Consider the following 57671-nt stretch of genomic DNA (forward strand, 5'->3'; position numbering starts at 1 on the left):
GTTCCAGAAGGTTATGCCACGCCGAAGGTCGGTGCAGACAATGGCGTCAGGCGAAGTGGATGAGATCGCCTCGAGTCGCTGCTGGCTGGTGTAGCGCAATAACTCCAGACGATGCATCTCCATGCGATCCATCACCAGGGCAGCAATATCGTTCAGATGCTTTCGATCCTCTGCAGTTAACGGCTCACGAGGATGGCTGTCGGTCAGGCAGACCGTGCCAATATGATGCCCATCCGGGGTCGAAAGCGGGATCCCCGCGTAAAAGCGGATAAAGGGGTAGCCGTGAACCAGCGGACTGTCGCGGAAGCGCGGATCTTTCAGCGTATCGGGCACGCAGAGGATATCGCCCTGCGCCAGCGTATGGTGGCAGAAGGCGACGTTGCGTGCCGTACCTGAAATATTTAAACCGTACCGGGAGGCGAAGAACTGCCGCTTTTCGTCGATAAGCGAGACAAAAGCGACCGGCACCCGAAACAGCCGTGCGGCAAGCGTAGTAAGGCGATCCAGCGCATCGGTCGGCGGTGAATCCATCAGATGATACTGCTTAAGTGCGTCGAGGCGAGCCGCCTCGGCATCATGATAAACTGGACGTTTCAGCGTAACTCTCCTCTGGTGTTATCTGCTGTGGCTGGCCTGACACAGCATAAAGAGGACACGTTCAATCAGACAGAACGCGCAGAGTTCGCTGCCGATCCGTTGCCGGAAGAAAGGCCCGTCAGTAAACCCGGCAGCAACAGGTTGCCGCGCTGAGTCCGATAAAGCTGACACCGCAGACAGCGAGGCATCAGTTAACACGTTATGCCTGCCAGAGAGAGTGCGGCGGACCGCCCAGGATTATCTGGCCAGAGCAGATCAGACAGGCGGTAATGCGCCTCGCTTAGCTCTCTATATCGGCCCGACATGACTTTACTTAAGAGAAAACAGAGGATGAACGCCTTACTTTTTCAGCTTTGGTACCAGTTGATAGTGCGGATGCTCTCCGGCGAGCAGCATCAGCAGTTCATACTCTCCCTGACTGAGCAGCGCAGGATTTTTCGATGCTTCTTTCGTCTGCCAGACACGCTGGCTAAGATCGAAACGCTCGGCTGCAATCTCCTGAGAGAGACCGGCCGCAAGGCGCAGCTCACGCACGTTGTGCTGGACGGCGACAGGCCGCTGTAAAATCTGATTTCCCATATAAACGCTCCGCATACGGTGCCCCGGCGAGATGGCCGGGCGGAAGTACACGCCTGCGGCCAAAACATAAATTTGAGTTAAGTTTTAACAGCCCGGCGTTTTACACTTATCAGGAAAGCGTAACGCACCAGTAAAAACAGAGAAAATAACCTGAATTATATTCAAATCGCTGCCCGGATAATTTTTGCACCGCTGAGAATAGTAATTGCCATTCTGAATGGTGGCGTTGATCGAATGATGATCAACGTCAATCACAGTCACAAAAAATGACCGTTTCATCCCTCTTTTAAAAAGAGTGAATATTAATCGTTATTCCGTGCCGGACAGACATTATCTACAGTTCAGAAAAAATACGTTCAGGCTATGCCCGCGCAAACGTTGCCCAGCCGCCTTTTTCATCAGGCGTGACGCGTTTAGGCTCTACGGCAAGAGGGTGATGCGGCAGGGTAAAGCGCGTAATCACGCTGCCCAGCGTTTCAGTCTGTCCACTGAGACTGTCTGCTGTCGCCGAAACCTGCTGAACCAGCGTCGCATTCTGCTGCGTTACGCGGTCAAGTTCTGCAACGGCGACCGTGACCTGGGCAATCCCTTTACTCTGTTCATCCGAAGCCAGCGCAATCTGTCCGATCAGTTCATTCACGCCGCCGACGCCGCGCAGCACGGCTTCCATGGTGGTTCCTGCGCTCTCAGCCGCCCGCCGTCCATCGTCAACGCGTGCCACGGTATCGGCAATCAGCTCTTCGATCTCTTTAGAGGCAGCAGCACTTCGCTGTGCCAGTGAACGTACCTCACTGGCGACCACCGCGAAGCCGCGGCCCTGCTCACCCGCACGGGCAGCTTCTACAGCGGCGTTTAACGCCAGAATGTTGGTCTGAAACGCAATACCATTAATAGTGGTGGTGAACTGCCGGATTTTTTCTGATCCCTGAGCGATGCTGGTGATGGCTGCCGATACCAACTGAACGAGTTCCACGCCCTGCTGAGTCGTATCCGTGGTGCTGGCAGCCAGTTCACGTGCCTCGCGGGCATTCTGTGCATTGTGACGCACGGTGACGGTAATCTCCTCCATGCTGGCTGCGGTCTGCTCCAGCGCAGCAGCCTGAGTGGATGTCCGGTCGGAGAGATCGGCGTTACCCGCTGCGATGTCCCCCGCTTCACGATGAAGAATGGCTGCGTTGTCTCGGATAGCGCTGACCGTCTGCAACAGACTGTGCTGCATCTCTTTGACCAGCGGCACCAGTTGCCCGACACAGTTGCGCCCCAGATCTTCCGGCTCGCGCGTCAGATCGCCATCGGCAATAATTTTTAAATGACCGCGAATTTTACCCACCGGACGCACCAGATGAACGACCAGATAGCGGTCACAAAACAGCAGCAACGCCACTGCCGCCAGCAGTGCTGCCAGCAATACGCCCTCAAGCCGATGCCGGTCAGCCTTCAGGGGTGCCTGATTCCGTGCCAGCTGCTGCGTCACCTTGTCCAGCTGCGCACGTGCAACCGTTGCGTATTCTGAGGGGATTGTCGTAAGTGCCGCGCGGACGTTATCCCAGTCAGCATCGGCCGGGGTTGAGGCGACGAGCGCGTTTTTATCGGCTGACGTACCGCTCTGCATGACGATAGCGCTGTGCGCCAGAAAGCTCAGTTGCTGCGTCAGAACGGCTGAACGATCGGTTTGACGAAAGATATCGCGCACGACCTGGCTGCTGTAGCCACCGGCCAGCACGACGATGCCCAGTGAGACGATCATCATCCACAGCACAACGCGGCGGATAGTGAAATGCCTGAGTGAATTCATGAGGTTTCCCCGATGTTGTCATTGGTGTAGTTAAAATTAAACAAAAATAAGTTATGTCATCTACTTTAGTGCGTTATTATATAGTGCACTATGTTTATACTCTGTATACTGGCAGGATATTTAAGAAATTAAAAGTTTTTAACGACAAAATAATAGAATCGTGATTACTAAAATATTTCGTTAAAGAAAAGTGATTTGCTATTCTGACCAGCAATGGCGTGCAGTGGGATAAAAAATAAATGGTCATGACTCTTTCTTTTTGCAGAATTTGCCTGTAGTCATGACATCACACCCTTCAATTTTTCTGTTTAATTTCGCGCCGTAACCAGCCGGTGCGGAGGAATCCATGCTTATGAGTCTCAGCGGCGGCGACGATTGCCGCACGCGAACCCTGCACGCGCTGCGCAGTAACGACGAAAGTCGTGACGATGTGTTGCGACAGTTCGTCCGACTGGCCAGCCAGGCACTCGGTATACCCGGCAGCTTTATCTCCGTACTGGATGATGAGATGCAGCATGTTAAGGCTGCGCAAAATTTCACACTCACTCAATCCTCCCGGCAGGACTCGCTCTGCCGGCATGCAGTGGACAGTGACAGCACCGTGGTAGTACCCGATACGTTGCTGGATACCCGCTTTGCTGAGCATCCGCTGATTGTTGGCGCGCCTTTTATTCGCTTTTATGCCGGCGTACCGCTTAAAAGCAGCACAGGTCTGATACTGGGTACGCTGTGCGTGACTGACACCGCGCCTCATCCCTTTAATGCGGATCAGGTCGCCATGCTGAAGATGCTGGCGGCACTGGTGATGTCATTTCTTGAGGCCTGGTACTCGGCTGGCTTTGCCGACCCGGTAACCGGTCTGCCCAACCGCCAGCGTCTGATTCGCGATCTGCAGTTTCTGGCCGCCTCCGGTGACACCACGCCACGGCGGCTGGTGCTGATTGACTGTATCGATATGCCGCGCGCCTACGAGCTTGCGCGCTCAATGGGCATGGGACCGGTTGAAAGCCTGTTGAAAGATGTGGCGACACTGCTGCCGCTGCGCCTGAGGCCTGCGCCAGGAGAGATGCTCTACACCGTAGCCACCGGGCGCTTTGCCCTGCTGACACGTCAGGAGAGCAGACTCACTGCCAACTGGGTGGCAAATAAGCTGGCCGGGATCAGCGCGGATCTCGGCGATGGGCTGTCGGTTGCACTGATGACCCACACCGGTGAGGCGAGTTTCAATACCGGGGAGATGCCTGCCCAGGAGATCCTGCGGCGTGCGGTCAGCGCGCTGCACGAGGCCATCACACGCGACGTCGCCTCGATGCCTTTCAGCGAGGCCACTGATACGCGCCATACGCAGGACTTCACCCTGATGCATGACCTGGCCATCGCGATACGCCAGGATAAGGGGTTATGGCTGGCGTATCAGCCTAAAATCTGTCTGCACAGCGGCAAGCCAATTGGCCTTGAGGCCCTGATCCGCTGGCAGCATCCGCAGCGCGGCGAACTGTCTCCTGCACAGTTTTTACCCTTTGCCGTGCAAACCGAGCTGCTCAGCGAACTGACCACCTGGGTGACAGAGCACGCCATCGCCCGGCTCTCCCGGCTGCGCAACAGCTATATTCAGCTGCCCATCACCATTAACGTCAGCAGCAGCGATTTTTCACGTGACGGTTTTGCCGACGAGCTGGAAGAGCAGATGATCAGAGCGAAGCTCCCGGTTTCGCTGCTGGGCATTGAGTGTCTGGAGACGGAACGGATTCTGGAGAGCGCGACCGCAATGCGGGGGCTTGAGATGCTGAAACTTCGTGGATTCGGTATTTCACTGGATGACTTTGGTACCGGCTACAGCAACATCAGTTATCTGCGGCGCATTCCGCTGGATGTGATCAAGCTGGACCGTTCACTGATCAGCGAAATTTCATCTGACACCGCATCGCGCGTCATCGCCCGCAGTATTATTGCGATGCTTAAAGATCTCGATTATATGGTGCTGGCTGAGGGCGTGGAGAATGCGGAAACCGTTACGGCGCTGACCGAGTTTGGCTGCGACCAGGCACAGGGCTTTTTCTACTCCAGGCCGCTGCCGGAAGCGGCACTGGATGAGTGGCTCGGCTGGCGATTACGCAGTAAGTGCTGAGCCTGTCCCACACACCCCGGAATCTTACCCGGCCGACCCAGACACGCTGGACCCCTCAGCTCCGGCAATGATGACGGTATTACGCCCGGCGGCTTTTGCTTCGTAAAGCGCTTCATCGGCACGCCGCAGCAGAGAGTCGCGATCGCTATCCTGATCGCTCCGCAAAGCCACCCCGGCTGAGATGGTCATCGTTCCGGCAAACGGAAAGGTGGTGGCGCTGACGGTCTCACGGATGCGCTCCGCGGTGCGGACGGCATCAGCCAGCGTGGTATGCGGCAGCAACAGAATAAACTCCTCGCCGCCAAACCGGCTGACGATATCGCCGGTACGACAAGCCTGACGCAGCAACGCTGCCAGGCTCACCAGAACCGCATCGCCCGCGTCATGCCCGTACCAGTCGTTTATCTTCTTAAAATGGTCAATATCAATGGCGATGGCACACTGTTCATGCTCACTGTCTGACTGCGCCGCCAGCGCCGAAAATCCGCGTCGGTTGCAGAGCCCGGTCAGCGGATCGGTCATCGCTTCATCGTTTAGCGCGGCAAGATGACCCGCAACGGCGTGCCGATGCGCCTGCACGGCTTCTTTGAGCCGATCAGCCTCGTAATACCAGGTTTTGACCGTGGCGAGAGATTCCGCCTGGGCTTCGCTGCCGCCATCGCGCACTCTGTCCGCCAGCTTTTCCAGTGGAGAGGCGATTCGACCGGCCATAAAGGCAATAATGGCCGCTGTTACGGCAATAATGCCCAGAACGAACCAGACGGCGCTTTCTGCCGTGCGCATCAGAATATGCCTGACCGTTTCAGAGGTGCCGGTAATAAAAACGTTCCAGCCGGTTTTATGCAGTGTGCCATAGCCAGTCAGATAGTGCTGTCCCTCACTCTCCAGCGTGAAATGCCCGCTTTCTGTCGTGGCGAGCCGTTTCTGCAGTGCCAGACTCAGCAGCATCTTTGTTCCGACGCGCGCTGCGTCATGACTGAAAATAATCAGCCCTTCATTGCTGACCACGCTGACCGTTGAACCATTGGAATAGAAATGCTGGCTCAGGATTTCGCTCAGCATGCTCTGTTTCTTGAGATAAATAGTCCCGCCAATGTAGCCCAGATAGCGGCCATCTTCGCTGAACAGAGGTTGTGATAAAAACACCACATAGTTACCGGCCGCAGAGGTAAAAGGAGCAGAGATAAAAGGCTTTTGGGTCGCTATGGCCTGCAGGCTGGCAAGTGAGTGCAGCTTCACGCCAATGAGATTCAGACTATCAGGTGAGGTTGCTGCAATAATGGCATCATGATTTACCACCACCACCGAGTTGAAAAAGCCCGACTGCATTCGCAGGCGATCGCTCTCTCCTTCCAGTCGTTTAATATCGCTAAGCTCCTTGATCTGCGACGCACTCCAGGCCAGTTCACGTTGTGCTGTCGCCAGGTAACGATCGGTGGTATCAGCCAGCTTGCGGGCATAGGCAATGTTCCCCTCAAGCAGACTGTCTTCGATGTTGGCCTTCTGAAAGAGCAGCAGCGCACTCAGCAGCAGACCGGAGGTCAGAATGACGCCCCCGATGGAAAGCAAAGTCAGCAGCGAGCGAAGGCGCATTTTTTCATGGGGCATTGCAGTCGGGATCCGGATTAAGTGTCATCTGAGTGTAACAGTAGACGTTTCACGTCAAGGGCCGAACAGAAGATGATTTACACAGGATCACGGCGCATTGCCGGGCGCAGCACACAACCGTCCAGCCCTGCATAAAGGATTGTTTAGCGTTTCGATAGCCCTGATAAGCAACAGCAGAAAATGATTAAGCGGTAATAATGATACTGAGCAGGCCGGTATCTGTGCAGATGACGCACTATTATTACCGCTGACCGTGATAACAACGCCATATGGTCGCTGAAAATAACGGGGCAGGCTCTGCCCCGTTTATCATTACGTTAAAAATATGCGTAGAACAGTTAAATAAAACCTGCATCAATAATAAGTAATTGTGCATCAGCCTTATCTTTTAAGCGAATTAACGCCAGAACGATTTAATATAAGAGCGGCTGCTGAGCCTTTTAATAAAATGATGCGGACAGGTATAGCGGCGCCCTTCCCACTCCAGATTAAACCACTGAAATTCATCATTTTTAATTTTTTCCAGCAGGGTCATTGCCTGCATCGGCGTCTGAAAAGCATAAGCTTTCATCACGCCCTCCTGGGTGCATAAATCAATATGAACCATGTAACCCCCGGGTGTTAAAAAGATCGAACATTTTATAATTATTGAAAATCCTCTTTATCATAATCCATTTATCGGCTGCCGATTATCTGATTCCGTATTATTTACGTAAAAATTTCGCATCTATTTCCCATTTAAATTTTTGGGCAACCCTGCCTTATTTCATCAATTAATTTGACCATGTATACGAAATCCAGCCAGACCCGAATAGGTCGTAACCCATGTTTAATGCAGCTCAGAGGGTGGCGACGATAAGCGATCGCAGAAGATGACGTATACCTGCTCACATTGTCAGCATTGCACCGTCTGGCAGGTCCAGAGCCGTCATGCAGAGGGGATGTAATGGTGCTGGCTGAGAGGTTGAGATGGTCATAAACAGAGCACATCGTTTACACTCTCATCAGCCTCATCTGCAATCCGGTAACGGTACAGATGTATCGCGGAGCGAGGCAGGAGATCACTGACGGCGGGCAATAAGGAATCTTATGCTGGATTATATGGTGTCGCTCTACCGTACTGTTCCTGTCTCATCTGAACGTCTCAGCGACTGGCTTGCCAGCTGGCTGGCGCAGCAGCAGACACGATGCCACGATCACCATTTTTCTTCCGCCTTTCCATGGCGTGAAACCGGTCTGCCCCAGCACGCCTTTTTGCAGCGAGAACTGACGATAAACGGCCAGCGTTATCTCACCGGGCCGCGCTATCTGGGTGGCGATCCTGCACAGCCCTTTATTGAGGTTGTTGCGCGTGACGGCATCATCGATTACAGGGTCGCTAGCGCCATTATGCAGGCATGGCAGCCGCTGAAACCTCTGAAGCTGCGCATCCTGTTGCCTGCGACTTATCCTGACATCGGTATAACCGATCAACTGCTTTTCCTCAGCGACCTGGCTTCACTCTCTGTTCCTGTCGACGAAGATATTTCACTGGTGACAGCCCGCCGGAAGGATTATCCCGCCTGTATCACGGCGATTAACCGCGCCTATCGTGCCAGCTGGCACACGCTGCCGCATCTGCGCGATCAGCTACTGGCAACCAGCAGGCAGGAATTACGGGAGGATATCGCCGCGGGACATGTGTTTCTGATTATCTGGCAGGGCATAGTGGCAGGGCTGATGATTTGTGTCCCCCGGCGACTGACCTTTATTGAGGGGTTTCAGATTATGGATGAGGTGATTATGCCCGCTTATCAGGGCCGTGGACTCGCCGCGCGCGCTCAGCAGCGTTTGCTGCAGCAGCTTCATCATCATTATGGTGAGAAGGCACTGCTGACCGGTACCATTCTGCCCGGTAACACCCCTTCACTGCGCAGCGCGCAAAATGCCGGGCGACGCTGCGTGCTGAAATATCAGTTTTTTACCCCTGCCGATTTACGTGCGAGCCGACGGGCAATTTAAATCACCATAAAGCCAGCTCAATCAACTTATCCTGCACACTGTAAACGCGCTGCTTAAGGCTCAGGCTCTCGTCTGCGCTGATCCATTTTGCAGCAAACGCACCATTAATTTTTTCCAGTGCGATTTTGGTGCTGCTTTTCAGACCTTCGTGCCAGTTCGCGTCTGAACGTTTTGCCGCCTGTTTTTCCAGGCTCTCAACTAACGCCGCGACACTTTTACCACCGGTAGTAGCTTCGGATACAGACATACCTACCTCGTTTTGCTGCTAAAAAACGGCCACACTCGCGGAACATATTATACCTGAACCCTGATCGGCATGGCGCTTTCCTGTGCGCACTACCCGGCATGCCTCGTAAACTCATTCTAGCATCACAGAGATGACGTAAATGGCGCAACGCCACCTGCATCAGAAGGAATCCATTCAGACGTCATATCCAATCAACCCGCCAGCATTGCAAATTAATGTGAAGTTTTAATGACCATAAAGATAAAAAATAACTTTAAAATTAATGACCTGTTCTCATTATACTGACCCGCCTTGTGATTCACATTTTGAAAACAAAATAATCACACTTAGTTATTTTTTCATGCCTAAATTAGTGCCAATTTTCATTTATGGAGCAGGCAAATGACGCACTTTGTGGCAATTTTTTTCTCTTCACTGTTTATGTGCAGTAACGTTTTTGCAGGTTCGGTTTCATCTGTTTCTCTTGGATCACTCTCTTCTGCGCTCAATGAACGGATGCAGGTGATGAAAGCGGTGGCGGGTTATAAAGCACTGCATCATTTACCTATTGAGGATCTGCCACGGGAGCAGGTGGTGCTGGATCATATGCTGCAAAACGCACAACAGGCCGGGCTTGAACCCCACTCCGTGGAGCCGTTTGTTCACGCTTTGATGAACGCCAGCAAGGCGATCCAGTATCGCTATCGGGCTGACTGGCTCTCATCACCAGACAGCGCTGTTCCTGTCAGGGATCTGACCGAGACCAGACAGCAGATACAACAGCTGGATACCCAGCTCCTGACGGCGATCAGCCAGCGCCTGATGACTGGCGCCTTCTCGCAGGAGGACAAAGAATTTCTGATGTCACACCTCACGGCACCTCACCTCAGTGAAAGTGATAAAAACAGCCTGTTCGCTTCCCTCTCCCGCATTCAGCGCCAGCACTAATCCTCTATCAGCGGAGAACGCTATGCAGCTTCATGAACTCATGGACCCCGACTACTCTGACAATCCCTTTCCCCTTTATCGAAAACTGCATCAGCAAGGACCGCTTATCCCTGCCGGAGATAAGATCATCATCAGCGGCAGTCACGCGGTGGTGGACGCCCTGCTGAACGACCGGCGGGTCGGTAAAAATTATATGGAAAGTGTCAGAGTAAGATTTGGTGATGATGCAGCCGGACTGCCGCTGTTTCAGGGTATCAGCAGAATGTTTCTGGTGCTGAACCCACCCGATCATAACCGGTTAAGAGGACTGGTTATGAAGGCGTTCAGCGGCCGGGAGATTAAATCTCTTCGGGAGATGGCGCTGACGATAGCCAATGAACTGGTTGATGAACTGGAAGGGCGTCGTGCCTGCGATCTGGCTCAGGCATTCGCTTTTCCGCTACCGGTGCGCATTATCTGCCGGATGCTGGATGTTTCAGAATCTGATGCACCAGAACTGGGTCGCCTTACCTCTGCACTGGTCAGGGTTTTCGATCCTCAAATCAGTCCGCCAGATTTGCTGAAAGCCGCTGAAGCTTTTGCCGTACTGGAAAGTTACTTCAGTGCCGTGATCGTATCCCGACGTGATAGCACCGCCAGCGATCTGGTGTCGCTTTTTCTGCGCAGCGGCAGTGACGGCGACCGGCTGGATCACGATGAGATCATCGCCAATGTGATACTGCTGTTTCTTGCCGGTCATGAAACTACGTCAAACATGCTGTGCAACACCATTCTGGCCCTGCATGCTCATCCGCAGGAACTTGCGAGCCTGAAACAGAATCATGCGCTGATACCCGATGCCATAGAGGAATGTCTGCGCTACGACAGTTCGGTCCAGATGCTTTACCGCACGACTCTGGAAGAGATTGAGCTGGCAGGAGAGCTCATCCCGCCCGGAACCCGCTTCTTCCTTAGCCTTGGTGCAGCCAATCACGACCCGCTGGTATTTACCTCTCCGGAACGGCTGAATATCCGGCGGCATGAGGGGCGCTGTCTGGCATTCGGTGGCGGTATACATCACTGTATGGGCTACCGGCTGGCACTGGCAGAAATGGAGGTGGCGCTGGAAGTATTACTGACCCGATTGCCAGAGATGCGGCCCGTGGCCGCTGGCGTTCGCCGCAACCACAGAGCCAACCTGCGCGGCGTCAGCGCCCTGCCAGTCGAATGGTAAAGCACTGCCCTGAAGCGCCCGGCAGTTAACCGCGCAGCCGCAGCGTGGCGGGCAGGATAAGCTGACTGTCAGCGGGATCCTCACCAGCGATCATCGTGGTCAGCATAGAAAAGCAGGCCTGCGCCAGTGCCGGGACATTCTGCTCAACCGTGTCGATCGGAATGGAGAGTGAATCATAGAGATAGTGATCGTCGAAACTGGCAATGCGGATGTCGCTGGTCAGCAGGTTATGCTCGCTCATGTAGCGCAGTACTCCCTCCAGCAGACCGCAGGCGGCGGTGAACATCGCTTTAGGTGGGCGTCCCAGCCGGCAACAGAGCGCGGCAAACATCTCATAGCCACTGCCGGGATGGTAGTTACCCTGAATTATCCACTCCGGCCGCAGCGTCACACCCGCCCGCATCAGTCCCTCATTGAATCCCGCCAGACGATCCTGGGTCGGGGAGAGGTCAGACTGTCCGCCAAGAAAGTAGATCTCCTCCGGACAGGTGCGCGCCAGCTTTTCGACCAGCTCAGCGGTGGGCGTCACAGAGTCGGTGATGACCCAGGGCAGCCTGGTATTGTTCATGTGGCGGTCAAACAGCAGCACCGGCAGCTGTTCGCTGAGGCTGACATAGTCGCTGTCGCTCAGCATACTGGAGGCGACAATCAACCCGTCGACCTGACGCGCCACCAGGTTATTGACCACGGCCATCTCCTGACCGGCATTTTCATCGGTGCAGGAGATCAGCAGTTGCAGACCGGCGGCGCGACAGAGATTTTCCAGCGCATGGGAAAAGGCCGCAAAGCCGTGGTTGGTGATCTCCGGCACCACCAGCCCCAGCGTATGACTGCGGGCGTCATGTAGCATACGGGCGTGTATGCTGGGCTGATAATGGTGTTCCCGGGCCAGTGTCAGAACCCGCTCACGCGTCTCCTTCGCCACCCGTAACTCTTCGCCACGGCCGTTGAGCACCAGGCTGGCAGTGGCTTTAGAAACCCCAGCCAGCCCGGCGATGTCACTGATGGTAACGCGTTTGGTTTTTCTCACGGCAAGGCATCGGTTAGTGAAACAAGGGCTTATTCTACCATGCAGCGACGTAACGACCAGTAGCGGGCCTGCAGTTCTGCGCGACCGCGCAGGGTTAGCATCGCCGGATGGTCCGGAAAATAACGGCTGCTCATCACCCCTTCCCCGTCGTTGATGAAGATCTCAACGCTGGAGTGGTCACACAGGATCTGCAACCGGCGTGCAGCCCCTGTCCAGTAACGATAGGTCCATTGATCCGATACCAGGCTGCGACGGGCAAGCCGCAGTTCATTCTGCTGCCACGTCAGGATCAGCGTATCGGCGAAATTGAGTTCTATATCGCCCAGGCTCTCCAGCTCAAGCTCCAGCCGCTGCGCGGCGATCGGCGGCGCGTCATCGGCGCGGCCCTGATAATGCAGCTCCCTCTCCCGCAGCGCCTGCAGTTCTGCAATCGGCTGCTGACAGAGCCGGCCATTGCGGGAGCTCAGCTCGCGCAGACAGGTCATCTGATGGATCCAGTGATGCGCCACGGTTGGCTGGGCCATCTCTTCACCGTCTGGCGTTCCCATCCAGCCCACCAGCAGACGCCGGCCGTCAGCGGTCAGCGTGGTTTGTGGTGCATAGAATTCAAACCCGGCATCCATTTCGTTCAGCGGGCCATGCAGGTAGGCAGCCTGCTGATAATCCAGCGAGCCACTGAGCCAGGCGCAGGCGTGACTGTTCAGGTAGCGTTTCTCTTCAGGCATAACACCCTGCGGACAACAGATCAGATACGTGCTGTCGCCGAGCATGAACATATCCGGGCACTCCCACATGTAGCCAGCGGCGTCCAGCCCGCCCAGTTCGCTGCCCGCAATCTCGCCGAGATTCTGCCATTCGCGCAGATTATCAGAACGCAACAGCAGCACCCTGCCCTGCAGCTGGGTATTCTGCGCGGCCAGCACCATGTACCAGTGATCTTCATGACGCCACACTTTGGGATCGCGAACGTGGCCGGTGTAGCCCTCCGGTACGGCGATAACCGGACCGAGTTTGTCAAAACCGCCGGCGCTGTTCTGCTGCGCCAGACACTGCCACGCGGTGCGCGAACCATCATCAAACTTCACATTGCCGGTGTAGATCAGCGTCAGTACACCGTTATCCTCTACCGCACTGCCCGAGTAACAACCGCTGCGGTCATACTCCTCGTCCGGCATCAGGGCGATGGGCTGATGTTGCCAGTGCAGCAGATCGGCTGAGCGCCAGTGTCCCCAGCATTTTTGCTGATGCGCGCACTCCAGGGCGTTCCACTGATAGAAGAGATGATATTCACCGTCGAAATGGATAAAGCCGTTGGGATCGTTTAGCAGGCCGGTTACCGGTGCCAGATGCCAGCCAGGATAGTGACTGTCGCTGAGCGCCTTTGGCATACCCTGCATCACCGCCTGCAGAATGGCGGCAAGACGTGTTGATGAGGCCATTATTCAGAATCCGTTTTGTATTTAAGCAGGTAAGAGATCACAAACGCAGTGGTGAACGCGATTGCGATGCCGATGACATAGTTAAGCAGAGAGCCAGCCTGGACAATCGCCATGCCCGGCAGACCGGTCAGCCCGACCGCAGTCATATAAACATGAACTGACACCACCCAGGCACCACCCAGCGCACCACCCACCAGACCCGCTATAAAGGGTTTCATAAAGCGCAGGTTAATACCAAAGATAGCCGCCTCGGTAATCCCCAGCAGCGCGGAAAACGCTGAAGGCAGCGAAATCGCTTTGATCTTCGCATCGCGGGTTTTAAACCATACGGCCAGACAGGCACCGCCCTGAGCCACGTTCGCCATCGCCCAGATAGGCAGCAGGAAGTTCACGCCGATGGAAGGATTGCCCAGCAGTCCGGCTTCGATAGCGTGAAAGCTGTGATGGACGCCGGTAATCACAATCACCGAATAGAGTCCACCAAACACCAGTCCTGCCAGCCAGCCGGCGTGCGCAATCAGCGTACTGAGAATAAAGGAGATGCCATCACCCAGCATACGACCCGCCGGACCGATAATCAGCAGCGCAATAAAGCCGGAGATAATTACCGTCAGGAACGGGGTCAGGATCAGATCCAGCGCATCCGGGATAACCCGGCGCAGCTGCTTTTCCAGCATGCTCATAAACCAGACCGCCAGCAGCACCGGGAACACCGTGCCCTGATAGCCAATCATCGCCACTTCAATGCCGAAGAAGTTCATGGTGTGGAAACCGGCGGCGACGCCCCAGGCGTTGGTCAGCGCCGGATGAGTGAGAATGCCGCCCAGCGTCGCACCAAGAAACGGGTTACCACCAAACTCGCGGGCAGCCGTAAAGCCAATCAGGATCGGCAGGATAATAAAGGCCGCCGAGCTGCACATATCCAGCATGATGTAGAGCGCATTTTCCGGATTGACCCAGCCGTAAGTTTTGACCATCCCCAGCAGGCCCATCAGCAGACCTGATGCCACAATCGCCGGAATGATCGGCACAAAGATGTTCGACAACAGGCGAGCGATGCGCTGGAAAGGGTTGAGCTTACGTGCGGCTATATCAGCGGCCTCAGATTTGCTCGATTCACTGATGCCCGCCTCGGCGATAAAGGCAGCGTAGACCTTGTTCACCACGCCGGTGCCGAAGATAACCTGAAGCTGGCCCGCATTGCGGAAGCAGCCTTTAACGCCCTCAATCCGGCCAATCGCGGTGGTATCCGCTTTTTCATCATCGGCCAGCACCAGCCGCAGCCGGGTGGCACAGTGAGCAGCGCTGGCGATGTTCTCTTTACCACCCAGCAGGGGCAGCAATGCCCGCGATATTTTTACATAGTCCATACACACCTCAATCTTGTTATGTTTTTATCCATCCTGATCTCTGGCCCCGGCATCCGGGGCCGCCCGGTCAGAACCAGGTTTCCATCTGTACGCCGAAGTTCCATTCGCCACCGGCATCGAATCCTTTACTGCCGAAAGCGTCGTCACTGGCATAGTTATCCAGACGGTGATCCCAGTTCATCCAGGTTGCAAAGAGACGAATTTCCGGACGTTTGAGGAAGTCACCGACATCACCGGCTTTCAGGGTTGGCGCAACAGTGAATTTGGTAAAGCTGCCGCTGACCGCATTACGGTTGTTGTAGCCTTGGGGACGCAGATCCATGTACTGATAAGAGCCTTCATACTGCATCTCAAAGTTCTGGGTGATTTCCTGAATCAGCCGCAGGTTGACTGTCGCCCAGTCATAGCTGTCACCTTTGACGTAACGATCGTCACTACGCTGAGCCAGTAAAGCAGGTGCAATGTGCCAGCCACCGCCCAGCGGGGTAATACCGTAACTCGCCAGACGCCAGGTGTCCGCTTCCGGCAACAGTGCGCCATCAGAACCAATCGACTTCACCTCTGCGCCCAGTCCATGACCATAGAGCAGTGCAGTTTTCGACGTGCCTTCTCTCAGCCCATAAAAGCTGTCGTTATGCAGGCCAAGCAGCGCATGTACGCCGGTTTCTGCCGCATCGCTTTTGACTCTGAGGCCGTCGATGTCACGGCGATCGTCGTTATCCTTTGCCCGCATACCGCTGACCATCAGCTGTACCGGCCCGACAAAGTTATTCAGCGACAGGATGTAGTTCTGCGCAGTGTTTTCATTGTTTTCAATGTCGCCAAAGGTACGACCATAAAGGGAAATGTTACTGCGCGCCTGATCGCTCCATTTCATGTCGTAAATACCGGCACCGGTACCGGCAAGGAACACCACATCGGAGTCGATCCAGTGAATATCAAAGTTATCGCGATCAAAACGCTTACCGGCCCAGACCGTGGCGTTATCGAATGCGCCGCTGAAGGTGGGAAGCTGCCCGAGCTCGACAAACGCCTGACGCAGGTTGAGATCGCTGCTGGCGGCTGTCCAGTCGTTGTAGGTGCGTTGTCCATCGGCCAGCATCGCTTTGAAACGGGTGGTGGCGCCGTTGTCCAGCGTCTGTTTATGTTCGAGGTTGAGCTCAACGTAGGTATCCGGTTCATTACCAAGGCGACCAACGTGACCGCCGGTTTCCCCGGCAGGGGTAACGGTCGGGCCACCCTGAGTTTTGGCGGCCGAGCTGTTCATCAGCAATCCTGAACGGGCATAACCGTGGAACTCGAAGCCACCTTCATCGGCTGATTTTTGTTCCAGTTTCGCGGTGCGCTGCGCGACCTCAGCGGTGGAGTTTTGGGTCTGTTGTTGCACGGCAGCCAGCTGCTGTGCCTGCTTCTCAGCCATCTGTGCCTGTTTCTCCGCGACCTGTGCGCGGGTTTCCGCTGCATTCGCTCGCTGCTCGGCTGCCTGCAGTCGCTGCTCCATGGCCGCAAGGCGTGCTTCAATGCTGCTCATACTGGAGTCGGCCCAGACTGATGTGGAAAGTAATATCGTTGAGAGACTCACTGCTAACGTGCTTTTTTTCATTTTTTATGTCCCTGAAGAGAGGCTATCATCACCGGATTTTTTGCTAAACCGGTTTAGGCGCAAATCATAGCCACGGGTAATTTCCCTGCGCAATGAAAATTGCTAAACCGGTTTAGTGATTGTGAGATAGCTCCCAAAACAGGGGCAATAAGATAATCAGCCTGGCAGGTCGTCCAGCTGGTGGAGCCGCGGAAGTGCTGTCATGGCCCCTTTAGCCGTGGTTGCCAGTGCACCGCAGCGTTGTGCACTGGTAAGGCAGATGGCCAGCTGCGATTCATCGGCAGGAAGACCCGACTTAGCCAGCCCCCAGAGTAATCCGGCCACGAAGGCATCACCTGCGCCAGTGGTGTCGATGCTGGCCACGGGCGAAGTAGCATAGTGGTATAGCTGGCCCTGATAGCAGGCGATCACACCTTCCCTGCCCCGCGTGACCAGCAATAGTTTTATGCTGAATCGCACTGCCAGCTGCGGTATGGTGATAGCCGGTTCCTGATCCGGACAGAGAAAATAGAGTTCCTCATCGGACAGTTTAACCACGTCCGCATGGCTCAGCGCCTCGTTCACCACCGCATGCAGCAGTTCCGGATCGGGCCAGAGGTCGTGACGCAGATTTAAATCGAAACTGACATGCCCGCCTGCTGCCCGGATCTGCTCCATGGCAGTCAGGGTCGCCGTGCGTGAAGGTTCAGCTGATAAGGCGATCGAACAGCAGTGCAACCACTCCCCGTGCCGGAATACGGGCAGGTCTTGCGCCTCAAGAAACAGGTCAGCACTCGGCCTCACCATAAAGGTAAAAGAACGTTCGCCATGGTCATCCAGTCCGACCACTACGGTTGAAGTGCGGTGCTGCGTATCAGCGATCATGTAGCGGGTATCAACCTTCTCTTCAATGAGCGTCTGCCGCATAAACTCACCAAAGGGATCATCCCCTACCCGCCCGATAAAAGCGCTGTTTCCCTGCAGACGGGCAACTCCAACGGCGACATTGGCGGGCGCCCCACCCGGACACTGCATCAGGCGACCCGGCATTTCGGGAAGCAAATCAACCACGGCATCCCCGAGGCACCAAACGCGTACAGACATAAAAAACTCCTCTGATTAAACCTGATAGCTAAACCGTTTTAGCTATAGCGATAAACCGTGCTGAGTTCAAGCATTACCCTGCGGAAATGATGCGTAATTAACAGAAGTCGTTATCAGCCGAAGCAATATAATGCGGATTGCGCTATCGGGAGGCTGGTGGAGGAAAGAATTAAAAAACCGGCACAGAGGCCGGTTCTGGTATCAAAAACGTGAAGAGGATTATTTTAATGTGGAGAGTATCTGTCTGATTGACGCGTCGATCTGTTCAGCAATCTCTTTTGGCAGACGGCTGAATTCATACTGCACAGTGCGCTTCTCATCATTAGTTTTACGACGCGCATAGGTATTAGCTGTGGTAAAGGTAGCCAGCTTTTCCGTCACCGTCTTGCTGACGGGTGCAGGTTTTTTTAACTGACGACGGGCGCTTTTAAAGCCGTTAAGAATCGCGCTCTTCTTCTCATCCGCATTGGCGCTTAGCAGGGAATCATCGGCCTTTAGCGTTTGCTTAATATCGCTGACCAGCGCGGTGACATCAACCGCTTCCGCTTTCGCCTCTTCCCAGACATCGAGCAGTAGCTGGTAATCCTGAAGTGTCAGCTCTGATACAACCGGAAAGAGTTCAATAAATTCAGCGGGTACGGCTGCGGCCTGGAACGCTCGTGAGACCTTTGCGTTTGAGATGCCTTCGGCTTTAGCAATCTCTGTTTTGCTCATGCCATTTTCGTTCATCAGCATAAAGCGCAGGCCTAATTCACGCAGGTTATGCTCTTTTGCTGTCTGAATGTCCGCAGCCAGCTGACGCGCATCACTAAGGCTCAGTTCATCAGCGGTGACCAGTACTTCCAGACTGGCACCGGTAAGAATGCATGCGGCGCGGCGGCGCGAACCATCCATGATTTCAATCCGGTCACCGTTGACACGACCAATAGCCGGAAAAAATTGCTGCAGCGTAATAGTACGGGTGATCTCCTGAAGCGATTCCGGCGTCAGCGTGCTCTGGTCACGTCCGTTGATTTTTGGGTCAACGCTGGTTCTGGTTTCAATATCATCATGCAGGATTAGCTGGCGCACAAAGGTGGCCTTCGCGCCCGACTTCAGCGTAAATGTGCGCGACTGGCTGCTGCTGTCGATCATGTTTGCGATAGCAGAATCACCAAACTTGCGCCCGATGCGCTGTATAGGTTTGCTCACAAGGTACTCCTGATATATTCAATGCGGTCAAACACAGCCCTTGAGAACTGCTCGGCTTCATATTTAGCTTTGCGCAGAGCGTCCGCACTGCCCGGATAAGAGGAGGGATTGGCACTGATCACCGTATCAAAGGATTCGCCGCAGCGTTCAAATCCATCCAGTCGCGGCAGGCTGCAGTCCAGCATCGATTTAGTAAACACTTCCCGGGCATAGCTTTGCGAAGTCAGGTGATCGTGTTTAGAGGTCATTTTGGACATAAAGCCGATATTGGCTTTAAGCCGTGGCTCAATGCCTTCGGACTCAATACGCTCCAGCATTTCAGGCAGACGCGTCAGATACTTCATGGTGGAGTGGAAATCGACCTGTGCCGGGGGCGTCGGCGTCAGCAGTACATCACTGGCCGCAATTGCATTCAGCATGAATGAATCAAGGTGAGGTCCGGTATCAAGGAAGATAAAATCGTAGTCACCCGCCAGACGATCAATCACGTTGCGGCGTAGTACTTCCGAAGGCGCAACGCCTGGCAGATGCTCAGCAACCAGCTCTTCCCAGTCGCTTGCAACAAAACCATCGTCGATAGAGGCTGGGATCACATCAACGCCGGGCATGACAGTAGGTTTAATGAATTGCTTACGAAGCTGGTCTGCATCCAGATCGTTCAGCATCGCCTGCGCTGCCGTCTCCAGAACTGAACCGACACTGTTGGTATGGCTCAGGAACATCGTGCTTGATGCCTGTGGATCCAGGTCGATAACCAGAATACGCAGGTCATTATGTAACATAGAAGGATGTGCACGCATACCGTGGGCCAGCGTGACTGTGCTCACTGTTTTTGAGACACCACCTTTAAGGCTGACAACGAATACGACAAAGGGGCCATCGTGCCGATCGCGATATTTCGGTACTTTACGATGCTGATAGATGTCGACCACATTCTGGATAGTCAGGGCATATTGTGAGGTGCTGCCGGTCTGTTTTTTCCCAAACTGATAACCTGCTGCTTCCATATCACCAATTGCGGCGACAACAGCATGCTTACTCAGCAATGGCATGTTGGCGACAGCATTCCGGGAGAAGGTCTGGTAAAAACCGGTCTGGTTAAATTCCTGACGCTGCTGCTCAATATGGTTACTCAGTCCATGTAACATGGAATTGGCACGTGTGGCCATTTCCAGCACTCCACCATAATCACGCTTCATAAGCCCCTCTGCGTTAATGTTTTTTGCATACTACACAAAAAGCACATATCTGCCAATTTTTTAGAAAAATGCCAAAAACCTGGATTTTTTTCTCCGCGATGGTGAGATGCAAGCAGCATTACTTTTGTGAATCACTGGAAAGTGAATCGCTCTGCTTTTTTGTCTTACAGGCTGGTTGAGACAGATAACTTAAAATGGCGACATTAAACGAATATTTTAAGGACTAATGATTCGGAGCGGTGCATTCCGATTCTGATAAATCATCTGCCAGTCTGCAGGTTGCTCGTTAAATTATTTTCGTGTTTTTTTAATGGTGTTTTCAGCATGAAAATTCAATAAAAGTTATTATAAATCATTTAATTAAGCGTGGAATAGCCTGGTGAAAAATTTCCAAGATTAATGCACTTTCACTCAACATTTACTGCTGACGTAGAGTTTTACTCAGAAGCTATTACAGTGCTTTTGAACCTGAAGGAGTAGGCATAACGGTAAAGTGCGCAAGTAATCGTTACCGTTATCATTGCTAACTTAAGATCACTGCTTCCAAATCTATACCTTTTATGCCTTGTCATTATGTATCGTTCATAATCTGTGTTGCTGTCTGTCAACATAATGTCAGGCGTTTTCCGCATAGGGTTTTTATTGCAAGGCTTAATCCAGAAAAGAGAGGGATTTAATTCCCTTCATCATTATGTGATGTCACGAATCAAAATCATCGAAGAGTTAAGACTGCCGATTTAAGAGCATGAGTAGGAGTAGAGAACAGGCTTAATGCGGCAAGGCTTAGAGCAATATTAATTGGGGCAAGTCACCATAATGTAGCTATGCCGGACAGTCAGAATTAACGCTCTACTGTGCTTGATTCAGCTCCCGATACAATCTTTTCATCTTCATATCATTCTTACATTCCTGAAATTACTTCATTCACGCTAAGCCTATTTATTAGTTTAAGTTATTATGCCGAACGCATTTTTCTTACTGTCGTTCTTCCTGTTCTTCCTGTTCTTCCTGTTGTTCCTTCACTGGCGCCTTATTAATTTCTTCCGGGAACGTTATTTTAAGTGCTTTTTTAGTATGTCTGACAAATTCTGAGTACTGACAAAACAAAGATATTACGTTAAGTAAAAATCGCATGGTGTTTTCATCATGAAAATGAAAAATAATTCATTATTTATCAAATAGATAGGCGATTAATGTCATGGTGAGTTTTCTGTATTTTCACTGACCGATTTTCTGAGGCCTGATTTAAACTTATAACCTTAAAGATTTAATGGTTATAGGTGTATGCAACATTCCAGTCTTACCTATGCTCAGCGTTAGATCGTTTTAGCAGTAAAAGACCTTCTCAGTCGTGCTTCTGATAAACCGCACATTCAGAACTGAAGGTGAAAATCACTTCTGACTGGGACTCTCAACTAATTCTTTGTTTTGTGTGTTTTATCCCCGTTATCCACAGGCCAGATCCAATTGGTCGATCCTCAATAGATCAAATTGAGATCCTTAACAGATCCCTGCAGCGTCTGAAGCCTTGTGACACAAGGCCTGGAAGGGGGTCAGTAACCACTGTAGCGAGAAGAATAACCACTATAACGAGTATAACAACCACTATAGCGAGAAAAGCAACCGCGCTGGCGAGTACTCAACAACCACTATAGCGAGTAATTGGCCTGAATCGGTGTGTATAACCCTGATTATGCGTAGATGACGGCTTCTTCCAGGGTGCTTGCGATGAAAGAGTGAGATCCAGTAAAGGGGGAGGGCGGTGGCTCGACTCTTTTTCAGTTAGTTTTCTCAGGTTATCCACTGAATAGATCCAATAACAGATCCATTTAAGATCCTTATTAAGTTCCTTAAAGATCCCAGCATCGCCTCAGGCCACGGTATGACAACGTTAAAGCCGGGTCGCTAACCACTATAACGAGTAAAACAACCACTATATCGAGAGAAATAACCACTATGGTAAGTAGATTAACCGCTGTAGTGAGTGATAGTATCCACTGTATCGAGTAACAGCGGCTCTCGCCTGTTCACATCACGGATCTTCCTAATGCCAAGAAAAGAACCAGATATCCTGAACATAGCTGATGCGTTTAGCGAAACAGATAAACGTACAGGTGAAGTTGTTACTCTTACCCCCAACAGTAACAACACCGTCCAGCCGGTAGCATTGATGCGACTCGGTTTATTTGTTCCGACGTTAAAATCCACAGCGCGCAGTCAGAAAAACCAGATGAACGCCATGGATGTGACCCAGGATCTTAAACAGTTATCCCTGGTCAGGTCAGAAGGCTATGACAACATTAAGATTCTGGGTGCCCGCCTGGATATGGATAATGATTTCAAAACCTGGGTCGGGATCATTCGTGCATTCGCTACGCATGAGTGTCTGGGAGACACGGTAACGCTCTCTTTCGTTGAATTTGCCAAGCTATGCGGCATACCCTCAGTGCGTCTCTCCTCGAAGCTCAGGAGCCGTCTGGATGCTTCGCTGACGCGTATTGCCTCTAACACCCTGACTTTTACCAGCAAGGGCGGAGAGAACTACACGACGCACCTGGTGCAGTCTGCGAAATACAGCATCAAGAAGGACACGGTAACGCTGCAGGCCGATCCCAAGATCTTTGAGCTGTATCAGTTCGACAGAAAGGTTCTGCTGCAGCTTAAAGCCATCAATGAGCTGGCACGCAAAGAGTCTGCTCAGGCGCTCTACACCTTCATTGAAAGCCTTCCGCCGAAGCCTGCGCCGATATCTATGGCGCGTCTGCGCGCAAGACTTAACCTGACATCGCGTGTGATTACCCAGAATGCCACCGTCAGAAAGGCCATGGAGCAGTTAAAAGAGATCGGTTATCTCGACTACACCGAAACCCGACGTGGCTCATCAGTCTACTTCTGGGTTCATTATCGTCATCCTAAGCTGCGCCCGGCCGAACTGCCGCTCAGTAAGTCAGGCCTGATCGATGATGAGATGGATGAGTTTGACGATCTTGATATCGATTCCGACGTAATTGACGTCAGCCTGCCTGAACCGGTGATTGAAGAGGATAGCAGTGAGCTGGTGATGGTCTCGCGTGAAGAAAAAGAGCTACTGAACAAAATCAGGAAGCAGAAGAAGCAATGACACGCTTTCTGCTAGCATGCTACTCCGCTTTCAATCTCTTATCGGGAACGCCGGGCTGAAACGCAATAACCACTGTAGCGAGTAACGTTACTCACTATAGTGGTTACCAGCACTACAGCAACATACGTAACGCCTGTCTGAACAGGGCTAATCGCGCTATTCATCACTCTCCATCGGCAGGACCTGAATTGAGCCCGGTGCTGTGTTTACTCTCTATAGTGGTTAGTCTCTCCCGGAAGAGCTGTCTCAAAAAACGTAATAGCCAGAATGAGACCCAATGTTCACTCGCTTTAGTGGTTACTCACCTGATCACAGCACAGAAAGTACGCCCGTCATGAAGTATTCACGCAGGCTGTGCAGGGGAATCGGTGTCATTACTCTACTCGCTATAGTGGTTATCTCCTCCGTTACCGCGCTTTTTCATCTCCCTTTTGTCCATCCAGGGCGGGTAAACTACTCGCTACAGTGGTTATCAGGTTGTTTTATCGCTAAAGCGTTCAGTTAATGATCAGATACTGGCGCTGATGAATGCGATATTCTCGCTACAGTGGTTGTTAATTGGGAGCAGAAATGAGGAGCTTACTCGCTATAGTGGTTGTTATTGTCACTGGCCTATGCTCGATATAGTGGTTACCTTAAATAGAGTAAGCACTCACTATCATTTATTGCACTGTCAGTAAAAGACTTCCTGTTAAATTGCCAAATTCCCACACCTAAAAATGGTTACTCGCCACAGCCGTTAAACGGTGTGCCGTGCTTCAGATTTTTGCAGTTAAAGAGCTTAGCTGCATTCATAAAAGCACCTTTGCGAGGACCCACACAGGGCGGATTCTGCAATCAAGGGTCAAAATTCATTGTTGAGAGGGAGATCGGTTTTTTACTCGCTATAGTGGTTATGACTGAATGAAACCGTACCTGGAGTACCTGAAACAAAGGCTAATGCGCCTTCGCGCTGCAATTTAGAAGGACGGATGACGATTTACTTGCTCTGCTTACTCGCTACAGTGGTTTCCGAACCCTGAATATCGTTACTTTACTCGCTACAGTGGATAGGCGATGAAGTTCGATCCTAAAAAGGATCCGCCACTGATTTGCTTACTGGAAGAGTTAAACAGGTAACTTTACTCGCTACAGTGGTTATCAAATAGAACTAAGCCAGAATGAGTACAGAGATTGAGGCATGGCCGGAACCATCAGGAAGGCGCTGCCGTTATCCCTGTCACAAGAACGGGTCCGATGGGGGCGCGGGGGAGGGGAGGTGTTTAGCGGGGCCGATGCGGCTTTGATACTGCTCTGCAGGACATCGGTGAAGAAAGCGGACTCGCGCTGACGTACCGCTTTATCACCGTTGGGACAGAGAGTGTTACATCGCCTCCCGGTATTCCGGCCAGGCAACGGATTGTGCTTCATAACGCCCTGCGGCTGCGAACAGCGTGCCCTGGAAGTTGATCACACCTGCAGCCTCCAGCCACATCCACTCTTCTGCCTGTACGATCCCTGCCGCGATGACGGTAATTTCCAGCGCGGAACAGCATTTAATAATCGCCTGAACCACCGCCTGCTTTGGCCCACTGCGATGAACATCGCGGGTGATACCGGCATCAATACGAATGCGGTCGGGCTGAATGTGAGTCAGCAAGGACAATCCCGCGGAGCCGTCACCAAAATTGTCGATCGACAGACTGATTCCGACCGCTTTTAGTGCGCGTACGGCTTCAGAGAACGCTTCCAGCTGCGAGATCACTGCGGTTTCGCTTACGCCAACTACAACCTGCTCAGGAACCAGTCCCGCCTGCTGAATAGCGGCCATAATATGATCGACGGCATTGGGTATCACCACCAGCGTCATAGGCAGCAGGCTGACGTACAGTGTCATACCGTCCGGGCAGACCAGGCCAGCATGGGCAAACGTCTTTTTCACGGTTTCCAGATCGTTAACATAAAGCTGATCGCCTGAGGTGTCGTCGGCGGGAGCAGGTCGCAGAGTGGTCGCCTCAATCGCTGTGACCTGACGAGCGAGGGGATCCACCACCGGGCGAAAGCTGACGCCTTCTGTCTCCGGACGGGAGTCCGGCACATCATTGTGCTCAGAAATAAACTCCCAGTAACCCGGCGGGAGGACCTCGTAATAGTTCTCTTTCTCACGAGACTCTACAAACGTGCGCAGGAATTGCAGTGCCCGATCATCATAGGTCAGACGATATTTTGACGTCCCTTTATCCAGCACGGCCTGCAGGAGCGATGAGCGATCGTGTTCACGCAGGTCAAAGAGTGCCATGCCCGCATTACCAAAGCGGCGGTAAGGCGCATAGTCGCGCATCAGCTCCACCACATTGTGGTGCCGTCGATCTGCACAAATCCTCTGATAGACTGCCTGAATGCCTGCTTCCGGACCCTCAAGCAATTGAAAAAAATGGGTACCGTTAAATAATAATATGCCGGTCACGTCGTGAGCCGCATTTATTTTGCTGGCGTTGTCGACCATCGCGGGCAGGGTTCTGATGGGAAAGTCATCTGAAATATGGCTGCGGTATATTATGGTAGTCAGCATGTGCAGCTCCGTTTTATAAGATTGTTGCGCACACGCTAGCATTGTTCAAAAAATGTTTCATCTCTCCTTATTCACAGTCGCACAGACTGCACCACGGCAGGTGACAATAAGCGAAACGGCAAATTGTGGGGCACGGTTCCAACAATCGTAATGGGATCAGAGACGCTGAACCTGAGCAGACGAACTCATGCTTCCTGCATAATAAAAAAGGCCGCCGTAGTGGCAGCCTCATCGTATTGAAGGGGGAAATGTTATTTGATCAGTTCAGCAGAGACATAAGCACGATTATCAACGCGTGCGCCGGTAATTTTATAGGATGCGCCTGCATCTTTGGCCTGTGCCGCGACTTTCGCTTCAGCAGCATCCAGGGTAGACGCGGTAGCGGTAATAGTCTGGGCAAAACTACCGAATGAAATCAGAGAGAGTGCAGTAACAGCAACGAAAGTTTTGATGGATTTCATGGTCAATTCCTTAGCGTATTTCAGTCAGGGAGAGGCGTTTTGCCTCGATGGAATGAATGATAGGCGCGATATCGCCAGACTGATATAGCTAACTTTTGCTCATATTGATCAAATATTTTGAATTATTACCATGGGGGATATCAGAGATCGTTCAGATCGCTGAAAACGCAATCTGATATCAGATTGCGCCAGCTCCAGATTAATGACACTCGCCACGCAGCTTCCAGTGCAGCCAGTGATCCAATGCTTCTTCGTTCAACGGCTTCGAATAGAAATAGCCCTGAGCCTGATCGCAGCCATACTCGGTCAGGGATGTTACTGCATCCGGACACTCAACCCCTTCTGCCACCACGGTATAATCCAGCTCTTTAAGCATGGCGATGATGCTGCGTGCAATGATGCGTGAAGCCGTGTCAGAGGAAAGCTCACTGATCAGGGAACGATCCAGCTTAATCACATCAAGCGGCATGCGACGCAGATAACTGATATTGCTGTAGCCGGAACCGAAATCATCGAGTGAAATAGTGAATCCTCGTGCTCTGAGCATCTCCAGCCCGCGCAGGGCGGTCGGGCTTTCAAGGATACGTTCGGTTTCCAGACATTCGATTCCCAGCAGAGAGGTCGGGAGCTTAGATTTGACCATCTTACTTTCCAGCGCTGAAGCGAACCCCTCGCGCGCAAAGTCACGTACGCTGACGTTTATCGTTAGCGGCAGCTGGATGCAGTTGTTCCTCAGCCGGCTGAGGCGCTCAACCGCCCGATCGATAATCCAGGCTGTCAGCACAGAGAGCAGATCGGTCTGCTCAGCCAGCGGGATAAAGGCGGCAGGTGAAAGCTCGCCCCGGCTGGGATGTTGCCAGCGGATAAGCGCTTCCAGACCCACGGGTTTACCACTTTGCAGGCAAATTTTCGGCTGATAGACCATATATAGCCCGGTGTTCTCGCGTAATGCCGTTTTAAGATCGGTCATCAGCAGGAAATCTTCTGAACGCTGCGTTTCAGCCTCAGCGTCAAAGCGCTGAGAGGGCAGTCCGCGGCCGACCGCTTCATGCAACGCACTGACCGCACGGCCTAATATTTCAGATGCTGGCATGCTGCCAGCGACAAAGTCAGCCTCACCGGTATGGGGAGTCAGCGCGACCGACAGACCTTCATCCATGTCCGCACTGATACCTTCCAGACGACCGGCTACCCACGCGGCACTGAGTCGGCTATCCGCTCGGGTCAGGATAGCAAAGCGGCCGGTGGCCACCGTATAGATCATCTCCCCAACCGCCGGACGCAGGCGCAGCGGCAGCAGAGTGGCCATATCTTTCAGCAGGCTCTCAACCGGGCTCATTCCCATGGTGCGGGCCAGTTCATAAGCACGCGACATATCGATGCAATCAATCAGAACCAGACGGCGTGGCGTGGTATCGCCGGCAACGGCAAGATATTGCAAATCACGTATCAGGCGCTGACGGTTAGGTAGCCCGGTCACCGGATCGGTAAAACCCGCCGAGTGCCAGGCTTCAAGAAAAGACATTACCAGCGTAGAGAGCAGCGTTAAGGTCGTCACCTGGTCACTGGGAAACGCATGCGGTTCGGTGTCGGTCACACATAGTGTGCCCAGAATAATACCATCGCGTGTTTTCAGTGGCACACCGACATAAAAGCGGATAAAGGGTGAGCCAGTGATCAGGGGATGCGTGACAAAACGCGCATCGTAATAAGTATCAGGGACGATCACCGCACTGTCGCTATCAACCACGTGACGACAAAGTGAATCCGCACGCGTTGAGCGTTGCAGTTCAAAATTGTGTGATGCCCGAACGGTCTGGAACTCATCATCCAGCACCGATATAAAGCTGCCCGGGATACCCAGGGCCTGACTGGCTAACCGGACAAACTTCCGGAGAACTTCATCGCGGCTTTCATCAGGGTCGCGCAACGCCTGTAAGGCGCGGCTGCGGCGCTCATTGTCGCCGTTTAAATTGTTTAACATGTGTGTAGAACCCCCGCACCGGCTGATTACGGAGCGAAAAAAGAAAACTGTCCGGAGCGAAATGTGATTCGGGCGGCAGGAATTATGGCGTGATTTTTTATTTTCAACTGGATAATAAGGGACTATGCAGCGGGTGTCTCTTAATATTTTCTTTAACGCATTAAAGGGGTTGTTACGATTCGAAAATTTAATCGAAGATGCGCCTGATTATTTACATTTGTACATTTTATATAGCCAGGAGAGGGTTTTTACGGTTGTTAATGTTTATTTTCCGTCAGGAGATGAATAAGCATTCAGGGTGGTTAATGTTATTTCTAAGTCAGTTTTACAATTAAACAGGTCTGCAGCCAGAGACGGATCGCTATCCGCTGGTTGCTCAGGAAGATAACCTATTAAAAATACAGGTAAAAGCCTGAAAAAATGAAGACCGGCAGATATGACCTGTCAGTGTACTCCTGACTGCTATAGGTCAATCCACCGCAAGACTGCCAGTAACGTGTCGCTTCAGACAGTAATCAGTTTAACCTTTCATGCCGTGTGTGAATTGTGTCGGACGACGTGGCGGCGGGTTTTGCTCCAGCCAATCACGAACCTGTTCGGTCCGCGGCCCTCGCTCGCGGATCGCGCGTGTCAGCCTTTCCTGTGTTGTCCTCAGTTCCTGGGTCCAGTAGGTGATTTGCCACTGTTCACGAATTTCCACCTGCGACAGATCGTCGGGCGAGCGACGCTGGATAGGATTTTTCATTCATTATCCTCCTCTTTTTCAATGATGCAGCCTGAACATGACTCTCAGGCTATACCTCTATCCTGATGAAAAAAGGAAGATTGAGGTAGCGGATTAATCCCTGAATGGCCCTTAAGGCAAATAACAGGATAATTCCTGGCAGGAGGAATAAAGCACTCTATGGAAATAGAAAAGTCTCCGTCAGGGCGAAATATGCCGCTTCGCTTATAAAAAAGCATGCATGATTTTTAAACCTGAAATTTGACATTTATTTAAAATAGTCAATTATTCTGTGGTCTTTTCGTTATGGCCGCTCTCAGGTCGCTTCGCTTTTATTGATGGCGAAGCACTGTGCCTTTGCGGTTTAATCATGTTGAAGGAGTCTTTGTTTGGTGAATCGTCCCCCCAGGCCGCCTGTGGTCGTCCAGAGTAATGTGCGTGAACTTCGTCTTGCCGCCGGGCTCTCACAGCAGAGCGCTGCTGAGCGTTTTGACCTTAGCCTGCGCGTCTGGCAAACCAAAGAAGCCGCAGGTAACCCGACACTATTAAGTCAGGGAGAATATGAGTTGCTGTTATTACTGGCTGGCTGTCATCCCCATTTTGCTCTTGCACCTCAGAGCAAAAAGTAACGGCTGCGTTAATACCCTGAAATTTATTTCTGTGGTAACCGGCTGTCTGATAACGGTAAAAAAATTATATTTACCAACTTGAAAACTGACTACTGATCCCTATTTATGGAGATGATCGGAAATATGAGCCCGATCAGATGAACTTTTGGATGAACCTGTTCAGGAGATTATCACCATGTCAGTACAACAATTTTCAGTGTTCCCTTCGCTGTCTGATTCAGTCTTTTCAGACCGCTTTAACCGCATCGATAAATTGTTCAGTCAGCTTACTGGCGACAGCCCGGTAACGTCGGTTCCCGCTTACGATCTGCAGCGGGTAGAGGATAATCGCTATGCGTTGACCGTCAGTGTACCTGGCTGGAAAGAGCATGAACTGGAGATCGAGTTACGAGGCGGACGGCTTTCAGTGGCCGGTCACAGAGAGAAACCGTCACAGGAAGCGTCTGGCGAGGCCCGGGAAGAGAACACCAGCTGGATCCACCGCGGCATTTCCCGACACGATTTCCAGCTGAGCTTTTCCATTCCAGAGCACATGAAGGTCACCGGAGCCAGCCTGGCGGAAGGTCTGCTTAGCATTGATCTGATCCAGGAAATACCGGAGAGCGAGAAACCGCGCCGTATCCCGATTGCGATCGGCGGTCAACGTACTCTTGAACATCAGTAATATGAACAGGGCGGAAACGGCACAGGCTGTTTCCGCCTTTTTATTCACTGGCAGGTAAGAAAGTCAAAAGAGTTCAGGCGCTGGCTGCCATAAGGCTGATTTGCGACGGTAAGCCGGTATTCGTTCCGATCAGCATGATCGGTTCACCCGCCTCAAGACTGGAGTGAAATGCAGCCTTCATCGATGCACTGATACCATCACCACACCACATCAGATGATGCTCAAAGCGGCGTTGCGCCACGGCGGGGATACCTGACGCATCTGCTGCAACTTCAACCCGAAAGCCCTGTCCGTTAAGCCGTATCGCTTCCATCCAGATCTCGGTTTCATCTGTGACGCTGACTGCTTCAAGAAACAACGGTACGGTGCTGCGTCGTTGTGAGGCCAGCGCCAGGCGCTCCCACTGACTGACTACCGCTGAATGAAAGCGCTGCTGGCGCCGCGCCGCACCTTCGCTGAGGTCAGTGCGCAGCCAGAGGTTGAGCGGCCGCAGGTAGCGATTAACATAATCATCACCACAATAGTCGGTATTCATCATCTGTAGTTCGCGATCAACATCTGCGTCCGTATTATGCGCCAGCAGATGCAACATATCCTCTTCCCGGCAGGCCCAGCCGCCAGGCAGCGCAACGCTGGGCCAGTTAAATGCAGTATGGATATCAAAGAGCGTATGACCCCCTGAGGTCATTTCACGCACACAGAGCGCACGCGTAAGCTGATTATCTGAGTAACCAGCAGGGCCAGGCGGCGTTATCAGCCCGGCACGGCGCCAGCGGCGCAGAGTTTCAGGAAGAACACCGACGAGACCACATACGGTGTCGGTAGAGTGCTGGGGCATAATTGATATCCGAAAGGCATTGAGATCCCATGAACAGGGAAGATGACGCAGTATGCGCGTCAGGAATAAATAAAGAAACAATCATTTCCAAAATCTGCTGGTGTATCGGGTGCTGAGATGGCAGTGGGTGAGGGGGATTAAACAGGGGTACAGGGCAGATGCCGGACGCAGAGACGCCCGGCGATTAAGCACACGTTACCAGTGGTACTTGTTGGAATCTTCCCACTCTTTCACTTCTTTTTCGGCACGATCTTTCTCGTAGCCGTAGCGTTCCTGAATTTTACCGACCAGCTGATCGCGCTTCCCTTCTACAACGGTCATATCGTCATCCGTAAGATCACCCCATTTTTCCTTAACTTTACCTTTGAACTGCTTCCAGTTACCGCCAATGCGATCTTCGTTCATGGTGACTCTCCCATTTCCGGTTGTTGTCCAGTGACCTGATGAATATCTGTGTTGCCTGAAGGCTGTCAGATGAATCAAGCATGGCACAGCTTTTGCCTTTTGCAGCGAAGCGGTGTGAGCCGCATCAAATTATGGGCAAAAGGGGAGGAAAGGGGATTATCACGGCGGGGTCTATTCCGGGCGTCGTGCTGGCCAGCTTACTGCAGGCAGGGCATTGAGGGCTGGACGGGCAAACAGAAAGCCCTGGTAATAGCGCACCCCGGCACCTTCCAGCCAGAGCCACTCTTCAATTTTTTCAACCCCTTCAGCAATAACCGTAATTTCCAGCGCCTGACAGCATTTAATGATGGCCATCACAATCGCCTGACGCGGGCCACTGCGGTGGATATCGGTGATCAGCTTGCGATCGATTTTAACTTTGTCGGGCTGGAAATCGGCTAACAGCGACAGGCCGGCGAAACCGGCGCCAAAATCATCGAGCGCCAGGCTGATCCCGGCCGCTTTCAGCTGCTGGACAGCAAACTGGAATGCGTCGAAGCGCGAGATGATCTCATCTTCGGTCACCTCAACCACCACCTGCTCTGGTCGCAATCCCTGCTGCCTGATCTGCTGGATAAGATGTTCAACAGCGTCGTCAATGACCACCAGCGACATGGGCAGCAGGTTGACGGAGAGCGTTTGCTCGCGCAACCCCAGATGTCTGGCCAGCTGGAAAGCGTAGGTTTTAGAGTGCAGATCGCCCTGATAACGCTCGCTTTCTGGCAACTGTGAAAAGTAATCAGCGGGTGATGCGCCGTGCTGACCTCGTATCAAGGCTTCACAAGAGACAATCCGGCGATTCGCTGTATCCACGATAGGCTGTAGCGCAAATTCACAACGCTGACCCGGTGCCGGTTGCCAGGCTGGCTGAGATTCGGAGGTGACGGGTGTTGTCAGCGTCCACTGACTGGCAGGATCAATTTTGATAAACGTCTCTTTATCCCGCCCCTCGACGAAAGAACGCAGGAACTTCACCACCCGGTCATCTCTGATCCGTTCATCACTCAGGGTAACCCGCTTAAGCAGGGCATCCACTACGGTGTGTTTCTGATAATCACGTAAATCAAATAAGGCCATACCGGCATGACCGAAGCGACGCGCAGGGGCGTAATCCCGCATCAGCTCAATCAGGTTAAAATGCCGCTCATCCTGACTGATACGCTGGAAAACCGTGTGAACGTTGTCGACGCTACCCTCCAGCACCTGAAAAAAGTGCTGTCCGTCATAGAGCAGTATCCCGGTGACTTCAGCCTCAGCATTTTTGATACTGGCGCGCTCCACCAGCGCTTTCAATCTCTCTGGCGAGACAGAACCCGCAAGCTGGCTACGGTAAATAAGGGTGGAGAGCATAATCAGACTCACGTGGCAGAAAGTTACTGATTAAACATATCACAGAAATATTGCTGGTTAAGGGCACAACTACGACCATTATGCCGTTATATTTGCAGCATTAATTTAATCGTAGATTCAGGTAGTACTAAAGGATTCGACAATCAGGACATCAGATCGCAGTGCGGCAATAACCGGGCATAGTAATGAAGGGAAAAGAAAAACCCCCTAAAATCGGGGGCGAACAGCAGATATAGCGCATTATTATAACGTTACAGCATCCCTGGTGAGGCGCTGGTCAATCTGATATTGCCAGATTATTACGCACTTTTTACTCTCCTTACTTCGTCATTCTGGCGAGGCTTTTAAGCGGGTAAAGATCCGTTTATTTGCTATTTCGGAAAATTGTTTTCAGATTCAATCCACTGTTTCAGGCTTCAGGCGATGTCAGCACAACCAATGAATTATCAGGTTACAAATCAACCACTTTTCCAGACACTCCCTTAACGTCATCAGCAGATCAGCCCGGAACGCATGAACGTTGCCGGTCTGCAGAGACAATCAGATGTTGATATCTGCGTTATCTTAAAAAAGTGCCCCCTGTAAAAGGGGGCAAGGGTAGGAGTCAGATCACTCTGCAAAAGAAGTGGATTTCATTACAGAGCCATTCAAAGATAGGGCAAAAACGATGTTTATGCCGCTACGGTTAACTCTTTTTTTAATTAGATATCAAACAATTAAAAAACTAACAATATTTAATGGCTATTTAAATCAATAGTTTAATCAGATATGAAAACGATTTCTAAGATTAGGATTAAAGTCCTGTTTCGCCTGCTGCTTCTGCTATAAATGGCCACAATTAAGCCATTGCTTAGCGATCTGAGACAGGTACACAGAGCAGACTTGACCGTATAAGAGAATAATTGTACTGTTTATATATACAGTTTATTATCGATTGAGAGCCGGTGTGGGGTAGAGATGTCACAGGATGATGAGGTCTGGTCAGCATTCAGAGAGGCGATGAGGCGGGATGATACCGGTCAGTGCACAGTGAGTACCCGGGATTTTGTGGCTGAACTGGAACAACGCAACTCACCTCACACGCTTCGGGCCGCGAATACCTGGATAGAGATGCATATCACGACTTTCAGTGATATCTCAATTGAGCCCGGGGAATGTCGACTGTTCCGTGTGCCTGCGGCGCGTGATTAAAACGTGCCGCAGCGCAGACAGGATAAGAAAGGGTTTCAGCCTGACTGCTGTAACAGATACAGGCTGAAGCAGGCATCAGAGCCTGGATGTGTTCCGACGCATGTCAGACCGATCCTGGAATTTAGGATTCGCGGGGAAGCTCTTCTCGCACGCCATGCGCGCCAGATTCAATGCGACTTTGCGTTTTTTAAGCTTTAACTTCGGCAACCACTCTTTGAACTGTGCCGTTAGCGACGCTGCCTGCTGCTCGTTGGTGACACGACAGATAAATAGCTTGCTCTTGGTCTGACGACTGACATCAATGGCATAGATCTCTACACCTGCGCTGCACACTTCATATTCAACATCCGTAAACTGCATGTGTGGCCAAAGACCGGTTCTGGTTTCAAATGTGGCTAAATCCATGACGACTACCTTTTTTTTATTTTAAGCGTTATTGCTACCCAACAGACTAAAGCCTGGTCGGGCCAGTGAGCATAGACCAGATTCAGCATTCCGCCAGCGATTTCACTGATTTAATCTGGCCCTGACACAAAAGGCTAAAATCTCCCACCGTCGCCTGTTATCTGACAGGTAGCCAGTCATCCTCTTATCAGAAAATCTGATGACAGACTGTCATGCTGGTTTTTCACCCCTTCAGCTCTTCAGCTTTACAAGCCCTGCCTTTGCTGCGTCTGCGACGGTATCCCACGAATTTAAATCGCCTTCTCCTTAACAATTATCGTCAGCATCGCTGTTGAATTAGTGGGCTAATTATCAGATCCAAATGAATGCCTGCTTCCGCTTCATTGTGACCATCCGGCAGTGGAAATCTTCTGACAGGAGATGTGGCAAATTTATCTCAGATGATGAGATGTAAAAAGGTGTGTCAAAATAAAAATGAATAAATGGCAGAGTAGTGTTCTGGCTAGTTCACTCTGTACCATTCGCAAGGAAAAATAAAAAAATATATTCGCCATGCTTAATTAAAGCCCTGCAGACAAAAGCCGATAAGAACGATCCAACTTTGAATTATGTCCAGATTATTCTTTTTTGCCGGGGCAAGTATGACTATTACACAACGTCTGGTATTGATTTTCTCACTGCTTGCAATGTCACTGATTGCGCTGGTGATTATCTCTTTATCAGTGATTTCGGGCTTTCAATCCCGCTTTGAATATGTACAGATGAACGCAATACCCAGCATTCGCGATCTCAATAAATCGATCAGCGTGACCAATCAGTTGGGTATTGCGCTTTATCGCCACCACAGCACCAGCGATGCGGCAAAATTCCCTGCTGCGGAAGAGCGCATTGAGAATCTGCTTACGCAGATTAAGTCGCTCAATGATTACTACATGGCTAACGACATCTCCAGCGATGAAGATAAGGCGATGACGGAACAGGCCTATAAAAATCTGGATGCGGTCCGCAGCGCATTGCCGGCATTCCTTGCCGCGTCACGCGCCCATAATGATGCGGTCACGCTGCCATTATTGCAGAGTGAGGGCGGTATTGGTGCCGCATCCCGTAAGATGGAAGCGGATTTCACCCGTCAGATTCAGCTGAATATCGATATTGGCGAACAGCTCAGGGCGGAGAACAAGCGCGTTTATAGCCAGACCCTGTGGGCGATGTCTGGCGGATCGCTGCTGCTTATTCTGATACTGGCCGGTTTCTCCACTAAGGTGATTCTCGGCATCAAAAAGAGCCTCTCAGGCATGGTCAATACCATGACGCAGGTGAGTCATACCCTCGACCTGACTCATACCGCGGAGGTCCGCAGTAAGGATGAGATCGGCAAAACGGCGATGGCATTTAATCAGCTGCTGGCACGCGTCTCCGGCACGTTGCTTTCCGTCAGTCACGCCGCGCAATCGGTGAGTACCGGATCAACGCAGATAGCGGCGGGCAACGAAGATCTCTCTGCACGCACGGAAGAACAGGCGGCTTCACTGGAGCAAACCTCAGCCAGCATGGCGACACTGAGCGAAACGGTGCGACAGAACTCAGAGGGTGCGCAACAGGCCAGCAGCCTGGCAAATAACGCGAATCACATGTCAATCCAGAATGGGACGGCGGTGAAGCAGATGCTCAGTACCATGGATGAAATCCGCGCCAGCTCTGCCAAAATCTCTGAAATTACCGGACTGATTGAAGGCATCGCGTTTCAGACCAATATTCTGGCGCTGAATGCGGCAGTCGAGGCAGCGCGTGCGGGCGAGCATGGTCGCGGCTTCGCCGTTGTTGCCTCTGAAGTGCGCAATCTGGCGCAGCGCTCCTCTTCTGCCGCCCGTGAAATTAAGGATCTTATCTCAACATCGGTTTCACAGGTCGAGCACGGTTTAGAGCAGGCCAGCGGCGTTGGATCTAACAGTGAAAATGTCCGTCAGGCGATTCAGCAGGTGGCCGATCTGGTCAATGAGATTGCGGCGGCTACCTCTGAGCAGAGTAAAGGCATTGAACAGGTTCATCAGGCCATTGGCCAGATGGATGAAGTGACGCAACAGAACGCCTCACTGGTGGAAGAGGCCTCATCCGCCTCTAAGTCGCTGCAGGAGCAGGCAGAAACGCTGTCGGGGCTGGTGGCGACCTTTAAGCTGGAAAGCAATCACCGTGCAGTACAGTCGCAGCAGACCGCTGCAGTACGGCGTCCGGTATTACACACAAAGCAGCCTGAGCACCAGACCATCGACCTGACTAAGGCGAACTGGGAAAGTTTTTAATAGTTGAGCAGTAACTTAAGGGCCTCCACAATGTGGGGGCTTTTTTTTATCTTAAATCAAAATAAATAAAGCGGCTTTTCCTGAAATAAATATAATATGAAATCGATTTCATTTTTAAAATCGCAAATAACTCTTTAGGGTTATAAGGTTTAAATTGAAATTGGCCGGGCGTAGATATTTGTTTTGACAGTCTGGTGATAATGAGTCAGATACAGGCAGGGTGTCAGTTATCGGCTATTCATGACGCAACTTGAATTTCTTTATCTTCAAAACAATAACGCTGAAGTCAGGCTTGTGGCTTAATGATTTTTGCCAGGTGTTTTTATTTCAATCTTATGATTTTTAAGGGTATTTTTCAAGTTTGGCTTAGGTGAATATTGAAGTAAATATTGTCATTTTATTCACTGTAAAATAACGCAGCGCAATCTATACTCCCTTCCGTGTTATATGTACTTCTGATTTTTTACGAAACTCCTTTCTTCATAGCGACATTGTGCTGCATGAGGCATCTCTGGCTATGTCAAAGAAACGGTAAAAATAATATTACGAAAGCTATTTCGTGCGCTACACACCTGCACGTCTCACACATCAGAGCGGAAAAGAATGAAAAAAATACTCGACCGGATTAATTTGCCAGCGAAATTCCTGTTACTCGGATCCTTTGCGCTGGTGCTGTTTATTTTACCCACCTTTCTGTTTATTCAGACGGGCAATCAGCTTATCGATACAAAGAATGTGGAACTGACCGGTATACCGGTTGAAAGAAAGGTGCTCAAGTTGCTGAACCTGCTGCAGCGGCACCGTGCGGAAAGCGCGATCGCTATCTCGCTGAACAAGCCAGATAACGCGCCACGTATGGCGTTGGTCAGTGAGGTTAATCGCTTATCTCAGACGATTGCTGACGAATTACGTCAGAATAATGAGCAGGCGCAGCCGCTGAAACGGCTGGAGCGGGTTAATCAGGAGTGGAGCCAGCTGCAGAACGATATTAACGCGGGCAAACTGACCCTGGCAACCAGCCTGACGCGACATGCTCAGCTGATTCAGTCGCTGCTCGATACGAACCAGGATGTGCTTGATTTCTATCAGCTATCGCTGGATGCCGATCTGAATACCTACCAGCTGATTGTCAGCATCTTTAGTCGCCTGCCGCAGCTAACTGAAACGCTGGGACAGATTCGTGCTAGCGGCACGTCGCTGATTGCAGGTGGGAATGTGTCGGATGCCGATCGCAGCCGCATGGCATTTCAGCTTGATTATGGCAAAACGGCGCTGAGGCAGTTTAGCGGCAATATGGATAAAGTATTTTCCATTGAGCCAGAGCTTAAAACTACCTTTGGCAATCTGGCACAGGATGCGAACCAGCAGGCGCTGAGTGCGCTGAATCTGGCTGATAGTGTCTTTGTCAGCGGTCACGCCAGCGTGACGCCGGTTGACTATGTGCGGGTCTTTACCCAGGCGATTAACCGTTACGGCGAGCTGGGTGAACAAACCAGCCATCGTCTGGAAGGAATGATGCAGACGCAGATCCAGGAACGCCGCTATGCGCAATATCTGTTACTGGCAGGTCTGTTTGCCGTCGCGCTGCTGGCCATTCTGCTGGCCGTGATGATCACCCGTTCTGTTACCCGGCCGGTTAAAGAAGCGGTCGAAGTTGCCAGCCGCGTCGCGGCGGGCGATCTGACGGCACAGCTGAACGTTTCCGGCAGCAATGAGATGGCTGAGCTGCTGAATGCACTGATGCGGATGCAGCAGCGTCTTGCTCAGCTGGTGTCGGATATCAAAGGTAACGCGGCTACCATCGCCAACTCCTCAGAAGAGATTGCCCGTGGCAATGGCGATCTGTCGTCGCGCACCGAGCAACAGGCGGCTTCACTGGCTGAAACGGCTGCCAGCATGGAGCAGCTGGCGGCAATCATTCAGCAGAACGCGGATAACACGCGCTTTGCCTCTGCCCGTGCAGAATCTGCCACGCAGGCTGCACTCTCCAGTGGTGCAGCAATGGATTCGGTGATGGAGACCATGCACAAAATTCGTGGCAGCTCAGGTAAAATTGAAGAGATTACATCGGTGATCGACAGTATCGCCTTCCAGACCAACATTCTGGCACTGAATGCGGCCGTTGAAGCGGCACGCGCTGGTGAGCAGGGTAAAGGTTTTGCGGTCGTCGCGTCGGAAGTGCGGGCACTGGCACAACGTTCAGCCAGTGCAGCTAAAGAGATCAAGGGTCTGATTGAGCAGTCAGTCGGCCACGCGCAGGAAGGGATCGCCATGGCGCAGAACGCAGGCGATAAGGTGAAACAGAGCGTCAGCGCCATTGAACAGACCTCTCAGCTGATGCGCGACATCACTTCTTCATCCGAAGAGCAGAGCAGTGGTATCTCGCAGGTCAATATTGCGGTGAACCAGATGGATCAGGTGACGCAGCAGAACGCCGTGCTGGTTGAAGAGTCGGCCTCCTCAGCTGATGAGCTCGCCGCGCGCGCAGGGCAGTTACGTACGATGGTTGCGGTGTTCCAGACTGCATAATGGTGTTAAACAGCCGCCTGTGGGTGGCTGTTCTCTTCTCAGCGTTTATTCCGCGCTACGCCTGATGATCCTGCAGACAGGCCAGATACTTCTCGCCCGACCGCATCACCTTCTCTTTTGCCTGCTGATGGATATCCTGCCCTTCAAACGCGCCATACAGTTGCCCGAATGTCACGCCGGAGAGCCTATGCAGTATGTCGCCTACCGTAGCGGCTGACAGCGGCAGCATATTCGGGTAGCTCCACATAAACGACACGCCATGCGCACCCGGCGTGACCTGGATAATATCACCCGCCAGAATCATCCCTTCTCCTTCGTCCCAGTGCAGCACGCTGCCGCCGGGAAAATGACCGCCCAGCCGTAACAGCGTCACAGAGGGCATCAGCGTCAGCGACTCGCCCTGCCATAACTGGATATGTGGACTCTTCCGCACAATCCATTGACGATCGCGGGCGTGCAGATGAATGGGCGCATTAAACGCTTCAGCCCACTCCTGCATGGTGGTGTAGTAGTGCGGATGTGAAATGGCGATAGCATCAATGCCGCCCAGCGCCGCGATCAGCGTATAGGTGGCATCATCAAGGTTGGCAATGCAGTCCCACAGCACGTTGCCGTGCGGCGTGCGCAGCAGAAAAGCGCGCTGGTTGATGGCAAACTCAGGCACGGTTTTAAGACTTAACAGCGCATCGCTGTGAGCCGTCCACTTATTGGCGTGGCTGGCGCGCAGTTCATCAAACGCGATCCAGCGCTGACCGGCGGCTGGAACGTACTGGCGTTCATCATCACAGATTTTACAGTGCTGATGAGTGGAATGAGCGGGATAAGCCGTTCCGCAGGCGGTACATAACATCGTCATGGTGATCTCCTTTGTCTCACTCAATCTTATGCACACCTGCGAAAACCGCACTTTCCTGAGGCTATTTCTTCACGCAACTACGGCTGGCGACGAAGGGTAATCCGGGTGAGTTCTGAGGGACGACCCAGCCTCACCGCCATGCCTGGCCAGAGTGCCGTGCCGTTATTCACATAGAGCTGCATTCCGCCGACCTGATAAAGCCCGGAAACAAACCCGGCGTTGGGTTTAGCAAACAGTCTGTCCAGCCCGATAATCAGGCCGCCATGTGTATGTCCTGAGAGCTGCACATCCACGCCCTGCGCTGCGTTCTGGCGTGCATTGCGTGGCTGGTGATCCAGCAGGATTACCGGCGCGTTTTCAGGTGCCTGTTCCAGCGCGCGGCCCAGATCCGGGCCGACCGCGTTTCTGCCGGGTGCGGAGGCGTCCGGCAGGCCGGCAATCACCAGCTTTGCGGTTCCGCGCTGGATCACGGTATGGCTGTTGAGCAGAGGTTGCAGACCCAGTGAGGCCAGATGCGCCGTCCAGATTGCCTGATGGAAGAAATATTCATGGTTGCCGGTGATAGCCCATACGCCGTCAGGCGCTGCCAGCCCGCGCAGCGGCGCAACGTCCTGCCGCCGATGCGCCAGGCTGCCATCGATCACATCGCCCGTGACCACAATCAGATCGGCTTTGAGAGACATTGCCCGTTCAACCATTGCGGCGGTCCAGGCCGCATTAAACAACCGGGTGATATGCAGATCGGTCAGCTGCAGCAGCTGATAGCCATCGAATTCAGCGGGCAGATTGGGCAGCGTAAGGGTCACCTCTTTGACTGGCGGCACGCGTATCGCCTGCTGAACGCCAAAGGCAGCCAGCCCCATCGCCAGCACTACGGCCAGATAGCGAACACCGGGAACCAGCTCCAGCGGATGACGCAACAGCAGGGCAATCAGCATGACCGCATCCATCAGCATCTGAAGCAGCGCCAGCAGCAGCACGGTGCTGTACGCCCAGTTAAAAAGAATGATGATGATGCGGGGCATTTCAGCGGAGAAGATCCCGCCCGAGGTAAAACGGCTCACCAGAAGATATTGTGACGCCAGCAGCACCAGAGCGGAGAGCAGGATCTTTACGACAAGTGGCAGGGACAAAGGAATAATGACGCGCGCAATTACATACCAGCTGGGTAAGCTGAAAATCAGGTGAAACATGGCATTTTTCCGGTAGGGCGCTGAACATCTGCGCAGGCAAAAAAGAGTCGATCGTTTATAGAGCCGTTTTCAGGACTGTAGTGTATATGATGTTACCGTCAGGCTTGCTTCACGTCGGGTGCTTTACAGGCGGTAAAGCAGGCAGAGAGGATTGATAAAACTTCAGGGCGCAACAATGAAAACAGCGTGACCGGAGCACCGGCCACGCTGGCAACATTCACGTATTGAGACGCCTGACTAGCGTAAAACGCCTGAGGTCGTCCGGGTCTCGTCAGTTACACGTTTCATGGATATCGGAATGCTTTTATAGGCGGGAATGCCGCTTTTGGTATCGTGGCTGTCAAGCGGAACCATCACATTGGCCTCCGGGTAGTAAGCGCCGACCGAACCTGGGGCCATATCAATAATCACGATGGTCAGGTTTTTCATCTGGCGCGAAGTGGGATTGCCATCCGGGTCCAGCGCCATCAGATCGACACGGTCACCGACCCGTAACTGTCGCTTCTCCGCTTCTTCTGCATTGATAAACAGCACATCGCGGCGGCCTGTCACGCCACGATAGCGGTCATTCAGCCCGTAAAGCGTGGTGTTGTACTGATCGTGACTGCGCAGGGTAGTGAGCACCAGATCATGGCACTTCAGTGACCGGGGATCTTCATTGATGCCCTGCATCACTTTAAACTGCGCACGGCCAGATGGCGTCAGCCATACGCGCTCTGAGGCGGCGTTATAGAGCCGGAAACCTCCCGGATGCTTAATCCTCTCATTGAAGTTTTCAAACGCCGGGAACACCGCTTCAATGGCATCGCGGATGCGGCTGTAATCGGCTGCCATGGCCGACCAGTCAACCACGCTGTCCGGCAGCGTTGCCTTCGCCAGTGAGGCGACCAGCGCCGGTTCAGACTTCAGATGGGGTGAGGCGGGATCCAGCGAACCGCGTGAGGCATGCACCATCGACATCGAATCTTCCACGGTGACGCTCTGCGCGCCGGTTGCCTGAACATCGGTCTCTGTTCGGCCCAGCACCGGCAGCAGATAATTATGTTTACCCAGTAACAGGTGCGAGCGGTTCAGTTTGGTCGCCATATGCACCACCAGATCAAGATTGCGCATCGCCGGGAACGTGACCTGTGGATCGGAAATCGCTTCCGCCAGGTTGCCGCCCAGACACAGCAACGCTTTGGCTTTGCCGTCGCGCATCGCCTTTATTGCCTCAATGGCGCCGTGACCATGCTTCTGCGGCGGGCGGAAACCAAACACCCTCTCTATGCCATCCAGCAGCGACTGCGGCGGGATCTCTGTGATGCCCACCGTGCGATCGCCCTGCACATTGGAGTGACCGCGTAACGGACAGATACCTGCACCCGGCTTGCCGATATTGCCGCGCATCAGCAGCAGGTTAGCGATTTGCTGCACGTTCTGAGTGCCGTACTGGTGCTGGGTAATTCCCATACCATAACAGATGATGGTACGTTCAGCGCTGGCGTAGAGCCGGGCGATATGCTGGATCTCCTCACGCGCCATGCCCGAGACTTTCAGGATATGCTCCCAGTCCGTGCTTTCCAGGTCGGCTTTCAGGGCGTCAAAGCCTTCAGTGTGCTCAGTAATAAATGCTTCATCAATCACGCCGGGTTCGCCTTTGCTCAGCGCCTCCTCGTGCATAGTGAGCAGGATCTTCATCACCCCTTTCAACATCGCTGCGTCACCGCCAACCCTGACCTTGTAGTAGGTCGATGCCAGCTCAGTGGAGCTCATTGACAGCATCTCAATCGGGCTCTGCGGCGAAGTAAAGCGCTCCAGCCCACGTTCACGCAGCGGATTGATCGCCACAATAGTGGCACCGCGTTTCGACACTTCCCGTAGCGTGCCCAGCATGCGCGGATGGTTGGTACCTGGATTGTGACCGATACAAAGCACCAGGTCGCAGTGATCAAAATCTTCCAGCTCTACCGTTCCTTTGCCGACGCCAATTGACTCCGGCAGCCCGACACTGGTCGGTTCGTGGCACATGTTTGAGCAGTCGGGGAAGTTATTGGTGCCATACTCGCGGGCGAAAAGTTGCCAAAGAAACGCCGCTTCATTGGAGGCGCGTCCCGAGGTATAAAACTCTACGCTGTCCGGATCGTCGTAGCTGCGCAGATGCTCTCCAATCTCCCGGAATGCCGTCTCCCATTCGATGGGCTGATAGGTATCTGTAGCGGCATCGTACTTCATCGGATGGGTCAGGCGGCCTTCGCCCTCCAGATGCAGTGCGCTGCGCTCCCACAGTTCAGTCACGGTATGAGCGGCAAAAAATTCCGGTGTAGTGCGCTTGCTGGTGGCTTCCCAGGAGACGGCTTTTGCGCCGTTTTCGCAGAACTCAAAAGATGAGGCATGTTGCGGGTCGGGCCAGGCGCAGCCCGGACAGTCAAAGCCCTGCGGCTGGTTGACTTTAAACAGGGCGATCACATCCTGTTTCACAGACATCTGGCCGCGGATAGCATCGGCAACCGCCTTCAGTGCGCCCCAGCCTCCGGCGGCACCCCCATAAGGAGCGATGCCATTTGTGCGATTTTGCTCTTTCATAATGCTCCACATTGTCTCTGTTGTTATTTGTTAAGCCTGGTACAGAAATAGTTGCAACAACGTGGAAACTGGCTGTTATTCAGGGAAATTATTTCTCAAAATGTTTCGACAGTCCGAAACGTAAGCCGCAAATCAGTTCAGCACATCAGATGAAGCGCAGCGCATCCGGACTGTTGCAGAATAAGCGGCGCGCGAGTTCCGCCGACAGGGTGATGATGCAGGGAAAGGGTGAAGGATAAATCTTTACCATCAGATAACGGCGGGTAAGTGAGCCAGTTTATTCAGGGCTGGACGGCGATCGCAGTAACGCACTCCATGTCTGAACAGATGCGCCATAATCCGGAGAGCAACCTTATGAAAAGAGCCTTACTTTTTCTGATCTTACTTTCCACCTATAGTCTGATACCCGCTAAAGCCAGTGGCCCGGTTCGGGCAGGAGAGCTGCGTCCCATGAAGATTATTATGACGATCAACCATCAGTCGTATGAGATTGCGCTGGCGGATAACGCCACCGCGGAAGCATTTGTACAGCAACTCCCGCTGACCATGACGATGGAAGAGCTGAACGGCAATGAGAAGTTTGCAGACCTGCCTGCTGCTCTTAATAGCGATCCGCATAAACCCGGCACGATCCAGCAGGGCGATGTGATGCTGTATGGCAATAAGACGCTGGTTCTTTTTTACGAGACATTCCAGACCTCCTATAGCTACACGCCAATAGGAAAGGTGCTGTCGACAGATAGCCTCAAAAAGCGTGTCGGTGAGGGGGGGATTGACGTACGGTTCTCCCGGCCATAACTGATATCAAAATCTGAAATAACCGGCTGGTAAAGGATTCATATCGCGCTGAGTCTGGCCAGGGTGGCATCTGGCATGACGGACTACGTTATGTTCTGGCCGTGGCCAGACATTGTGATTCTCTTCGGGAAGCGACACTGTCAGGCGGGTCGGCCAGCCTGACAGTTCAGCCATTACTTCTTCTTATTCAGCATCGACTTCAGGTCAGCAAAGGGATTGTAGGTAGCTTCACCGACATCTTTTTGTGCGTCCTCGCCAGCCACTACACGGGTGCCATACTGGTCAGCCTCGGTATACTTTGAGTGTTCGTGGTCATGACAATAGAGACACAACAACTCCCAGTTACTGCCATCTTCCGGGTTGTTGGTATGGTCGTGATCGATATGGTGAACCGTCAGTTCGCGCAGGTTTGAATAAACAAACTCGCGTGAGCAGCGTCCACACACCCACGGATAGATTTTAAGTGCTTTCTCACGGTAGCCGCTTTCCAGCCGCGTATAGTTTTTAGGGATCAGAGCCATTGCCGGGATAACCTGTTATGCAGAGAAAATTTCACGATAGTGATGCCAATATATCCCATAACGGCACAGAAGAAGAAATCATCGTGTTCCGCGGGACGGGAGGCTTTAAAATCCAGAGGGTTAGATGAAAATCCGCGTAGCCGCCTTATATGATTTTTCCAGCACGTCTCGCAATCCTGAATAACTGCCGGGCCTGTGAGAAGGCACAAAATCCTGTCGCTGTGATGAAAACTCAAAAATGATATATCTCTAAGCTCCCGCTCACGCTAACCCAATTAATCAGCAGGATAGCGCCCAAAACATCCCTGTTTACCGCTTTGCTTAAAAAATGACATCAAATGTAATGCATGACACCATAAACGGCCCAGAAAATGGCGTTAGCACCTAGATAAGTCCAGCATCCCCAGTAGGCTATGGGTTCACGACGGGTGCGGAGTTTAGGCAGGAAGGCCAGTAAATAGAGGGCAGAGGCGATAAGCGAAACGAAGTAGAAAAATTTCATGGTTTTCTCCTGATCAATATCCTTTATTTGAGAATAGTCAGGGCTCACCATTTTGCTTAATGCATCAGCAGATTCGTTATGGATCGGCTTTCTCTTTGATGCCCACATCGGATGTCAGCACAGTTAAATCCGCGATAAATCGAAAATGCAGCGTCACGGTACGATCAGCCAGCCTTAAGAAAAGATCACGTCAGGATGTTCAGCCTGAGGTTACACCCTATAATCAACGCTGTTTGTTAGCCTGCAGGAATGCAGGTTTTGCACCCGCCCAAAAGGAAGAGATCCCGCTGATGTTTTCTCGTTTTTTTATTTATCGTCCCGTTTTCGCATGGGTTGTTGCCATTTTAATCATGTTGCTTGGCGCGCTCTCCATTACCCTGTTGCCGGTTGAACAATATCCCGATGTTGCGCCACCTTCGGTGAATATCAGCGCAACGTATACCGGTGCTTCTGCTGAGACGCTGGAGAACAGCGTCACGCAGGTGATCGAGCAGCAGCTTACCGGGCTGGATAATCTGCTCTATTTTACCTCCAGCAGCAGTTCACAGGGGAATGTGTCGGTTACCGTCACCTTCAGTCAGGGCACCGATCCGGACACGGCTCAGGTGCAGGTGCAGAACAAGGTGCAGCAGGCGCTCTCCCGTCTGCCCAGCGAAGTGCAGCAGCTTGGTGTTACCGTCACCAAATCGCAGTCAAACTTCCTGCTGGTGATGGGGTTGTATGACACCACGGGCAAAAGCAACAGCACGGATATCGGTGACTGGCTGGTCAGTAATATGCAGGAGCCGCTGGCCAGGACCGAAGGGGTAGGTGACATCCAGGTGTTCGGCGGTCAGTACGCGATGCGCATCTGGCTCGATCCCTTCAAACTAAACTCCTTTGCATTGCAGCCCTCCGATGTGTCGGCGGCGATACGCTCGCAGAACATTCAGGTTTCAGCCGGTAAAATCGGCGGCCTGCCATCGCCCGACAACCAGCAGCTTACCGCCACGGTCAGAGCGCAGTCGCGACTGCAGACGCCGGATCAGTTCCGAAACATCATCGTTAAAAGCGACAAAAGCGGTGCCATCGTGCGTGTGGGTGATGTGGCGCGGGTGGAGCTGGGCGGCGAATCCTATGACATGACCACCCGACTCAACGGGCATCCTGCGGCGGGTGTCGGTGTGATGCTGGCGCCGGGCGCGAATGCGCTGGCCACCGCGACGCTGGTGAAAAACAAAGTTGAAGAGTATCGCCACTCAATGCCGGAAGGTTATGAGGTGGCTTATGCGCTCGACAGCACTGACTTCATCAAAATCTCCGTTGAGGATGTGGTGATCACCCTGATCGAAGCGATTGCGCTGGTGGTAGTGGTGATGTACCTGTTCCTGCAGAATATCCGTGCGACGCTGATCCCGGCGCTGGCGGTGCCGGTGGTACTGCTCGGAACCTTTGGCGTACTGGCGCTGTGCGGCTACACCATCAATACCCTGACGCTGTTTGCTATGGTGCTGGCCATCGGGCTGCTGGTGGATGATGCCATCGTGGTCGTCGAAAACGTCGAACGCATTATGCATGACGAAGGTCTGCCGGCGCGTGAGGCAACGGAAAAGTCGATGAAAGAGATCTCCGGCGCGCTGGTGGCTATCGCGCTGGTGCTCTCCGCAGTATTTCTGCCTATGGCCTTTTTCGCCGGGTCGACCGGTGTGATTTACCGGCAGTTCTCCATCACCATCATCGCCGCCATGACCTTCTCCGTGGTGGTGGCACTGACCCTGACGCCTGCACTGTGTGGCATGTTGCTGCGGCCGACCTCACCCCATCGTAAAGGCTTCTTTGGCGGTTTTAACCGCTTTTATGCCGCCACCGAGCGCCAGTATCGTCACAAAGTGGTGAGCACTCTGCGCCGTCCGCTGATCATGGTATCGCTTTATGCGGCTATGGGCGTGGTGCTGTTTGTGATGTTTACCCGCTTGCCGGGTAGCTTCCTGCCGACTGAAGATCAGGGCAGCATTATGCTTCAGGCGACATTGCCAGCGGGTGCCACGGCCAGCCGCACTGAGGCAGTCAATCAGCAGATTGTTGACTGGTTCCTGACTGAAGAGAAACAGAATATTGATGTGGTCTTCACCATCAATGGTTTTAACTTCAGCGGTGCTGCGCAGAATGCCGGTATGGCATTTATCAAGCTTAAGAACTGGGATCAGCGACCGGGTAGTGAAAACTCTGCCGAAGCGATTGCCGGGCGCGCCACCTACGCGCTGGCGTCGATTCGGGATGCGCAGATCTTTGCGCTGACGCCGCCGTCGGTGCCGGGTCTGGGACAGAACAACGGCTTTACTTATGAGCTGCTGGCCAGTGGTGGCACCACGCGTGAGCAACTGGGCAACCTGCGCGATCAGCTGCTACAAAGCGCAGCGCAAAGTCCGGAACTGCTCGGCGTGCGGGCCAATATCCTGCCGCAAACGCCGCAGTTGCAGGTCGATATTGATACCAGCAAAGCGGTGGCACTAGGACTGCAGCTGGATGACGTGACCGATACGCTGACCAGCGCCTGGGGCGGTGCCTATATCAATGACTTCATCGACCGGGGTCGGGTAAAGCGGGTCTATGTGCAGGGCGACGGTCAGTATCGTTCATCACCTTCGGATCTGGATAAATGGTACATCCGTAACAGTGAGGGCACCATGACGCCATTCTCGGCGTTTGCCTCGACCCGATGGACCATGGGACCCGAAAGCCTTAACCGCTACAACGGTTCTGCCTCCTACGAAATACAGGGGCAGAACGCCGAAGGGTTCAGCTCCGGCGATGCCATGAACACCATTGAACGACTGGCCAATGAACTCCCGGCAGGGACCACAGGAGCATGGAGCGGTCTTTCGCTGCAGGAGAAGCAGGCGGGCGGGCAGTCAACCACGCTGTATGCGATCTCGATTCTGGTGGTTTTCCTCTGTCTTGCTGCGCTGTATGAGAGCTGGTCGGTACCTTTCTCCGTGCTGTTAGCGGTGCCGCTCGGCGTGCTGGGTACCGTGCTGGCGGTGGCACTGCGCGGATTAAGCAACGATATCTACTTCCAGGTGGCGTTGCTGACCACGGTCGGACTCACCTCCAAAAACGCGATACTGATCATCGAATTTGCGGAGGATGCGGTTCGTCGGGGAAGTTCGCTGAGTGCGGCTGCGTTGCAGGCAGCGCGAACCCGTCTGCGGCCGATTATGATGACGTCGCTGGCCTTTATCGCCGGGGTGACCCCGCTGGCGGTGGCGACGGGCGCCGGTGCTAACAGCCGCATCGCCATCGGCACCGGTATCATCGGCGGTACGCTGGCAGGCACGGTACTGGCGCTGTTCTTTGTTCCGCTCTTCTTTGTGCTGGTGAAGCACTACCTGACCCGCCATCGCAAAGGCCAATAACGCAGAAAGCCCGTCTGCAGGCGGCTGCAGACGGGCTGGGATCAATGATTAGCGGAAGATTACAAATGCTGTTTAAAGAAGGCGGTCAGCTTCGCAAACGGGATCAGGTCAGTGCGGTCATAAAGGTCCACATGGCCTGCATCAGGCACGATATAGAGCTCTTTGGGCTGTGCCGCACGCTGGAACGCATCTTCGCTGAACTCGCGTGAATGCGCTTTATCACCCGTGATGAAGAGCATCGGGCGCGGTGAGATGGTCTCAATGTCATTAAACGGATAGAAGTTCATGAATTTCACGTTGCTGGTGAGCGTCGGGTGCGTGGTCAGCGCAGCTGAACTGTTTTTCGGGGTGAACTCACCGCGAGGCGTCCGGTAAAAATCATAGAACTCTTTGGCTATCGGAGGCGAATCAGCATCAATTTTATGTGGTGTACCACTGGTGTACTCAGTTTTACCCCCGGTGAACTCTACATAGCGTTGCTGTGCCGCCGCTTCAATGATTTGCTTGCGCTGTGCCAGTGTCTGGCTTTTATTCAGCGCATTACGGTTGGCTGACCCCATGTCATACATGCTGACGGTAGCAATGGCTTTCATGCGGGGATCAATCTTCGCTGCGCTGATGACAAAACTGCCACTGCCACAGATACCCAGCACACCAATCCTGTCGCGATCGACAAATTCGCGGGTACCCAGGTAATCCACGGCGGCGCTGAAGTCTTCGGCATAGATATCCGGAGAGACCGCGTTGCGTGGCTGACCTTCACTTTCGCCCCAGAATGAAAGATCAATTGCCAGGGTAACAAAACCCTGCTCAGCCATTTTCTGCGCATAGAGGCTGGCGCTCTGCTCTTTGACTGCGCCCATCGGATGACCTACCACAATCGCCGGAAGGCGCGCCGTTTTACCGGCCTCTTTCGGTCTGTACAGCGTGCCGGTCACACCCATCTGATACTGGTTTTTAAAGGTGACTTTCTCGCGGGTGACTTTATCGCTTTGATAAAAGTTATCGGCGCCGCGTGACATATCGGCAGCGCTGGCCGCAAATGAACTGATCAACAGTCCAAACATCAGGGTTAATGCTCTCATAAGAAGATCCTTATCGGGGTTGACGACGTGAGGGCAACGGGTTGCCCGGTTAAACAACGCATCTGCTATCAGGCAGCGCTTTCCTTACGGGCGGTGATCATCGCCAGTCCGGCGGCAGTGACCAGTAATGTGGCGCTGATGGCAAAGGTGGTCTGCCAGCCTGCATGGTCAAAGGCCAGGCCACCCAGCGTCGACCCCAAAGCAATCGACAGCTGTACGATGGCCACCATTAATCCGCCGCCGGTCTCGGCATTTTCCGGAAAGGTTCTGGCGATCCAGGCCCACCATCCGGTTGGTGCCGCTGTTGCCACCAGTCCCCAGATGCCAAGCAGTGGCGCCACCAGCCACAGGTGATGACCAAACACCATGAGCAGCACCGCAACCAGCGCCATAATCAACGGGATGATCATCAGGGTCAGATAGAATCCGCGCTGCAAAACAGCACCGATAATCAGCGTGCCGATAAAGCCGGCGACGCCAATGGTCAGCAGCACCAGCGACAGCGCAGAAACGTCAACCTGTGTCACGGTTTCCAGAAACGGGCGGAGATAGGTAAACAGGGTGAACTGGCCCATAAAGAGCAGGCCGCAGGCGGTCATACCCACCGTAACCAGTGGCGAACGCAGCAGCTGCAGAATTTTTCCTCTGCGCTGCCGGGCCGAGTTGACCGGCATCGATGGCAGCGTGAACGCCTGCCAGATCAGGGCGATCAAGGCTACCGGCACCAGGCTGAAAAAAGCCCCGCGCCAGCCAATGACAGAACCGAGATAGCTGCCCAGCGGTGCAGCGATAACCGTCGCCAGCGCATTGCCGCCGTTGAAAATGGCCAGCGCGCGCGGCACCTGCCCGGTGGGGACCAGCCGGATAGCGACCGCCGCTGACATCGACCAGAAACCGCCAATCACCACGCCAATCAATGCCCGGCCAGTCATGTAAGTCAGATAGTTGGGTGCCATCGCCACCATCAATCCGGATAGTGACATTACCAGCGTGAGCGCCAGCAACAGAATTTTGCGGTCGAGGTTCCCTGCGATGCGGGTTATTGAGAGGCTGGTGATCACTGCCAGTGCGCCGGAGATAGCGATGCCCTGTCCGACCAGACCTTCGCTGACCGCCAGATCTTGTGATAACGGCGATAACAGGCTGACCGGCATGAATTCAGAGGCGATGAGCGCGAATACACACAGCGTCATTGCCCAAACACCACCCCAGTGCGCTTCTTTATGCCGGGGGGAACAGTCAGTTGTTTCCGTGGAAGTCATGTTGTGTCCTGTTTCATTGTTTGCGGTGCTGATGAACTCAGGAAATTTTACTGTTTCGCTTTATATTGACTAGCTAATGAATCCTTAATGGGGTTATAACCAGAACTTATAAATCTATCGGCGGGAGTGCAGTATGAAGCGCAACATGAACGACCTGCAGGCTTTTATTACCGTGGCGCGTGAGGGCAGCTTTACCCGCGCGGCAGCGCTGCTGGGCGTGACGCAGCCCGCGTTGAGTCAGACCATTACCGCGCTGGAAAACCGGATGGAGATTCGGCTGCTTACCCGCACGACCCGTAACGTTTCACCGACTGCGGCGGGTGAACGGTTAATCCAGGCGATTGGCAACCGGTTCGATGAAATTGAGGCGGAACTGGATATGCTGACCGCGATGCGGGACAAGCCAGCCGGCACGGTACGGATCACCTGCGGGCCGCATATTCTGAGCTCACTCCTGATGCCAAAGCTGACGCCATTGCTGGCGGCTTATCCTGATATCCGGCTTGAGTTCGATGCTAATCATGGCTTACGCAATATCGTGGCCGATCGATTTGATGCAGGGGTCAGGATGGGAGACACCATTGATAAAGACATGGTGGCGATGCCGATAAGCCCGCCATTACGGATGGCTGCGGTGGCCACGCCCGACTACTTTCGTCGTCATGTTGCGCCGCAGGTTCCGCAGGATCTGCTGCATCACAACTGCATTAATATGCGGCAGGCGACAGCGGGTGGGTTGTACGTCTGGGAGTTTGACGGTGAAGAGGGGCCGTTAAATGTACGGGTGGATGGACAGCTAACGTTCAACACTTCGGCACACATTGCAGAAGCGGCTCTCGCCGGGCTGGGGATCGCTTTCCTGCCTGAGCAGGAAGTCGCAGAAGGGCTGGAGCAGGGCACCTTGATCCGCGTGCTGGAGCGCTGGTGCGAGCCGTTTCCCGGCTATTACCTCTACTATCCCAGCCGCAAGCAACATTCACCCGCTTTTACCCTGGTCAGAGAGGCATTAAGGCTAAAAGAGGGGGCATGATGAACCTGATTGGAATAGATGCCATTCCATGGCGTAATACGTCCTAAAGCGCTTTATTCAGAATTACTTAGAAGGACGGCGACTAATTTTGCCTCCTTTCCGACCGGCTTCCCTGGCTTTTTCAGGATCGTTTTTGAAATTGCCCCCACTGGCCTTGCCTCCTGCACTGCCAGCTTCACTCGCCCGTTCTGGATCGTTGGCAAAATTGCCGGCACCACCTCTGTATTTCTGTTGTGTCATAGGAAGACCTCATATCAATGTTCCATTAGATAAAAAGGACTAGCTAGTCACACCTGCAAGCATAGTCGCCCGCTTCGTTTATGCAAATGCATGGAATTAACTTATTGATATATATAATTTTAATTTTCGCAGGGGATAGTGTCGGCAGGGCCGTAGGTGATGAACTACGCTTACAGACCTGACGAAAAAGGAGAGTGCTATGAGTAATGCGACCTTAATCGACACGCTTGAGCTGGGCTCTGACGAGCAGAAGCAGAAATATGAAATTTACGGCGATGATGCACAGACGCCCACTTTTGCTGTGATCTACCGGCAGCAGGGCGATAGCTGGCAGCAGCTGGATGAGAAAATCACGTTCGCCGCGCAGGATGAACAGCAGGAAGCGAGGGAATCAATGGGCTACGGTTCCGGCGACACGCTGCCAGATTTACGCGACCTGCCTGCCGAAGCTCGGGAGCGCTGCGAACAGCACTGGAACCAGCAGAGTGACAGGTAAACAGGAATAGCGCCGCTTTGTTTGTTAGCGGTGAAGTCTCCTGTTTAAGAGAGACGCCTGGAAGCGGCAGAATAAACCTCTGAGCGCTCTCTTTTCCCGACAGCCACCACAAAAACCACCACCCGGTCGTCAATAACCTGGTATACAAGTCGATAACCGGATGACTTTAGCTTGATCTTATAGCAGTCAGGCATCCCGCTGAGTTTGTTCGCTTCAATTCTGGGTGACTCAAGACACTCAGCCAGCTTCTTTTTAAGCTGTTCACGTACTGTCGGGCCCAGCTTGCGCCACTCTTTCAGTGCCCTCTGATCGAACTCCAGTTGCCAGGTCATTAAAGGTCATCCAGTGTGACCCGGACAGGCTCAGGGTTTCGCAGGCGTTCTTTAACTATGTCTACTAACGCCGCATCTTCGTCACTGAGTAACGTTTGCTTAAAGGGAAGACGTTCATTATCTGCAATATATTCAAGCATCAGGCGCAGCGCATCAGAAGGAGTCACACCCATTTTTTCGAGCGCAGCATAGGATCGTGTCTTCAGGTCATCATCGATTCGAATGTTAATTGTGCCCATAGCGAGTTCCTTTGTATTTACACTTGACATTACAATTGTCGCACTGATGAGTCTGTATCGCAAACAGTAAACATCAGTCACCCGCACAGCCTTATATCTTCCCGGTAAAATCACGCTAAAGCTTATTTTATGCTACGAAAATATAACATCTTCATCCATTAAACCAACTGCAGCAATCGTTAAAGGTTTTCCCGCTACTGGCGATAACCAACAGGCGTTGAGCGCGCCGATCATTGATGAACCCGGCACTCCGCGACGAGTTCTGAACGCGAACGGACCTGCTTTTAGCCCTCCTTTTATACACACCAGAAAGCGCTGATTTAAGCGCAAATTACTCAAATAAAAGCGAAAATAATAATATGTCGATCATTAAGACGATCAAAAGACACCTGCCTGTTGCCCGTCTTAGGCGTAGCAGTCAGCCTGCCAATGGCACCTACGATTGTCGTGCGTTGCCAGATTCACTGGCCTCCGTGGGTTTAAGCTCGCGGGCGGGCGGCATCCTGATGACCTTCGTTCCGCCTGAAGCCGATTTTCAGCGGGTCAGTCAGGCCTGGCAGCGATTCAATTCCGCCGACCTGACGGTGTTGACGCTCTCTTCCAACGGCGCGCTGAGCAGCAGCAGATCGCAAAGCACCTACTGTGATGGCAATGGCCCGGAGGGAAGCTACCTCTGGCTGCCGGACACACTGATCGCACGCCATGAGACGCATATTGTTGATCTGCATGTCGCCGACACGCAGACTGCCAGCCAGCGCATCACCGCCATCCAGCAGGAGCTGGCGCGCTTGCAGGTGCGGATGCCGCTCTCGGCCGATCGTACTTTCGCCATGATTTACTGTGACGGATTGTCTGCATCCGAAGGCTTTCTGATGCAGGCCTGGTATAACAGCGGGCGCTTTCCCTGCCTGGCGATTGGCGGTTCTGCCGGGGGTAAAATCACCTTTGATGGCACCTGGATTGGTACAGGTGGCAAGGTGTTGCAGGGCAAGGCGGTTATTGTGTTCTGCCAGATGGCGCCAGGAAAATCATTTGCTCCTTTTAAAAGCCAGAACTTTACGCCACGCGATCAGAGCTGGCTGATTGCTGAAGCCGATCCGATAGCGCGTACTGTGACGTCAGTATTTAACCGTCAGGGGCAGCAGCAGCCGTTTGTTGCGGCGCTGTGTGAACATCTCAACTGCAACGAAGCGCAACTGAGCGAACGGCTGAAGGGACTCACTTTCGGCGTTAAAGTTGGCGGCGAGTACTTTATTCGCTCAATCGCCAAAATTGAATCGGGCGGCGTACACTTTTTCTGCGATCTTGAGTTTGGCGATCGACTGTTCCTGATGGAAGAGAAAGACTTTAAACAGACGACGCAGCAGGAGTGGCAGGCATTTACCGCTCAGCATGGCAAACCCGCGGCGATCCTGATGAACGACTGTATCCTGCGCCGTGTCGGTAATGCCGATAAGCTGCATAATGCCCATTTCTTCAAAGGCATTGCCGCCGCCGGTTTTTCCAGCTTCGGCGAAATCCTGGGTGTGCCCATCAATCAGACGCTCTCCGCGCTGGTGTTCTTTAATCATGACGTCAAAGCGATGAGCCAGTTCCCGGTAGAGTACGCCGGCTATGCGGCACACTACGCGCAGCGAGCGTTGCGCCGCTGGGAAGCGCTGAACAGCATCCAGACGCGGGTGCTGGATCGGGTTATCACTTATCAGCAGGCGCTGACGCCGCTGATGGAGGCGCTGCCGGTGCTGGAAACAGCCACTCAGAGCCAGGGAGAAACCCTGAGCCTGGCAGAGAGCAGTATCCGTAACATCAGTAATATCGCCACCGAGAGTCAGCAGGCGCAGGGCCGGCTGGATGATGGTCTGGACGATCTGGAGAAAATTTCCAACGGCATCAATGAGATTACGCATGGCATCAGCAATATTGCTTTCCAGACCAACATCCTGGCGCTGAATGCCGCAGTAGAAGCGGCTCGTGCAGGCGAGGCTGGGCGGGGATTTGCTGTGGTCGCGGGCGAAGTTCGTCGTCTGGCGCACTCCTCAAAAGAGCAGGCTGAAGCTACGGCCAGTAACATCGGTGAGGCAGTCAGCACCATCTCACGTATCCGGCTGGTGGCCAGTGATTCGGCGCAGACCGCCGCCCAGATGGCAGAGCGCAGTATCAGTGCAGCCGATACGCTGGCGGCCATGAATCAACAGACGCGACATGAGCGCGCTGATATTGCGAAGCATCTTGGCAGCCTGCGTGAACTGACGCAGGGGATGGATGCAATGCAGGAAGCCGTCGCGCAGCTCAAGGTGTTACAAACTCTTTCCGGTGCGCAGGTTAAGGCCTGATTTATCAGCATAAAAGACAAAAAAGTGCGGTGTAAGCGTAACGACCAGGCAGGGCGGGCTTTCAGTTGTTACACTTGTCGGTGATTAACCACGCAGAGGTATGAATGAAAATTAAAAGTTATGCAGCCATGCAGGCTGGCCAGGCCCTTGAACTCTATGAGTACGATGCCGCCGAACTGGCAGCCGAAGAAGTCGAAGTCCAGGTCGAATATTGTGGCGTCTGCCACTCAGATCTGTCGATGATCGACAACGAGTGGGGCATCTCTCAGTTCCCGGTGATTGCAGGACATGAAGTGATTGGCCGGGTTTCTGCCCTGGGCGAAGCGGCTAAGAACAAAGGTCTTTCAGTCGGCCAGCGTGTAGGAATCGGCTGGACAGCAAAAAGCTGTCAGCACTGCGATGCCTGTATTAACGGCGAGCAGGTTAACTGTCAGCAGGGCAGCATCCCGACCATCATGAACAAAGGTGGTTTTGCCGAGAAGCTGCGTGCTGACTGGCAATGGGTTATTCCGCTGCCGGAAAAACTGGATGTGGCGAGCGCCGGTCCGCTGCTGTGTGGCGGTATCACCGTGTTTAAACCGCTGCTGATGAGCAACATCACGGCAACCAGCCGTGTGGGTGTGATTGGTATCGGCGGACTGGGCCATATCGCAATCAAGATCCTGCACGCGATGGGTGCCGAAGTGGTGGCATTCAGCTCAACGCCAGATAAGAAGCAGTCGATCCTGGATATGGGCGCGGATGAAGTGGTTAACAGCCGTGATCCAGAAGCTCTGAAAAAGCAGGCAGGCCGTTTTGACCTGATCCTGAGTACTGTGGCGGTCGACCTGGACTGGAAACCTTATTTCGCTGCGCTGGCACCTCAGGGTAAATTCCACACCGTGGGTGCCGTGATGAAGCCGATTGAAGTGAGTGCTTTTGATCTGATCCTGGGCGATAAAGCGGTGACCGGTTCATCAACCGGCTCACCAGGCCAGCTGCGTTCGCTGCTGCGACTCGCCTCGCGTGCGGATATTGCGCCACAGGTTGAGTTCTTCCCGATGTCTGACATCAATAAAGCGCTGGATCACGTCCGCGCCGGTAAAGCCAATTATCGTGTGGTTCTGAAAGCCGATTTCTGATGCGAATCTGAAATGAAATGCCGCAGCCTGCTGCGGCATTTTTTTATCCTCAATTTGTCAGCAGTCCCTTAGCCAGCCCTGCGGCAATCACCTCATCGGCTGTCACGCTGAACCATTTCTCTGTAGCGCATTCCGCGTTATCACGGCGCCATGCGGCAACCATCTGGTAGCCCAGCGTATAGCCATACCATCGGCGAAAGTCACCCGTGCCGAAGAACCAGGCAGAATGATCATAATGAGGACTTTGCAGCGTGGTCAGCGGCACTGGACTAGCCTGTAATTCGCTTAGCTCTATGGCTCGTTCCCAGGGCTCTGCTGCCGTTTTAAGCAGCCAGCAGACGAACTGACCCGCCAGACCTTCGCTGACCAGCGCTTCACCCAGCGTCCAGCCATATCCCGGCCCGCGCATTCGCAAACAGTGATGAACTTCATGCACGATATGCCGCACCAGCGTGCCATTTTCCAGCATCCCGGGCAGATTCGGATTTGCCGGGTCAATGGC

General features: G+C 53.0%; 48 protein-coding genes (2 of these 48 cut by a window edge). 16 read left to right on the forward strand and 32 right to left on the reverse strand.

Annotated elements, in window-relative coordinates; genetic code table 11:
* The 3 genes from LC417_RS20390 to LC417_RS20400 all read right to left on the reverse strand — a co-directional run.
* Positions 1 to 531 carry the start of a bifunctional diguanylate cyclase/phosphodiesterase gene (locus tag LC417_RS20390; RefSeq protein WP_158150243.1) on the reverse strand. The gene continues 1605 nt to the left of window position 1, outside the view, so the window shows 531 of its 2136 coding nt (coding positions 1-531); its start codon is at positions 529 to 531; its stop codon lies off the left edge, out of view.
* Between the two features lie 405 nt (positions 532 to 936).
* A complete protein-coding gene (locus tag LC417_RS20395; RefSeq protein ID WP_010256895.1) occupies positions 937 to 1176 on the reverse strand; it encodes a hypothetical protein in 240 nt (79 codons plus the stop codon).
* 361 nt (positions 1177 to 1537) lie between these two features.
* Positions 1538 to 2971, reverse strand: coding sequence for a methyl-accepting chemotaxis protein (locus LC417_RS20400; protein WP_163800207.1), 1434 nt, complete (start codon positions 2969 to 2971; stop codon positions 1538 to 1540).
* Between the two features lie 346 nt (positions 2972 to 3317).
* Between LC417_RS20400 and LC417_RS20405 the strand changes: the two genes are divergently transcribed.
* A complete protein-coding gene (locus LC417_RS20405; RefSeq protein ID WP_029519494.1) occupies positions 3318 to 5099 on the forward strand; it encodes a GGDEF and EAL domain-containing protein in 1782 nt (593 codons plus the stop codon).
* A gap of 24 nt (positions 5100 to 5123) precedes the next feature.
* Here LC417_RS20405 and LC417_RS20410 read toward each other — a convergent pair whose 3' ends face one another.
* Together LC417_RS20410 and LC417_RS20415 are read right to left on the reverse strand one after the other, a co-directional pair.
* Complete coding sequence (locus LC417_RS20410) at positions 5124 to 6707, reverse strand: diguanylate cyclase (RefSeq protein WP_052271896.1); 1584 nt, start codon at positions 6705 to 6707, stop codon at positions 5124 to 5126.
* 397 nt (positions 6708 to 7104) lie between these two features.
* Positions 7105 to 7278: a hypothetical protein gene (locus LC417_RS20415; RefSeq protein WP_010256913.1), complete on the reverse strand. Its 174-nt coding sequence runs from the start codon at positions 7276 to 7278 to the stop codon at positions 7105 to 7107.
* A gap of 518 nt (positions 7279 to 7796) precedes the next feature.
* On the opposite strand from LC417_RS20415, the gene LC417_RS20420 reads away from it, so the two are divergent.
* A complete protein-coding gene (locus LC417_RS20420) occupies positions 7797 to 8708 on the forward strand; it encodes a GNAT family N-acetyltransferase (protein ID WP_033774047.1) in 912 nt (303 codons plus the stop codon).
* A gap of 1 nt (position 8709) precedes the next feature.
* Here LC417_RS20420 and LC417_RS20425 read toward each other — a convergent pair whose 3' ends face one another.
* On the reverse strand, positions 8710 to 8955 hold the full coding sequence (locus tag LC417_RS20425) for a hypothetical protein (RefSeq protein WP_010256916.1): 246 nt from the start codon (positions 8953 to 8955) through the stop codon (positions 8710 to 8712).
* 381 nt (positions 8956 to 9336) lie between these two features.
* Between LC417_RS20425 and LC417_RS20430 the strand changes: the two genes are divergently transcribed.
* Both LC417_RS20430 and LC417_RS20435 read left to right on the forward strand, forming a co-directional pair.
* A complete protein-coding gene (locus LC417_RS20430; protein WP_045139838.1) occupies positions 9337 to 9882 on the forward strand; it encodes a chorismate mutase in 546 nt (181 codons plus the stop codon).
* 22 nt (positions 9883 to 9904) lie between these two features.
* A complete protein-coding gene (locus tag LC417_RS20435; protein WP_064689868.1) occupies positions 9905 to 11095 on the forward strand; it encodes a cytochrome P450 in 1191 nt (396 codons plus the stop codon).
* A 25-nt stretch (positions 11096 to 11120) separates the two neighbouring features.
* Here the strand turns inward: LC417_RS20435 and LC417_RS20440 are convergent, their stop codons facing one another.
* The 7 genes from LC417_RS20440 to LC417_RS20470 all read right to left on the reverse strand — a co-directional run bounded on the left by LC417_RS20440 (position 11121) and on the right by LC417_RS20470 (position 20010).
* Positions 11121 to 12125, reverse strand: a complete 1005-nt coding sequence (locus tag LC417_RS20440; protein ID WP_010256922.1) for a substrate-binding domain-containing protein — start codon at positions 12123 to 12125, stop codon at positions 11121 to 11123.
* Between the two features lie 29 nt (positions 12126 to 12154).
* Entirely contained in the window at positions 12155 to 13564 is a 1410-nt protein-coding gene (locus tag LC417_RS20445) for a sucrose-6-phosphate hydrolase (RefSeq protein WP_187512448.1), read from the reverse strand.
* Positions 13564 to 14934: a sucrose-specific PTS transporter subunit IIBC gene (locus tag LC417_RS20450; RefSeq protein WP_010256928.1), complete on the reverse strand. Its 1371-nt coding sequence runs from the start codon at positions 14932 to 14934 to the stop codon at positions 13564 to 13566. Before LC417_RS20450 ends, LC417_RS20445 begins: the two co-directional genes overlap by 1 nt.
* Before the next feature lie 67 nt (positions 14935 to 15001).
* Positions 15002 to 16537: a carbohydrate porin gene (locus LC417_RS20455; RefSeq protein ID WP_052271890.1), complete on the reverse strand. Its 1536-nt coding sequence runs from the start codon at positions 16535 to 16537 to the stop codon at positions 15002 to 15004.
* 156 nt (positions 16538 to 16693) lie between these two features.
* Positions 16694 to 17620 carry an aminoimidazole riboside kinase gene (locus tag LC417_RS20460; protein ID WP_223566297.1) on the reverse strand — a complete coding sequence of 309 codons (927 nt, stop codon included), beginning with the start codon at positions 17618 to 17620 and terminating at the stop codon, positions 16694 to 16696.
* A gap of 219 nt (positions 17621 to 17839) precedes the next feature.
* Positions 17840 to 18811, reverse strand: coding sequence for a ParB family protein (locus LC417_RS20465; protein ID WP_010256937.1), 972 nt, complete (start codon positions 18809 to 18811; stop codon positions 17840 to 17842).
* Positions 18808 to 20010: an AAA family ATPase gene (locus LC417_RS20470; protein ID WP_010256940.1), complete on the reverse strand. Its 1203-nt coding sequence runs from the start codon at positions 20008 to 20010 to the stop codon at positions 18808 to 18810. Before LC417_RS20470 ends, LC417_RS20465 begins: the two co-directional genes overlap by 4 nt.
* A gap of 2047 nt (positions 20011 to 22057) precedes the next feature.
* Here LC417_RS20470 and LC417_RS20475 point away from each other — a divergent pair.
* On the forward strand, positions 22058 to 23131 hold the full coding sequence (locus LC417_RS20475; RefSeq protein WP_010256943.1) for a RepB family plasmid replication initiator protein: 1074 nt from the start codon (positions 22058 to 22060) through the stop codon (positions 23129 to 23131).
* A gap of 1363 nt (positions 23132 to 24494) precedes the next feature.
* Here the strand turns inward: LC417_RS20475 and LC417_RS20480 are convergent.
* The 4 genes from LC417_RS20480 to LC417_RS20495 all read right to left on the reverse strand — a co-directional run bounded on the left by LC417_RS20480 (position 24495) and on the right by LC417_RS20495 (position 28872).
* Entirely contained in the window at positions 24495 to 25682 is a 1188-nt protein-coding gene (locus LC417_RS20480; protein WP_033774053.1) for a diguanylate phosphodiesterase, read from the reverse strand.
* 251 nt (positions 25683 to 25933) lie between these two features.
* The gene (locus LC417_RS20485) at positions 25934 to 26143 is read right to left on the reverse strand and encodes a YdgH/BhsA/McbA-like domain containing protein (RefSeq protein WP_010256949.1); all 210 of its coding nucleotides are present in this window, start codon (positions 26141 to 26143) and stop codon (positions 25934 to 25936) included.
* A gap of 199 nt (positions 26144 to 26342) precedes the next feature.
* On the reverse strand, positions 26343 to 28127 hold the full coding sequence (locus LC417_RS20490; RefSeq protein ID WP_010256951.1) for a GGDEF and EAL domain-containing protein: 1785 nt from the start codon (positions 28125 to 28127) through the stop codon (positions 26343 to 26345).
* Between the two features lie 520 nt (positions 28128 to 28647).
* Complete coding sequence (locus LC417_RS20495) at positions 28648 to 28872, reverse strand: DUF3606 domain-containing protein (RefSeq protein WP_010256955.1); 225 nt, start codon at positions 28870 to 28872, stop codon at positions 28648 to 28650.
* A 368-nt stretch (positions 28873 to 29240) separates the two neighbouring features.
* Between LC417_RS20495 and LC417_RS20500 the strand changes: the two genes are divergently transcribed.
* Together LC417_RS20500 and LC417_RS20505 are read left to right on the forward strand one after the other, a co-directional pair.
* Positions 29241 to 29480, forward strand: coding sequence for a hypothetical protein (locus LC417_RS20500; RefSeq protein ID WP_022624236.1), 240 nt, complete (start codon positions 29241 to 29243; stop codon positions 29478 to 29480).
* Positions 29481 to 29655: 175 nt separating this feature from the next.
* Positions 29656 to 30144 (forward strand): Hsp20 family protein, encoded by a 489-nt coding sequence (locus LC417_RS20505; RefSeq protein ID WP_010256958.1) that lies wholly within the window; start codon positions 29656 to 29658, stop codon positions 30142 to 30144.
* Positions 30145 to 30217: 73 nt separating this feature from the next.
* On the opposite strand, the gene LC417_RS20510 is transcribed toward LC417_RS20505, so the two are convergent.
* The 3 genes from LC417_RS20510 to LC417_RS20520 form a co-directional block, all read right to left on the reverse strand.
* The gene (locus LC417_RS20510; RefSeq protein ID WP_033786360.1) at positions 30218 to 30982 is read right to left on the reverse strand and encodes a MerR family transcriptional regulator; all 765 of its coding nucleotides are present in this window, start codon (positions 30980 to 30982) and stop codon (positions 30218 to 30220) included.
* A gap of 195 nt (positions 30983 to 31177) precedes the next feature.
* Positions 31178 to 31387, reverse strand: coding sequence for a CsbD family protein (locus tag LC417_RS20515; protein WP_010256969.1), 210 nt, complete (start codon positions 31385 to 31387; stop codon positions 31178 to 31180).
* 171 nt (positions 31388 to 31558) lie between these two features.
* Positions 31559 to 32776 carry a diguanylate phosphodiesterase gene (locus LC417_RS20520; protein ID WP_010256973.1) on the reverse strand — a complete coding sequence of 406 codons (1218 nt, stop codon included), beginning with the start codon at positions 32774 to 32776 and terminating at the stop codon, positions 31559 to 31561.
* 957 nt (positions 32777 to 33733) lie between these two features.
* Here LC417_RS20520 and LC417_RS20525 point away from each other — a divergent pair.
* Positions 33734 to 33967, forward strand: a complete 234-nt coding sequence (locus LC417_RS20525; RefSeq protein ID WP_223566298.1) for a DNA polymerase V subunit — start codon at positions 33734 to 33736, stop codon at positions 33965 to 33967.
* Between the two features lie 75 nt (positions 33968 to 34042).
* Here the strand turns inward: LC417_RS20525 and LC417_RS20530 are convergent, their stop codons facing one another.
* The gene (locus LC417_RS20530; protein WP_010256979.1) at positions 34043 to 34372 is read right to left on the reverse strand and encodes a hypothetical protein; all 330 of its coding nucleotides are present in this window, start codon (positions 34370 to 34372) and stop codon (positions 34043 to 34045) included.
* 641 nt (positions 34373 to 35013) lie between these two features.
* On the opposite strand from LC417_RS20530, the gene LC417_RS20535 reads away from it, so the two are divergent.
* Both LC417_RS20535 and LC417_RS20540 read left to right on the forward strand, forming a co-directional pair.
* The gene (locus tag LC417_RS20535) at positions 35014 to 36672 is read left to right on the forward strand and encodes a methyl-accepting chemotaxis protein (RefSeq protein ID WP_010671949.1); all 1659 of its coding nucleotides are present in this window, start codon (positions 35014 to 35016) and stop codon (positions 36670 to 36672) included.
* Positions 36673 to 37275: 603 nt separating this feature from the next.
* Positions 37276 to 39201: a methyl-accepting chemotaxis protein gene (locus tag LC417_RS20540; protein WP_010671948.1), complete on the forward strand. Its 1926-nt coding sequence runs from the start codon at positions 37276 to 37278 to the stop codon at positions 39199 to 39201.
* 55 nt (positions 39202 to 39256) lie between these two features.
* On the opposite strand, the gene LC417_RS20545 is transcribed toward LC417_RS20540, so the two are convergent.
* The 3 genes from LC417_RS20545 to LC417_RS20555 all read right to left on the reverse strand — a co-directional run bounded on the left by LC417_RS20545 (position 39257) and on the right by LC417_RS20555 (position 43815).
* Entirely contained in the window at positions 39257 to 40057 is an 801-nt protein-coding gene (locus LC417_RS20545) for an MBL fold metallo-hydrolase (RefSeq protein ID WP_033759916.1), read from the reverse strand.
* 77 nt (positions 40058 to 40134) lie between these two features.
* Entirely contained in the window at positions 40135 to 41250 is a 1116-nt protein-coding gene (locus LC417_RS20550) for a metallophosphoesterase (RefSeq protein ID WP_223566299.1), read from the reverse strand.
* A 237-nt stretch (positions 41251 to 41487) separates the two neighbouring features.
* Positions 41488 to 43815 carry an FdhF/YdeP family oxidoreductase gene (locus LC417_RS20555; RefSeq protein ID WP_010671945.1) on the reverse strand — a complete coding sequence of 776 codons (2328 nt, stop codon included), beginning with the start codon at positions 43813 to 43815 and terminating at the stop codon, positions 41488 to 41490.
* 267 nt (positions 43816 to 44082) lie between these two features.
* Between LC417_RS20555 and LC417_RS20560 the strand changes: the two genes are divergently transcribed.
* Positions 44083 to 44613 carry a cyclophilin-like fold protein gene (locus LC417_RS20560; protein WP_223566300.1) on the forward strand — a complete coding sequence of 177 codons (531 nt, stop codon included), beginning with the start codon at positions 44083 to 44085 and terminating at the stop codon, positions 44611 to 44613.
* 173 nt (positions 44614 to 44786) lie between these two features.
* Here the strand turns inward: LC417_RS20560 and yajD are convergent, their stop codons facing one another.
* Both yajD and LC417_RS20570 read right to left on the reverse strand, forming a co-directional pair.
* Positions 44787 to 45134 (reverse strand): HNH nuclease YajD, encoded by a 348-nt coding sequence (gene yajD / locus LC417_RS20565; protein ID WP_003850685.1) that lies wholly within the window; start codon positions 45132 to 45134, stop codon positions 44787 to 44789.
* 334 nt (positions 45135 to 45468) lie between these two features.
* Entirely contained in the window at positions 45469 to 45636 is a 168-nt protein-coding gene (locus tag LC417_RS20570; protein ID WP_009093121.1) for a hypothetical protein, read from the reverse strand.
* A gap of 290 nt (positions 45637 to 45926) precedes the next feature.
* On the opposite strand from LC417_RS20570, the gene LC417_RS20575 reads away from it, so the two are divergent.
* Positions 45927 to 49031: an efflux RND transporter permease subunit gene (locus tag LC417_RS20575; RefSeq protein WP_223566301.1), complete on the forward strand. Its 3105-nt coding sequence runs from the start codon at positions 45927 to 45929 to the stop codon at positions 49029 to 49031.
* A 59-nt stretch (positions 49032 to 49090) separates the two neighbouring features.
* On the opposite strand, the gene LC417_RS20580 is transcribed toward LC417_RS20575, so the two are convergent.
* Together LC417_RS20580 and LC417_RS20585 are read right to left on the reverse strand one after the other, a co-directional pair.
* Positions 49091 to 50116: an alpha/beta hydrolase gene (locus LC417_RS20580; protein WP_033759924.1), complete on the reverse strand. Its 1026-nt coding sequence runs from the start codon at positions 50114 to 50116 to the stop codon at positions 49091 to 49093.
* A 68-nt stretch (positions 50117 to 50184) separates the two neighbouring features.
* Positions 50185 to 51309, reverse strand: coding sequence for an MFS transporter (locus LC417_RS20585; protein ID WP_223566302.1), 1125 nt, complete (start codon positions 51307 to 51309; stop codon positions 50185 to 50187).
* A gap of 202 nt (positions 51310 to 51511) precedes the next feature.
* On the opposite strand from LC417_RS20585, the gene LC417_RS20590 reads away from it, so the two are divergent.
* Positions 51512 to 52408 (forward strand): LysR family transcriptional regulator, encoded by an 897-nt coding sequence (locus tag LC417_RS20590; protein ID WP_129063441.1) that lies wholly within the window; start codon positions 51512 to 51514, stop codon positions 52406 to 52408.
* A gap of 63 nt (positions 52409 to 52471) precedes the next feature.
* Here the strand turns inward: LC417_RS20590 and LC417_RS20595 are convergent, their stop codons facing one another.
* Complete coding sequence (locus LC417_RS20595) at positions 52472 to 52648, reverse strand: general stress protein (RefSeq protein WP_010257023.1); 177 nt, start codon at positions 52646 to 52648, stop codon at positions 52472 to 52474.
* Positions 52649 to 52847: 199 nt separating this feature from the next.
* Here LC417_RS20595 and LC417_RS20600 point away from each other — a divergent pair, with 199 nt between their 5' ends.
* Positions 52848 to 53144, forward strand: coding sequence for a hypothetical protein (locus LC417_RS20600; RefSeq protein WP_039387382.1), 297 nt, complete (start codon positions 52848 to 52850; stop codon positions 53142 to 53144).
* A gap of 44 nt (positions 53145 to 53188) precedes the next feature.
* Here the strand turns inward: LC417_RS20600 and LC417_RS20605 are convergent, their stop codons facing one another.
* Complete coding sequence (locus tag LC417_RS20605; protein WP_033759930.1) at positions 53189 to 53476, reverse strand: type II toxin-antitoxin system RelE/ParE family toxin; 288 nt, start codon at positions 53474 to 53476, stop codon at positions 53189 to 53191.
* Positions 53476 to 53715, reverse strand: coding sequence for a type II toxin-antitoxin system RelB/DinJ family antitoxin (locus LC417_RS20610; RefSeq protein WP_010257033.1), 240 nt, complete (start codon positions 53713 to 53715; stop codon positions 53476 to 53478). The genes LC417_RS20605 and LC417_RS20610 overlap by 1 nt, the downstream gene beginning before the upstream one ends.
* A 359-nt stretch (positions 53716 to 54074) precedes the next feature.
* Here LC417_RS20610 and LC417_RS20615 point away from each other — a divergent pair, with 359 nt between their 5' ends.
* Together LC417_RS20615 and LC417_RS20620 are read left to right on the forward strand one after the other, a co-directional pair.
* Complete coding sequence (locus LC417_RS20615; RefSeq protein WP_223566303.1) at positions 54075 to 56048, forward strand: methyl-accepting chemotaxis protein; 1974 nt, start codon at positions 54075 to 54077, stop codon at positions 56046 to 56048.
* Positions 56049 to 56152: 104 nt separating this feature from the next.
* Positions 56153 to 57169 carry an NAD(P)-dependent alcohol dehydrogenase gene (locus tag LC417_RS20620; RefSeq protein WP_010257039.1) on the forward strand — a complete coding sequence of 339 codons (1017 nt, stop codon included), beginning with the start codon at positions 56153 to 56155 and terminating at the stop codon, positions 57167 to 57169.
* Between the two features lie 49 nt (positions 57170 to 57218).
* Here the strand turns inward: LC417_RS20620 and LC417_RS20625 are convergent, their stop codons facing one another.
* Positions 57219 to 57671 carry the 3' portion of a DUF2268 domain-containing putative Zn-dependent protease gene (locus LC417_RS20625; RefSeq protein ID WP_033759936.1) on the reverse strand. It continues 216 nt past the right edge of the window, so 453 of the gene's 669 nt are visible here — the last part of the coding sequence; its start codon lies beyond the right edge, outside the window; it ends in the stop codon at positions 57219 to 57221.

Origin of the sequence: Pantoea sp. OVA07A, from assembly GCF_019969975.1 — a bacterium.
GTDB classification, from domain to species: domain Bacteria; phylum Pseudomonadota; class Gammaproteobacteria; order Enterobacterales; family Enterobacteriaceae; genus Pantoea; species Pantoea agglomerans.

Bases quoted from the DNA above. Each gene is read 5' to 3' on its own strand.
- LC417_RS20395 (WP_010256895.1), bottom strand. From the start codon at position 1,176: ATGGGAAATCAGATTTTACAGCGGCCTGTCGCCGTCCAGCACAACGTG.
- LC417_RS20400 (WP_163800207.1), bottom strand. From the start codon at position 2,971: ATGAATTCACTCAGGCATTTCACTATCCGCCGCGTTGTGCTGTGGATG.
- LC417_RS20405 (WP_029519494.1), top strand. From the start codon at position 3,318: ATGCTTATGAGTCTCAGCGGCGGCGACGATTGCCGCACGCGAACCCTG.
- LC417_RS20410 (WP_052271896.1), bottom strand. From the start codon at position 6,707: ATGCCCCATGAAAAAATGCGCCTTCGCTCGCTGCTGACTTTGCTTTCC.
- LC417_RS20415 (WP_010256913.1), bottom strand. From the start codon at position 7,278: ATGAAAGCTTATGCTTTTCAGACGCCGATGCAGGCAATGACCCTGCTG.
- LC417_RS20420 (WP_033774047.1), top strand. From the start codon at position 7,797: ATGCTGGATTATATGGTGTCGCTCTACCGTACTGTTCCTGTCTCATCT.
- LC417_RS20425 (WP_010256916.1), bottom strand. From the start codon at position 8,955: ATGTCTGTATCCGAAGCTACTACCGGTGGTAAAAGTGTCGCGGCGTTA.
- LC417_RS20430 (WP_045139838.1), top strand. From the start codon at position 9,337: ATGACGCACTTTGTGGCAATTTTTTTCTCTTCACTGTTTATGTGCAGT.
- LC417_RS20435 (WP_064689868.1), top strand. From the start codon at position 9,905: ATGCAGCTTCATGAACTCATGGACCCCGACTACTCTGACAATCCCTTT.
- LC417_RS20445 (WP_187512448.1), bottom strand. From the start codon at position 13,564: ATGGCCTCATCAACACGTCTTGCCGCCATTCTGCAGGCGGTGATGCAG.
- LC417_RS20450 (WP_010256928.1), bottom strand. From the start codon at position 14,934: ATGGACTATGTAAAAATATCGCGGGCATTGCTGCCCCTGCTGGGTGGT.
- LC417_RS20455 (WP_052271890.1), bottom strand. From the start codon at position 16,537: ATGAAAAAAAGCACGTTAGCAGTGAGTCTCTCAACGATATTACTTTCC.
- LC417_RS20460 (WP_223566297.1), bottom strand. From the start codon at position 17,620: ATGTCTGTACGCGTTTGGTGCCTCGGGGATGCCGTGGTTGATTTGCTT.
- LC417_RS20470 (WP_010256940.1), bottom strand. From the start codon at position 20,010: ATGAAGCGTGATTATGGTGGAGTGCTGGAAATGGCCACACGTGCCAAT.
- LC417_RS20475 (WP_010256943.1), top strand. From the start codon at position 22,058: ATGCCAAGAAAAGAACCAGATATCCTGAACATAGCTGATGCGTTTAGC.
- LC417_RS20480 (WP_033774053.1), bottom strand. From the start codon at position 25,682: ATGCTGACTACCATAATATACCGCAGCCATATTTCAGATGACTTTCCC.
- LC417_RS20485 (WP_010256949.1), bottom strand. From the start codon at position 26,143: ATGAAATCCATCAAAACTTTCGTTGCTGTTACTGCACTCTCTCTGATT.
- LC417_RS20490 (WP_010256951.1), bottom strand. From the start codon at position 28,127: ATGTTAAACAATTTAAACGGCGACAATGAGCGCCGCAGCCGCGCCTTA.
- LC417_RS20495 (WP_010256955.1), bottom strand. From the start codon at position 28,872: ATGAAAAATCCTATCCAGCGTCGCTCGCCCGACGATCTGTCGCAGGTG.
- LC417_RS20505 (WP_010256958.1), top strand. From the start codon at position 29,656: ATGTCAGTACAACAATTTTCAGTGTTCCCTTCGCTGTCTGATTCAGTC.
- LC417_RS20510 (WP_033786360.1), bottom strand. From the start codon at position 30,982: ATGCCCCAGCACTCTACCGACACCGTATGTGGTCTCGTCGGTGTTCTT.
- LC417_RS20515 (WP_010256969.1), bottom strand. From the start codon at position 31,387: ATGAACGAAGATCGCATTGGCGGTAACTGGAAGCAGTTCAAAGGTAAA.
- LC417_RS20520 (WP_010256973.1), bottom strand. From the start codon at position 32,776: ATGCTCTCCACCCTTATTTACCGTAGCCAGCTTGCGGGTTCTGTCTCG.
- LC417_RS20525 (WP_223566298.1), top strand. From the start codon at position 33,734: ATGTCACAGGATGATGAGGTCTGGTCAGCATTCAGAGAGGCGATGAGG.
- LC417_RS20530 (WP_010256979.1), bottom strand. From the start codon at position 34,372: ATGGATTTAGCCACATTTGAAACCAGAACCGGTCTTTGGCCACACATG.
- LC417_RS20535 (WP_010671949.1), top strand. From the start codon at position 35,014: ATGACTATTACACAACGTCTGGTATTGATTTTCTCACTGCTTGCAATG.
- LC417_RS20540 (WP_010671948.1), top strand. From the start codon at position 37,276: ATGAAAAAAATACTCGACCGGATTAATTTGCCAGCGAAATTCCTGTTA.
- LC417_RS20545 (WP_033759916.1), bottom strand. From the start codon at position 40,057: ATGACGATGTTATGTACCGCCTGCGGAACGGCTTATCCCGCTCATTCC.
- LC417_RS20550 (WP_223566299.1), bottom strand. From the start codon at position 41,250: ATGTTTCACCTGATTTTCAGCTTACCCAGCTGGTATGTAATTGCGCGC.
- LC417_RS20555 (WP_010671945.1), bottom strand. From the start codon at position 43,815: ATGAAAGAGCAAAATCGCACAAATGGCATCGCTCCTTATGGGGGTGCC.
- yajD (WP_003850685.1), bottom strand. From the start codon at position 45,134: ATGGCTCTGATCCCTAAAAACTATACGCGGCTGGAAAGCGGCTACCGT.
- LC417_RS20570 (WP_009093121.1), bottom strand. From the start codon at position 45,636: ATGAAATTTTTCTACTTCGTTTCGCTTATCGCCTCTGCCCTCTATTTA.
- LC417_RS20575 (WP_223566301.1), top strand. From the start codon at position 45,927: ATGTTTTCTCGTTTTTTTATTTATCGTCCCGTTTTCGCATGGGTTGTT.
- LC417_RS20580 (WP_033759924.1), bottom strand. From the start codon at position 50,116: ATGAGAGCATTAACCCTGATGTTTGGACTGTTGATCAGTTCATTTGCG.
- LC417_RS20585 (WP_223566302.1), bottom strand. From the start codon at position 51,309: ATGACGCTGTGTGTATTCGCGCTCATCGCCTCTGAATTCATGCCGGTC.
- LC417_RS20590 (WP_129063441.1), top strand. From the start codon at position 51,512: ATGAAGCGCAACATGAACGACCTGCAGGCTTTTATTACCGTGGCGCGT.
- LC417_RS20595 (WP_010257023.1), bottom strand. From the start codon at position 52,648: ATGACACAACAGAAATACAGAGGTGGTGCCGGCAATTTTGCCAACGAT.
- LC417_RS20600 (WP_039387382.1), top strand. From the start codon at position 52,848: ATGAGTAATGCGACCTTAATCGACACGCTTGAGCTGGGCTCTGACGAG.
- LC417_RS20605 (WP_033759930.1), bottom strand. From the start codon at position 53,476: ATGACCTGGCAACTGGAGTTCGATCAGAGGGCACTGAAAGAGTGGCGC.
- LC417_RS20610 (WP_010257033.1), bottom strand. From the start codon at position 53,715: ATGGGCACAATTAACATTCGAATCGATGATGACCTGAAGACACGATCC.
- LC417_RS20615 (WP_223566303.1), top strand. From the start codon at position 54,075: ATGTCGATCATTAAGACGATCAAAAGACACCTGCCTGTTGCCCGTCTT.
- LC417_RS20620 (WP_010257039.1), top strand. From the start codon at position 56,153: ATGAAAATTAAAAGTTATGCAGCCATGCAGGCTGGCCAGGCCCTTGAA.